At 53.4% G+C, this 51,093-nt stretch carries 38 protein-coding genes and 2 pseudogenes (1 of these 40 cut by a window edge); 21 read left to right on the top strand and 19 right to left on the bottom strand.

All coding sequences use genetic code 11. From position 1 onward, the window contains the following. Positions 1 to 113 precede the first annotated feature (113 nt). Both Poly59_RS12715 and Poly59_RS30635 read right to left on the bottom strand, forming a co-directional pair. The gene (locus tag Poly59_RS12715) at positions 114 to 497 is read right to left on the bottom strand and encodes a site-2 protease family protein (protein WP_246151593.1); all 384 of its coding nucleotides are present in this window, start codon (positions 495 to 497) and stop codon (positions 114 to 116) included. Positions 498 to 582: 85 nt separating this feature from the next. Beyond that, a pseudogene (locus tag Poly59_RS30635) lies at positions 583 to 717 on the bottom strand (30S ribosomal protein S6--L-glutamate ligase); the annotation flags it as partial. A 918-nt stretch (positions 718 to 1,635) separates the two neighbouring features. Between Poly59_RS30635 and Poly59_RS12705 the strand changes: the two are divergent. After that, a complete protein-coding gene (locus Poly59_RS12705; protein ID WP_146534364.1) occupies positions 1,636 to 2,013 on the top strand; it encodes a SpoIIAA family protein in 378 nt (125 codons plus the stop codon). Between the two features lie 791 nt (positions 2,014 to 2,804). Continuing rightward, complete coding sequence (locus Poly59_RS12700; protein ID WP_146534363.1) at positions 2,805 to 3,152, top strand: hypothetical protein; 348 nt, start codon at positions 2,805 to 2,807, stop codon at positions 3,150 to 3,152. A gap of 91 nt (positions 3,153 to 3,243) precedes the next feature. Here Poly59_RS12700 and Poly59_RS12695 read toward each other — a convergent pair whose 3' ends face one another. From Poly59_RS12695 to Poly59_RS12685, 3 genes are all read right to left on the bottom strand, one after another. After that, positions 3,244 to 4,626, bottom strand: a complete 1,383-nt coding sequence (locus Poly59_RS12695; RefSeq protein WP_146534362.1) for a phospholipase D-like domain-containing protein — start codon at positions 4,624 to 4,626, stop codon at positions 3,244 to 3,246. Positions 4,627 to 4,713: 87 nt separating this feature from the next. Beyond that, a complete protein-coding gene (locus tag Poly59_RS12690) occupies positions 4,714 to 5,085 on the bottom strand; it encodes an SdpI family protein (protein ID WP_146534361.1) in 372 nt (123 codons plus the stop codon). A gap of 50 nt (positions 5,086 to 5,135) precedes the next feature. Beyond that, positions 5,136 to 6,146: an alpha/beta hydrolase gene (locus Poly59_RS12685; RefSeq protein WP_186776203.1), complete on the bottom strand. Its 1,011-nt coding sequence runs from the start codon at positions 6,144 to 6,146 to the stop codon at positions 5,136 to 5,138. A gap of 308 nt (positions 6,147 to 6,454) precedes the next feature. Here Poly59_RS12685 and Poly59_RS12680 point away from each other — a divergent pair, with 308 nt between their 5' ends. Further along, positions 6,455 to 6,733 carry a hypothetical protein gene (locus Poly59_RS12680; RefSeq protein WP_146534359.1) on the top strand — a complete coding sequence of 93 codons (279 nt, stop codon included), beginning with the start codon at positions 6,455 to 6,457 and terminating at the stop codon, positions 6,731 to 6,733. 129 nt (positions 6,734 to 6,862) lie between these two features. Here the strand turns inward: Poly59_RS12680 and Poly59_RS12675 are convergent, their stop codons facing one another. Further along, a complete protein-coding gene (locus Poly59_RS12675; protein ID WP_186776202.1) occupies positions 6,863 to 7,072 on the bottom strand; it encodes a hypothetical protein in 210 nt (69 codons plus the stop codon). A 129-nt stretch (positions 7,073 to 7,201) separates the two neighbouring features. On the opposite strand from Poly59_RS12675, the gene Poly59_RS12670 reads away from it, so the two are divergent. Next, complete coding sequence (locus Poly59_RS12670) at positions 7,202 to 7,465, top strand: hypothetical protein (protein ID WP_146534357.1); 264 nt, start codon at positions 7,202 to 7,204, stop codon at positions 7,463 to 7,465. A 214-nt stretch (positions 7,466 to 7,679) separates the two neighbouring features. Here Poly59_RS12670 and Poly59_RS12665 read toward each other — a convergent pair whose 3' ends face one another. After that, the gene (locus Poly59_RS12665) at positions 7,680 to 9,602 is read right to left on the bottom strand and encodes a potassium transporter Kup (protein WP_222436087.1); all 1,923 of its coding nucleotides are present in this window, start codon (positions 9,600 to 9,602) and stop codon (positions 7,680 to 7,682) included. A 92-nt stretch (positions 9,603 to 9,694) separates the two neighbouring features. Between Poly59_RS12665 and Poly59_RS29940 the strand changes: the two genes are divergently transcribed. The 10 genes from Poly59_RS29940 (at position 9,695) to mprF (ending at position 20,020) form a co-directional block, all read left to right on the top strand. After that, on the top strand, positions 9,695 to 9,904 hold the full coding sequence (locus Poly59_RS29940; protein ID WP_222436086.1) for a hypothetical protein: 210 nt from the start codon (positions 9,695 to 9,697) through the stop codon (positions 9,902 to 9,904). Positions 9,905 to 9,946: 42 nt separating this feature from the next. Continuing rightward, positions 9,947 to 10,417: a hypothetical protein gene (locus Poly59_RS12660; protein ID WP_146534356.1), complete on the top strand. Its 471-nt coding sequence runs from the start codon at positions 9,947 to 9,949 to the stop codon at positions 10,415 to 10,417. Then, positions 10,410 to 10,667, top strand: a complete 258-nt coding sequence (locus Poly59_RS12655; RefSeq protein ID WP_146534355.1) for a hypothetical protein — start codon at positions 10,410 to 10,412, stop codon at positions 10,665 to 10,667. Before Poly59_RS12660 ends, Poly59_RS12655 begins: the two co-directional genes overlap by 8 nt. Positions 10,668 to 11,418: 751 nt before the next feature. After that, on the top strand, positions 11,419 to 12,069 hold the full coding sequence (locus tag Poly59_RS12650; RefSeq protein WP_146534354.1) for a hypothetical protein: 651 nt from the start codon (positions 11,419 to 11,421) through the stop codon (positions 12,067 to 12,069). Positions 12,070 to 12,146: 77 nt separating this feature from the next. Beyond that, positions 12,147 to 12,410: a BON domain-containing protein gene (locus Poly59_RS12645; RefSeq protein ID WP_146534514.1), complete on the top strand. Its 264-nt coding sequence runs from the start codon at positions 12,147 to 12,149 to the stop codon at positions 12,408 to 12,410. Between the two features lie 263 nt (positions 12,411 to 12,673). Beyond that, positions 12,674 to 12,940, top strand: a complete 267-nt coding sequence (locus tag Poly59_RS12640; RefSeq protein ID WP_146534353.1) for a hypothetical protein — start codon at positions 12,674 to 12,676, stop codon at positions 12,938 to 12,940. A gap of 396 nt (positions 12,941 to 13,336) precedes the next feature. Next, a complete protein-coding gene (locus Poly59_RS12635) occupies positions 13,337 to 14,755 on the top strand; it encodes an OprO/OprP family phosphate-selective porin (RefSeq protein WP_146534352.1) in 1,419 nt (472 codons plus the stop codon). 466 nt (positions 14,756 to 15,221) lie between these two features. Then, positions 15,222 to 16,565 carry a sodium:proton antiporter NhaD gene (nhaD, locus tag Poly59_RS12630; protein WP_146534351.1) on the top strand — a complete coding sequence of 448 codons (1,344 nt, stop codon included), beginning with the start codon at positions 15,222 to 15,224 and terminating at the stop codon, positions 16,563 to 16,565. 102 nt (positions 16,566 to 16,667) lie between these two features. After that, positions 16,668 to 17,366 (top strand): DUF1003 domain-containing protein, encoded by a 699-nt coding sequence (locus tag Poly59_RS12625; protein ID WP_146534350.1) that lies wholly within the window; start codon positions 16,668 to 16,670, stop codon positions 17,364 to 17,366. Further along, a complete protein-coding gene (mprF, locus tag Poly59_RS12620; protein WP_146534349.1) occupies positions 17,363 to 20,020 on the top strand; it encodes a bifunctional lysylphosphatidylglycerol flippase/synthetase MprF in 2,658 nt (885 codons plus the stop codon). The genes Poly59_RS12625 and mprF overlap by 4 nt, the downstream gene beginning before the upstream one ends. A gap of 287 nt (positions 20,021 to 20,307) precedes the next feature. On the opposite strand, the gene Poly59_RS12615 is transcribed toward mprF, so the two are convergent. The 5 genes from Poly59_RS12615 to Poly59_RS12595 form a co-directional block, all read right to left on the bottom strand. Continuing rightward, a complete protein-coding gene (locus Poly59_RS12615) occupies positions 20,308 to 21,435 on the bottom strand; it encodes a DUF1559 family PulG-like putative transporter (RefSeq protein WP_146534348.1) in 1,128 nt (375 codons plus the stop codon). Positions 21,436 to 22,808: 1,373 nt separating this feature from the next. Continuing rightward, on the bottom strand, positions 22,809 to 27,197 hold the full coding sequence (locus Poly59_RS12610; protein WP_186776201.1) for a DUF885 family protein: 4,389 nt from the start codon (positions 27,195 to 27,197) through the stop codon (positions 22,809 to 22,811). Then, positions 27,190 to 28,173, bottom strand: a complete 984-nt coding sequence (locus Poly59_RS12605) for a dihydrodipicolinate synthase family protein (protein ID WP_146534346.1) — start codon at positions 28,171 to 28,173, stop codon at positions 27,190 to 27,192. The genes Poly59_RS12610 and Poly59_RS12605 overlap by 8 nt, the downstream gene beginning before the upstream one ends. After that, positions 28,173 to 29,606 carry an NAD(P)/FAD-dependent oxidoreductase gene (locus Poly59_RS12600; RefSeq protein ID WP_146534345.1) on the bottom strand — a complete coding sequence of 478 codons (1,434 nt, stop codon included), beginning with the start codon at positions 29,604 to 29,606 and terminating at the stop codon, positions 28,173 to 28,175. Before Poly59_RS12600 ends, Poly59_RS12605 begins: the two co-directional genes overlap by 1 nt. After that, entirely contained in the window at positions 29,603 to 30,691 is a 1,089-nt protein-coding gene (locus Poly59_RS12595) for a proline racemase family protein (RefSeq protein ID WP_146534344.1), read from the bottom strand. The genes Poly59_RS12600 and Poly59_RS12595 overlap by 4 nt, the downstream gene beginning before the upstream one ends. Before the next feature lie 105 nt (positions 30,692 to 30,796). Here Poly59_RS12595 and Poly59_RS12590 point away from each other — a divergent pair, with 105 nt between their 5' ends. Beyond that, entirely contained in the window at positions 30,797 to 31,537 is a 741-nt protein-coding gene (locus Poly59_RS12590; RefSeq protein ID WP_146534343.1) for an AraC family transcriptional regulator, read from the top strand. 408 nt (positions 31,538 to 31,945) lie between these two features. Here the strand turns inward: Poly59_RS12590 and Poly59_RS12585 are convergent, their stop codons facing one another. Together Poly59_RS12585 and Poly59_RS12580 are read right to left on the bottom strand one after the other, a co-directional pair. After that, positions 31,946 to 32,860 (bottom strand): PAS and helix-turn-helix domain-containing protein, encoded by a 915-nt coding sequence (locus Poly59_RS12585; protein WP_246151591.1) that lies wholly within the window; start codon positions 32,858 to 32,860, stop codon positions 31,946 to 31,948. A 200-nt stretch (positions 32,861 to 33,060) separates the two neighbouring features. Further along, positions 33,061 to 34,356, bottom strand: coding sequence for a carbohydrate porin (locus Poly59_RS12580; protein ID WP_146534342.1), 1,296 nt, complete (start codon positions 34,354 to 34,356; stop codon positions 33,061 to 33,063). Positions 34,357 to 34,833: 477 nt separating this feature from the next. Here Poly59_RS12580 and Poly59_RS12575 point away from each other — a divergent pair, with 477 nt between their 5' ends. The 3 genes from Poly59_RS12575 (at position 34,834) to Poly59_RS12565 (ending at position 40,628) form a co-directional block, all read left to right on the top strand. Next, positions 34,834 to 36,342 (top strand): porin family protein, encoded by a 1,509-nt coding sequence (locus tag Poly59_RS12575; RefSeq protein WP_146534341.1) that lies wholly within the window; start codon positions 34,834 to 34,836, stop codon positions 36,340 to 36,342. Positions 36,343 to 36,635: 293 nt separating this feature from the next. After that, positions 36,636 to 38,126 (top strand): arylsulfatase, encoded by a 1,491-nt coding sequence (locus Poly59_RS12570; protein WP_146534340.1) that lies wholly within the window; start codon positions 36,636 to 36,638, stop codon positions 38,124 to 38,126. 147 nt (positions 38,127 to 38,273) lie between these two features. Next, positions 38,274 to 40,628: a sulfatase-like hydrolase/transferase gene (locus Poly59_RS12565; RefSeq protein WP_146534339.1), complete on the top strand. Its 2,355-nt coding sequence runs from the start codon at positions 38,274 to 38,276 to the stop codon at positions 40,626 to 40,628. A gap of 70 nt (positions 40,629 to 40,698) precedes the next feature. Here the strand turns inward: Poly59_RS12565 and Poly59_RS12560 are convergent. After that, positions 40,699 to 41,109: pseudogene (locus Poly59_RS12560) on the bottom strand (transposase); the annotation flags it as partial. 71 nt (positions 41,110 to 41,180) lie between these two features. Continuing rightward, the gene (locus tag Poly59_RS30135) at positions 41,181 to 41,546 is read right to left on the bottom strand and encodes a hypothetical protein (protein WP_246151613.1); all 366 of its coding nucleotides are present in this window, start codon (positions 41,544 to 41,546) and stop codon (positions 41,181 to 41,183) included. Here Poly59_RS30135 and Poly59_RS12555 point away from each other — a divergent pair. The 3 genes from Poly59_RS12555 to Poly59_RS12545 all read left to right on the top strand — a co-directional run bounded on the left by Poly59_RS12555 (position 41,469) and on the right by Poly59_RS12545 (position 46,704). Continuing rightward, positions 41,469 to 41,921 (top strand): transposase, encoded by a 453-nt coding sequence (locus Poly59_RS12555; RefSeq protein WP_246151590.1) that lies wholly within the window; start codon positions 41,469 to 41,471, stop codon positions 41,919 to 41,921. The genes Poly59_RS30135 and Poly59_RS12555 overlap by 78 nt on opposite strands. A gap of 162 nt (positions 41,922 to 42,083) precedes the next feature. Then, positions 42,084 to 43,697, top strand: a complete 1,614-nt coding sequence (locus Poly59_RS12550) for an arylsulfatase (protein WP_146534337.1) — start codon at positions 42,084 to 42,086, stop codon at positions 43,695 to 43,697. Positions 43,698 to 44,355: 658 nt separating this feature from the next. After that, positions 44,356 to 46,704, top strand: coding sequence for an arylsulfatase (locus Poly59_RS12545; RefSeq protein WP_146534336.1), 2,349 nt, complete (start codon positions 44,356 to 44,358; stop codon positions 46,702 to 46,704). A gap of 655 nt (positions 46,705 to 47,359) precedes the next feature. Here Poly59_RS12545 and Poly59_RS12540 read toward each other — a convergent pair. The 3 genes in view from Poly59_RS12540 to asnB are tightly spaced (at most 47 nt apart) and all read right to left on the bottom strand, a layout consistent with a single transcriptional unit that may run on beyond the window. Continuing rightward, positions 47,360 to 48,115, bottom strand: a complete 756-nt coding sequence (locus Poly59_RS12540; protein ID WP_146534335.1) for a cysteine hydrolase family protein — start codon at positions 48,113 to 48,115, stop codon at positions 47,360 to 47,362. Positions 48,116 to 48,118: 3 nt separating this feature from the next. Further along, positions 48,119 to 49,348, bottom strand: coding sequence for a Zn-dependent hydrolase (locus Poly59_RS12535; RefSeq protein ID WP_146534512.1), 1,230 nt, complete (start codon positions 49,346 to 49,348; stop codon positions 48,119 to 48,121). Positions 49,349 to 49,395: 47 nt separating this feature from the next. Further along, a protein-coding gene (gene asnB / locus Poly59_RS12530; RefSeq protein WP_146534334.1) for an asparagine synthase (glutamine-hydrolyzing) crosses the window boundary here: on the bottom strand, positions 49,396 to 51,093 show its 3' portion. It continues 222 nt past the right edge of the window; 1,698 of the gene's 1,920 nt are visible here — the last part of the coding sequence; the start codon falls outside the window, past its right edge; it ends in the stop codon at positions 49,396 to 49,398.

Below are 51,093 nucleotides of genomic sequence, written 5' to 3'. Positions count from 1 at the left end.
ACGAGGGCTGCTGGTCCGTTCATCGCTTGGCACCTCCGTGCGGGAAACACGCCACTCAACAACGAGCGGCTTGACTTCAGCGATGACAACGCAATCCTTGGACCGAAACGAAATCAACGTGCGATTGCCCTGATCGGCAGGCCGATAAATAACACCGTTGCGATCACAACGTTCACAGCCGGACCTGCGACTGAAATCGCAAGTTCTTGCCAAGGGTTTCGCGGCATCCGCTGTAAACTGGCCACACCACCGATCGGTAGCAACGTGATGTCGCGAGTACCAATCCCGAATCGGCGTGCCGTCAGTGAATGTCCGTACTCGTGAAGTACGACACAGCCAAAGATCGCCAGCACGAACAATACTGCCACAGTGGCAGCAACTGCGCCACTACCAGCAGCCATGCTTGAAAAGTAAATCCAGATGGGCACCAGCAGAAATGTCCAGTGAATTCGCACGTCAATGCCAGCGAATCGCCCTAAATGCCATGAGTTGTTCATTGATGAGTGTCCCAGTAAGAGTAGTGCTGGACACTCCATGCACTGTTCGTGCCAAACGCCGTTCGAGCCAATTTATTAGTTTCTGTTACGGATTTTGAGTGAACGAGTCGGGACAAGAATTCGCATCGGGGCATATTTTCGCAATTACCTTGCCGTCGATCCTGAAGCAACGCAGAGCGCGGCCGCCTGCTTCTTTGATGAATTGCTGAACCAGAATGTGTGCCTGTAAACCTCTTCTTGGTTTTCGCTAAGTTCACGCCGGTGCCCTGATTCCCTTCGATCATCTTCATCACCAGCGGTGCATCAGTCGCCACTGCGATCAGTCCGTTGATGTCCATGCTGGCATAAAACTTGGCGTTACGAGAGAGAGTAACGCGATCTTCCTAAGAGTTGCTTGGCGAACAATGAACCCGATGCGTAAGCGAGGATACCGCAGAGCGTCGCTTACTCGGCGGGTTGGTAGGGAAATGATTTTAGAGTCCGGCTATTTCGTCTACGAAGGATTCGTGTGTGAAGGTCGCATAGCCCAGCCAAGCCACGTCGACGTCAAACCAGCGATTAAGAATCGAAACCCAACCAGCAATCCAGTCATCCACGCGGCATCACCCGGCCAGTTCGCCAAAAAAATCGTCCCAACACGGTGGTTGCGACCCCTTCCAGGACAGTGATGTTTCGACTTGTCCAGATTGGAATCCTTATCGCCCAGACGATTTGAATTATTTCTTCAATCACGAATAGCATGGCGATCACTAGAATGACTGACCAAACGCCTTCGATTGGGAAGGGGGATCGCCGCGACTGGATTGGCAATTTGAGATAGCGTCTTTGCCACTTCCCCGCGAACCTGGCTTCGTGGATCAACCGGATCCGCAGCTAGCCGGACAGGTATTGGTCGCACTGAGCAATCGGTGTTCGCTTTCGGCACGCATACCTAGGGAAAACCACTTAAATGCCTGTTGGCATTCCATGTGCAAGGAGATGTCTTTGAAGCCGCCAGCTTTGGGCTTTTCCAACCCGACGCGAAGTCGAGTTTCTGTCCCGTGAAACTTTGGATACGCATCGAGTTGGCAAACAACGGGGGCCAAATCCAGAAAGGATCGGATACCACCAACAACCTCAAGTTTCGGAGACTACGAAAATGTCATTCAATATCGTCGAGCACGCCGAAGGCAAAATCATCGAGATTCAAGTCAGTGGAAAACTATCCAAAGAAGCGTACGAAGCGTTCTTGCCGATGACTGAAGCCAAAATCACTGAATTCGGCAGAGTACGAATGCTGGTCATTCTGACTAACTTTCACGGTTGGGATGTCAGCGCGTTATGGGAAGATATCAAGTTCGACTTCAAGCATCACGGTCGCATTGAACGCTTGGCAATCGTTGGCGAATCGAAGTGGGAAAAGGGCATGGCCGCATTTTGTAAGCCATTCACGTCCGCCAAAATCCAGTACTTCGACATCGCCGAAGTCACGAACGCTCGTGAGTGGATTGATGCTGACATGGCAGTCAAATCGTAGAGGCTCTTCGTGGCTGACTCGGCTGGTGGATTGCTTGAGCATGGTGATTGTCTTTTTGAAAGGGAGTCGTTTGGCGTTGCGAACCTCTTCACTCACCCGGCACTTAACCGAGGCTCGCACTGGGAAGACTCCTCGAAACCTCGCTCGCGTTTCGGGACAGTAGATGACGCATCCTCTCTATCGCATGGCTTGTGCGAAATTGGTTGTTCGTCAGAAAACTCAACGAATCGCGGCGTTTTTTACAATCGCTGTCGATCTGCTTGAGCGACATGTTTTCCCAACGGGAAAATGGTCCGAGTTGAGGATCTATCGCTCCACCTCAGCAGAGCACGCCCGGTTTGAGTGGTCTTTGGGACGCGATAGAAGCGAGTCAAATGACACTTTTTTGAAGTGGCAGTTTGCCAATCATTCGAGGCTTTCGTGAACCCAAAACGCGAGTGATGCGAAGTCAAGATCGATCTTGACTTGCTTTCCCGTCGAGGTTGTAAATCTGTGCAACCTCAGAATCGTCGCGAAGGGCTGGTTTACCTAGCTGACGTTTGAAGACCTCGGTTGCCGAACCAAATCTTGAACAATTCTTAGCCGCACCGACCAAATCTCGCGCGCCGCTCGCTGCAGGAATTTGCCTCTGAACGCCCAATCAACGTGGTTGGGGTAGAAATAGCCTCCGCGGGATTAAATTGGCACGCCGGTTGCGAGTAGACGTATTCCAACTACATCACTTCGCGGAACGTGCTAGCCGGGACTGTCGTCCAAGGCGAGCGTAAGCGAGTAACCTTGAGGACTTGACCATGAAGATTTTTGCTTTGACCGTCGCTTTAGCAGTCGGTTGTGTTTTTGCGTTGGCAACCTCGACCGCTTCGGCGCAAGGTTACGGAACCGGTATTCACCACCACACCGGAACTGGTTACCTAGGTGCCTCCGGTCACTTCGACTATGGCGACATGTACAACAACCACATTCGTATGCACCAGGGCGTCTCCGATGCTCCGTCGACGGTCTACAATTCCGGCTATCGCGGTTTGATTTCGCCGATGCGGTATACCGGACAGCTGAATACCGCAGGCCATCCCACTGGCATTTTGCGGCCCGGCATGGTTCTGCCCGATGGGGCGGTGGTCGTAAGCGTTGGCAACTGATCACGAAGTTCCAAGATTACACATCTCGAACTCTGTAGCCGAACTCACCAGAGTTTGGACTAGGGAAGCCAGGTCCAAAGCATGGCAGCGGCTACAAGAGGGGCGAAACGGTCTCGGCGAGCGATTCGAGCAGATGTCGTGTGCGTCCACTTGTTGAGCTCCTCGGTTCGCATTCGCCAAGGCGGTCCGCAATCCATCGCGAGGTACCATCAATACCGGCTTTTGAATAAATCGCCAGCACCAATTCATAATTCAACAGTAGGCTACGTTCATCCAAATTCGCTGATCCAACCAACGCCAAAGAGTCGTCAAAGACACTCGTCTTGGCATGAACCATGCACCGGTGTGCGAGCACTTTTCCGCCTGCACGTTGAATCGCTCGCAGATGCGGCCCGCGTGCCCAATCAGCCAGAATGTGATTTGACCTCGCGGGCACAAGAATGCGAACATCCACTTTTCGCCGGGCCGCCAAGCATATCGCGTCCGTGAGACTTTCGGGCGGAACAAAGTAGGGCGTCACCATCCAGATTCGTTCTTCCGCTTGGTATATCGCCGTCAGCAAGGCGTTCAACAAAGCATCGTCGTGAACGTCTGGCCCAGAGGGAACAACTTGAGTTGTTACCAACCCAACGCGTAAGCAAGGCTTGCTTTTCTCTGTTGCTCGCTTGTGTGTCAGCGTCGTTCCCGTTGTAAATTTCCAATCCGACTCAAACACCTGTCGGTAGACATGACAGCTCGGCCCTTTCAATAAATACGATAAGTCAATCCAACCGTTAGCAGCGTTCTGGGCCGCCATGTATTGCGTCGTCGTATTGCGATCACCAGCCCAAACTCGGTCAAAGTCAACAATCACCTGCTTGCGATGGTTACGGAGATTGGTCCGCCCTCGAAACGGACGATGTAGCACCGGCATGAACCACGCGACCTCGCCACCTGCATTCTTCAGCGACTTCAAAAAATGTGTGCTCGTCCGCAAACTTCCGACGCCGTCAAGCAAGAGTTTAACGTCGACGCCCGACGCCGCTTTCTTCGTCAACAAATCAACGACGGCTTTGCCTGTCGCGTCGTCGGCAAGCATAAAGGTCGAATACCAAATGTTGGTCTGCGCCGATTCCAGCAGTTCCATCAGTGAAGTGAAAGCTGATTTTCCATCATCGTGAAGGATAAGTGTGTTTCCTTCTCGGGCGGGCGGAATTCCGAGGGATGTGAGTACTTCGTGAACACGGTCATGGGAGATTTGCGAAACGCCCTCAAGTTCCAGTGATAAATCCGCTTTGGATTCCATCAATTGCTGCATTTTCCGTCCACCAAACATCAAATAAAGTGGAACACCAACCCACGGCAGAACAAACATCAGCACCAACCAAGCCCAAACGCTCTGCGGAGTTCGACGCTGCGACAGCATGTGAATCGCCGCAGGCACCGCTAGGGCGAACCCGACAACAACCAGAGCGTGACTGACAAGCCAATTCAATCCTTACGTCTCCAATAGGGAACCAGACCAATGCTGAGGGAGAAAACGTTACTCAAAGCCTCGACTGTGCGAGCTATTGATGGGGGCTTAAGAAAATTTGGATTTGCAGGTGGTTTGATCGAATGTCAGCGAATAACTGTTCGTGTACCGAATAAGTAGATAGACGGCTGACGTCAGTGACCCTAAGGTCGAGAGTCCTGCCACGATGCCTAACACGGCGACCTCCCTGTCTGTCAGTAAGGAACCGATGGCTCCAGCCAGCATCAACGGAAATCTCAGCATTGCGAAGATCATTCCGCCAACCTCGTTCACGTACATCCACGAATCGGGTGACCGATACGCGGTTTTGATTCGAATTCCATCGACCGAGTTCATCGGCACCTTACCAAACACCAAGGGTAGGCAGGCACCGGTCATCAGAAAGCCAGATAGGAAAAGAGTCGATGCGATTAGGATCATGGTGTAGTCCAAATTGGCGTGTCAGAAACCACTGTCGATTCGATCAATGTTTACTGTGCGGATTTTAAGAATTGGTTAAACCACTCGACTTCCATTGATGCTGCCTCATCAAATTTCTTCTTATAGACACCGTAGTGCTGGATTCCTTTGAGAACGTGGTACTTAACCGGCGTGCCATTGGATTCAAGGATCCCGGCAACCCACTCACCGTTCTTGGTCCTGTCGATCAACTCTTCGTTCTCTGCGTCGATAATCAACATCGGTATGGTGATCTTTTCAGCGGCCTTGATGACGTCGTAGCCGATGCTCTTCGCCGTGTTGTATCGCATGTGCGCGTAGCTTGACATTTTTCCTCTAGGTGCCCCAGTCTCGTAAGGGACGGGTTCGATTTCACCGCGTGCCTGTTTCGTCTGTAAGTTCAAACCGCGACGTTCTGCTGCCGGGCCTCGTCCGCCGCCCATACCAGGAACCTGAACTGCCGCGCATCGCACTCGCGAGTCATTGGCCGCGATCCATGTTGCAAGTCCACCACCATAGCTTGTGCCAAGTACTCCGATTCGTTCGTTGTCGACGTTCGGTGATCCAGAAACAAAGGCAATCGCGTTGCGAATATCTTCCACTTGATCGGCGAAGTCCATCTGCCAGCTAATCGCGCGAGCTTTCACCGTGACATCGCCATTCTCATTCGGCTCTGGCATGTCTTCCAGCATTTGCAACTTGCTGTCGCTCTCGCCCCAACCGCGATAGTCGAAGGCAAGGAACGCGTATCCGTTTTGCACGAACACGGAAGCCATGCGTGCAGGCGTCCCCTTCTTGGTGCCGCCAGTCCCGGCGATGAAAACGATCGCCGGCAGTTTGGCTTCAGGTGCCATGTCAGCTGGCAAGTAAAGATCGCCTGCCATCCTGGTTCCGTCGCTCCAGATGGTGACGGGCCTTCGCTGAATCGACTCTGGTATCGCGGGATAGTTTTGAGCGATCGCAGCGGCGCGTGACTTGCTCGGTTGTGCGACTGCATGTGCGTGGAATGCTGCAATCAGGACAAGGAATAAAATCGCTCTCATTTTTGAATCTTCCATTGTTCACTGGCAACTGCTGTTCACTGGCAACTGCGGGGGGGAGTGGTATGCAACTGATGAGTTGCACGTCGTAACCTCTTTCAAACCCCGTGCGTCCCTTGGTGGGCCGGATGTGTACGCTCTTTTTTCGAAATGTACCGAACTTAAGCGACCGTTGCGGAGTTTCAATGTTTTAGAAAGTCGTCGTGGCGGGTGCTTCCAACTAGCGAAGAATCACTGTTACCGCAAGCTAGAAGTTTACCGCACTTCCACAATCTCCACTACGAAATATCCACGTTTCTCGAACGCTGTTGATGGTCGCCTTCGTTCTTGCAACAGCAAGCCCCTCATTCGGCTTTGAAGTCGACGCGATAATTCGCAAGATTGATACAGATAAAAATGTTGCTCATGTCTTCGCCAATGTTCAAGAGCGAACCGTTGCGATTGATGATGATGCGGTGAAAGTTGTCGACTTCGACGGTAACAACTTGAATAACGGGAACGCCGCACCTGAACCCAAGTCAGTTGAGACGTTCACGATCAAGGTTCAGCGTGAAAGCAATGTTATGGTCGTCGTCGAAATTCGACTTTGAGGAGCACTTGGTGTCTCTCGGCAAGCAAATGTGACGATCAAAACGTCAGTCGGGATGAAGAGTGTTGGTCTCATACCTTTAACTGGAATGACAGCGGAAGATCCGATGCAAAGGTAAAACTGGCGGACTTTACGGGAATGGAGACAACGAACCGCCTAAACGTTTTGCTATTGCCGCAGAGAAAGCGACTGCTGCCATTGCGTCACGTGACAGCGAAGGTCGTCCTGCAGCCGATGGCAAGATCGTATTCGTCTCGATCAGCATGTCGAACGCTACGCAGAAGTCTTCATGTTTTAAACCGATTGCCGACGCCAACCCCAGTGGCTCGCCACGTGTCACGATTGTGTCCAAGCGAAGGCTCGTTGGTCTGGTCCTGACGCGTTTTGCTCGTCGAAAGCCAATCGTCGTTTGGCGTCTGCTGATATCTCGGATCGACAAGTCCAGGTGGTTTGAACCAAAATCGCAAATGTGGAACCGAGCGGCGAACTCCAAGATCAAGGCAAGCAACTCCGGCGTGATACGAAGAAGGTGCTCGCAAACTTACGCGAGCAATTTTCGAATTTGCAAATCGCGTATGTCGGCAGTCGTATCTATGGTGGTTATACCGATGGAAGCTTGAACTCAGAGCCGTTCGTCTACGAGGGCGCGTTTGTTGTGCGTTGGCTGATTCAGAGCCAAGTGCAAGGCGACAACATTAAGCGACCTCTACTTCTCTGGGGACCGTACTTATGAGCCGATGAATCAAGCCCCTCAAATCCGACGTCCTGATTTGGGATCGCAGCGACCTTGTCGGCGATGACACTTACCCGAGCGACAGAGGTCGCCAAAAGGTCGCCGAACAGCTACTGAATTTTTTTAGGAACGGTACGTACGCTAAGGCTTGGTTTGTCGGCAACGCAACCAACCGCTGAAATCGTTTCCCTTTAGCGAACATGAACGGACATTTCTAAATCTCTAGCCGAGTTCCGATCTCGACGACTTGGTCAGGCGGAGCGTGGAAGTACTTACTGGGATCATCTGCGTTTCGCAACAGGGCAACAAACAGCAGTTTACGCCAATGCAACATCGTCGGCTGGTTGCCAATATCCAGCGTCACGCGGCTTAGAAAATAAGTGATCGCCGATGGATCGCCAAAGTCCACGCATTGCTGGCGACATTGCTCGACGATGCCTGGTAAGTTCGGCCGTTGTTTGAAACCGTAATGCGCGACGATGCGGTACCAACCGCTGTCGATCCGCTCGATTTGTAGACGTTCTTCCAAGGAAACCCACGGACGATCTTCAACATCGATCGTTAGCAACCCGACAGGATTGTGCATGGCCTGGTTGTGCCTGACGTTGTGCAGCATTGCCATCGGGACGCCTTCGTCATGCGACGTCAAATAGATAGCGGTTGCGTTTAGACGTCGCGGCGACGAAGTGGCCATCTCGTCGATCAACTCCTTTGTCGAGATCAACCTGCGTCGGAGCAATCGCAAAACCGTTTGGCGACCTCGATTCCATGTCATCATCACCACGCACAAGCCGACGCCAACCAACAATGGAAGCCAACCGCCGTCGGGAATCTTGGGCAGGTTGGCGGCGAAAAAGGCAACGTCGATGCACAAGAACAATCCGATTAGCGGAACCGCAAACCAGCGACTCCATTGCCAACGATTGACGGCCACGAGGTAGAGCAACACCGACGTGATGACCATCGTCGTCGTCACTGCCATCCCGTAAGCCGCCGCTAAATTTTCGGAAGTCCGGAACGACAACACCAAGGCAACCACTCCGGCAAACATCAGCCAGTTCACGACGGGTACATAAATTTGGCCTTGCTCATCTTTGGACGTGTGAATGATCGAAACCCTAGGCAAATACCCTAGCTGAACGGCTTGGCTTGTCAGCGAGAACGCACCGGAGATGATCGCTTGCGAGGCGATCACGGTGGCGATCGTCGCGAGCAGGACCATCGGGATGAGTGCCCATGATGGCGCGAGCAAGTAGAACGGATTGCTGACGGTCGCTGCATCGGAAAGTAGCAACGCTCCTTGTCCGAAATAGTTCAGAAGCAAACTGGGCAGTACGATCATGAACCAAGCCAGACGAATGGGCCGCTTCCCAAAATGTCCCATGTCTGCGTACAACGCTTCGCCGCCAGTGACGACCAGGAATACAACACCCAAAATCGTGAAGGCCGCGAAGCCTTCCACTCTGAAAAAAACGATCGCGTGGATCGGATTCACGGCAGCCAAGGCGCTAGGTTGTTTGACGATCGCCGCGATCCCCAGTACGGCGATCACTGCGAACCAAACGATCATCGCTGGACCAAAGAGTCTTCCAATCTTGGCCGTGCCACGTTTCTGAAACCAAAAAAGTGCGAACAGAATCAAGAGTGACGTTGGCAGAACCAGATGATCGAGTGCACCGGTGGCAACATGAACACCCTCGATCGCGCTGAGCACCGAGATCGCGGGCGTGATGATGCCATCGCCGTAAAGGAGCGAAGCACCAAATAGTCCGAACAAAACCACGAACTTGACACGCAAGCAAGGTTCGTCCTGTGCTGTTGCTCGCTTACGAGTCGGGTTAGTGATCAGGCTCATCAACGCTAAAATGCCGCCTTCGCCCTGGTTGTCCGCCCGCATCACGAACACGAGATACTTTAGCGAGACGACCAAGGCCAATGACCAAAAGATCAGCGACAACACGCCCAACACGTTCACTTCGTTGACTGCCAAACGCCCATCGCCAATAAAGCATGCGCGAATTGCATACAGTGGGCTGGTGCCAATGTCGCCATAGACGATACCAAGTGCGGCCAGCGTTGCGGGGAGGAGAGTTTTTGTGGGTTGGTGGTCCGTCATACCCACGTTATAGCGAGCCATCACCCGCGTGACCTGCTCTTCGCATCTAGCGATGGCTAGTATCGAATCACTGCGAATGCCTGGCAGGTTACTTCGACAAGCGATCAGTGGTCTTGGTACCACCCACGATCGCGACGGGACAGCCAACCCCACCGCCAGTATCAACGAAGCTTGTGGCGCCTGGGATGGAAACCAATGTCGCCTACCGGTGGTTTGATAGCTCCCATGTCTCATTTGACGGCATCCTGGCTGCTCGTACCGACAAGTCACTCCAGCGAATCGCCGCTCAGAAAATTTCCAGCATCGCACAAGACGCGGCCTAGCTGGACTACACCGCGCACCCGCCCAAAAAACTATGCCTGGGCGTGGTCGATGTTCACTTCGGGTACCGCGATAAAGAAAGCCTCGGCACAAGCAAGCAGCGAAGAGGTCAGGCACTCGAAACCGGCGAAGGCCAGCAATGGCCCGACGGGTATCGAAAAGGTTGTGAAGATGCCGAACGCTGCCCAGGAACGCAAGTTGTTTCACTGGTTGATCGCGAAGGTGACGTGTACGACATCTTCGTCGAAGCGGATAAGCATCTCACGCCAGCAGAGTTTGTCATTCGCTCGCAGCGGAAGTGTTCTTTACCTGAAAAAGATTTCGATGGTGTACCGGGAGATTCACCTGCCCCGTACACCAAAACGCACCAAGGGATCGGGCAACAAGTAAACACATGGACGCGACGCTCGCACGGCGAAGCTGGGGATTCGAGCCTAGCGGATCGTGCTTCGTGCTCTGCACGACAAGCAATCGTCTATGCCGTCAGTGGAGTTCAGCGTCGTTTCGGTGACTGAGTCGACGGCCCTCAGTGACGGCACCGAAGAGGACGGGTTGCTGCTCAGTCCGTTGTCGGTCGAGAAGATCGCCGAGGTTCTTCGGACCATCGATTTGTACGTTGCGCGCTGGCCGATCGAAGTGTTTGTCCGCGTCTTCGAAACGGGCTGCCACGTCAAAGAGATTCAGTCGCAAACGAGAGTCTGGCTGATCCGCGTTGATGTCCTATCACGTGATCGCTTGGCGGATCATGTTCGTGGACATTTCTAGGACGCGAATGTCCAGATCTTCCGTACGACGTAGTTTTCAGCGAAGCGGAGGGGGAACGGTGTAGACGGTGGTCGAAAGGACGGCCCCGCCAATGCGAGCTCTAAGTTTTGTCAACGTTCATCTCCGTGTTGGCCACCCTGGGCGGCTACAATGACCGCCAAGGGGACGGCCCACCGGGAGCCAAAGTAATCTGGCGAGATGCTCGACGCATGCTCGACTTCGCGATGTGCTGGCGAGCCTTCGGACCCGATAAATGACTTGTGGGTAATTAACAGCGTCCTTTGCCGGGCACTCGCCGACTGTCGAAAGCGTCTTCGCAGCTCCAAGGTCTTCTCGTTATCAGGTGTTTAAAGTTGATCACTGCCGATGGTCGCGACGATCGAAAGAAGTGGAGCTCTTATGATGTATCTGTGACCTGCTCGATTGTTCGATGCCACCGTTATTGGTCGATTCGGTATTTTGAAGTCAGCTTCGTGATGCGTCGAGTTGGCAAATCGCAGTGAGCAGAAATTGATCGCTGCGAACAAAATCTTTCCACTTTACATCCTGTTTGGTGTTCAATTCGTCACTTAGCGGGTCTGAATTCACAATGGCACGTCATGTGCGTTGAATCAACACTCTTGCCAGATTTGGATAGCTGTTTTCACGCGTTCAATGCCTGGCGCCTTCGGCTACGGTTGGACTGGAGTATCTTCCGGTGATGCGTCGCCGATCCCTTTTGCACTGCGTCATTCGCAGAGGAGCCTTCCCAATGTTCGTCAACTACCTTCGACAAGGTCTGTTCGCGTCAATGTTCATTCTGTTCAGCTCGGCGGCATCGGTTGTCATGGCGCAGCATCATGGAGGTGGTGGTCATAGTGGAGGCCCCGGAGGTGGTGGGCATGGTGGAGGCAGTTTCAGCGGCGGACACGGAGGAGGCGGCAGTTTTCATGGTGGTGGCGTGTCGCCCGGCCTTTCCGGTTCCGGCTACTCGGGACACGGTCACTCCAACTTCGGTTCCAACTACGGTTACTCGCGGCCAGGATTCAGCTTATCGATCGGCAGCGGTTACGGGCTTGGCTACAGTGGGCTAGGGCTCGGATACAGCAGCCTCGGATACAGCAGCTTTGGATATGGTGGTTTGGGTTACGGTTCCAGCAGCTACGGCTATCCCTATTCCTCTGCCTACTCATCAGGCTACCGAGGTTACTCGAGCTACCCCGCGACGACCTATTATCCGTCGTCCGCCTATGGAACCAATTACGCGCCGTCGGTTCGTTACCAATCGGCGTACCGATACAACGGCAACGTCGCGTCTCCGACGACGGATGCCCCGTTTGATCCAGCGACTTCAACGCTGCGTCCCGGCATGGTGCTACCCGACGGTTCCACAATCATCTCCGTTGATCCTGTAGCAAAGTAGCCGAAGTCGCCATATACCTCGGATCAGACACGGCCTTGCATCCTTTTGACCTTTAAGCGAATTCGCTTAACGGAACCATCACGCTCACAGGTCAGGCCGACAATTTTTTCGAGCGTGCTTATGCTGAGCAGGTTGCTGAGCGTGTCTATGGAGTGACCAAGGTGGGGAACCAAGTCATCTTAAAAGATACGCCCATAACCACGGACGCTGGACTGGTTCAGGCGATCGTCGAGAATTGGAATCACAACACGATCACTCGACCCTTCATTTTGATAAAGGTGACGGTGAAAGATGGCTTCGTCACCTTGACCGGCAACGTTATCTTTTGGGCTGAGTATTAAGCAACAGCTCGCGTGGCATTTCACACGACCGGTGTTCGACGAGTGCAAAACCGGCTCGTCATTGAAGGTTTCGACGCCCTATGGGAACAGCTTCGAGGCGACAACGGCCAAGATTTTGATCCATCGTCGCCGAGGGTTCATCAGTTCCTCTTCAATTAACCGTCGGTTATTCCTTGGCCACTTCAAGGCTCCAGCATGAAGATGGAGATATTTCGACTTATCACTTTGCTTACCTTTGTTGGTTTTCACACCGATGCCGAGGAATGCAAAGGGCAAAATTCACAGGCACGATCGAAGCGGTTGGCAACGGCAGGCTGACACTTCGTGACGATGACGAATCGCCGATCGACTTCATCGTCTCCCCCCAGGCCCGCATCCTGCGAGACGAAAAGCTTGCGGACTTGGATGAACTGCAAACCGACGACGTTGCCATAATCACAGCCGAAGAATCAGGTGGCCAAATGAACGCGATGAATATCTTCGTCATGGAGCCTCAGTCGAAATTTGCAACATGCATACTTTCTATCTGATCGTGCATTGGCCCGGGATGATCGACGCCATGCGGATAGCTATCCGCTGAAATCGAATTGGCCAGCATAAAAGCATACGAGCAAGTGACTTCGCATCACCACGAACCGATCTGTAATTGAGGACTACTCGTTGCGTATCCTCGCTTGCTTTTTGGTTTGGCCACATCGCGATTCGTTCGTTAACTTCCCGTTTTATGCACTTACCGTTGAATAGTTGGAACTATTCATTCAATCGGTGCATTCGATAAGTTGTGATGATTGAGAGGTAGTTACCTGACTGGGATCGCCCGATTAAGCGACAGAGTCGATCGCGTCGAAAAGTGATGAAGTGGGAGGGCGTTGGTTTGTGACCAAGTCGACCACCTAGCAAGTGAAACGCAAGTGAGCAGGTCGATTATGAAACGCTGGCAGGCGGTAGGAATGAGTGTTTTGGCGTGCGTATTGGGCAACCAATACGTTATTGCCCAAGATCATTTCGCGAACCCGGTGACGATCGCTCAACCACTTGATGATGGCGGCATGATCCCGGGAGAAGACGCAGGACAGGAGCTTGTAACGATTGAGCAATTTAATCGGCTGCAACAGCAGATTGACGAGCTAACGGCAAGCCAGCAGGCAGTCGCCCCCATCGCAATCAAGAAAGAAGAGAAGACATACCCAGACTTCAAAGTTACGGGATTCTTTCAGCTTGATACTGCTTACTTTGATCAATCCGACGAGAGCATCGCGACGCTCGGTGACATTCAGGACGGAACCGGATTTCGACGCGCTCGCCTCGCTGCGACAGGTAATCTGACAGAACGAGCGTCATACCAAATGGAGTTCGATTTTGCTCAGGCACAAGCTCGCTTTGTCGACGTTTGGGCACAGATTAAAGACACTCCGTTTGGCAACGTGCGAATCGGTCGCTTCCGGCAACCGTTCGGGATGAGCGAATTGACCAGCATCCGCGAGTTGCCGTTTTTGGAACGACCCACCACGTTTGCGCTCGCACCGTTTCGTCAAACCGGCATCATGCTGTTTGACACCGCCGCCGACGAACAAATCACCTGGGCTGTATCGGGCTTCCGAACGTTGTCCGACAACTTTGGCAATGTGTACGGTGACAATGGTGGTTACGGAACGGCAGAACGTATCACGGCGTTGTTGGTTGATCGCGGTGACTGCAGGCTGGTTCATATTGGATTTGACCACAGCTACCTCAATCCCGGTCGCGATCAACTGCAATACGCCAGCCAAGATGAAATCTTTGTAGGCCAACAGCCCAATCTCGGCCCGACCGGCTTGAGTGTTTTCCCGATCGAAGGGGTCCCGCCATTTGTAAACACAGGAGTATTTCCGGTCGATCAAGTCAACCTGTTCAATGTCGAAGGTGCTTTGTCCTTTGGAAGAGGATTGATTCAGTCGGAATACCGCTGGTCCAATGTTGACCTGCCAACGGGTGAGAACGTGACCGTCGAAGGCGGATATGTCACGGCGCGATACGTGTTGACCGGAGAGGTGATCCCGTACAACCGAACTGCCGGTGCGTTTGGCCGTGTCAAACCAAAACGTCCACTGGACGTTTGCCAAGGCGATTGGGGAGCCTGGGAAATCGCGGGCAGAGTGAGCACACTGGATTTGAATCCACTGTTCGGACAGCCAGGTGTCCCCGGGAAAGGTCGCGAGCTGACTTCGTCGTCGGTCGCACTGAATTGGTATTGGTGGGCCAACGGAAAGTGCCAGTTCGAGTACGTGAACGGGCAACTCAACGACCCAACGCTCGGCGATAGCGACACGAACACGTTCGCCAGTCGCGTGCAGTTCGATTTCTAGGGTCTGCCTGAAATAGCCGGACTCGCTAGAGTTTGGGTGACTGACCAAGCCTACGCGTAGCCACGTCCTGGTGAAGGCACAGCCGCGCTCTTGCTGCGGGGTGAAACTCGCGCGAGCATTTCTTGATCGGGCCGAGCAGAAACTGGGCAGGCGGCGATCACAGAAACACTCGCGAGGAATTTTTGGCACTGGAAAATTAAAACGGTACGGTTCGTGCCATACCATCGTGCAGGCGTGGAATTGAAGATTGTCGGACTAGAAGACCACAAGTCGTTGTCGGATCATCCAATGGCCGCTCGCAAGAAGTTGCTTGTGTCTTAGACGCATTGTCGACACCCTTCGTTTTCGCCCAACTTGCTATCGTTTGGACCTTCCGAAGTCCGACGCCTTCGGCAATGGTCAACTCAGTCTCCTTCACCGACCCGACCTGATGCGTCGGGCCAGTCGTTCACCATCATGCGAATTCATGCTCACCCTGATTCTAATCGTCTTTGTCCTCGGCTATCTGGCCATCGCGTTTGAACACAAACTAAAAATAAACAAGGCCGCTAGTGCCTTGTTTATTGGCGTCGTTTGTTGGTCATTGTATGTTGTCAACTTGCCCGATCTGTTGCCTCGTGCTTCGATCCCGAGTTGGTTCGAGCAGGAATCGGTCCAAGAAGAAATCGTCGATGTACCGCTGCACTTCGCCATCGACGCTCAGCATTTGCACCAGACGGGCGAGATTGCCAGTATCTTGTTCTTCTTGATGGGTGCGATGACGATCGTCGAACTGGTGGACGCTCATGAAGGCTTTGCGCTCATCACCGATCGCATTCGTACTCGGGACAAACGAACGTTGTTGTGGACCGTCGGATTACTGACGTTCTTCTTGTCGGCGATCCTCGATAACCTGACCACCACCATTGTCATGGTTTCGCTTCTTCGGAAACTTGTCGCCGACCGCGAGGATCGTCTTCGTTTCGTCGGCATGGTTGTCATCGCTGCAAATGCGGGAGGCGCTTGGACAGTGATTGGAGACGTCACCACGACCATGCTGTGGATCAAACATAAACTGGGCACCGTGGAAGTGATGGGAGAACTATTTCTTGGCAGCCTTGTCTGTTTGCTCGTGCCACTGCTCGGGTTTTCTCGCTCGATGAAAGGTGCATTCACCTCGCCCGTCATTTCCAACTCGCACGTCGCCAAGGACATTCGGCCTTGGCATCAGTGGCTGTTTTTGATTCTTGGACTCATTGGATTACTCGGCGTTCCTGTCTTCAAGACATTCACCCACTTGCCGCCCTATATGGGAATGATGCTGAGCCTTTCAGTGCTGTGGGGCGTCTCGGAATTGGTAGGACACACGCTGGATGAGCAAACTCGGTCGAGTACCGGTGTGCTGGCTGCACTGCGACGCGTTGATATGTCGAGTATCCTTTTCTTTCTCGGTATCCTGCTTGCCGTAGGATCGCTCGGAGCCACAGGCACTTTGCAGTCCGCGGCGGTATGGTTGGATTCGGTGCTTCCCAATCGCGATATTGTTGCGGTTGTGATTGGGCTGGTCTCGTCGGTCGTCGACAACGTTCCGCTCGTTGCAGCGGGTATTGAGATGTACGATTTGCCCGTGAACGATCCCTTCTGGATGTTACTGGCCTACTGCGCTGGTACGGGGGGAAGTTGCCTTATCATTGGCTCCGCCGCTGGCGTTGCCGCCATGGGATTGGAGCACATTGATTTTGTGTGGTATTTCAAACGCATCGCGCCATGGGCATTGGCGGGGTACATTGCTGGTGCGGTGGTCGTCGTGATTCAGCTATCGATCACTTAACAGATCGTGGCACACTTTTGTCGACCGTCTCGACTTGTAAGCGAGGATGCATCAACCTGATCTTCCCCGCTGACGCGTCGGCGACCTCCAAAACTGAGCATCATGAACAATCACTCAAAAACCAACTGCAGTGTCTGTGGCAAGTCATTCGTGATGTCCGACCTGACTCCCGGACGGTTCGTCCGCCCGTTGGTCGTCGAGCGAATCACTTACGACCATCCCGATTGGCAAGCCGATAGTTACATCTGCCATCACGACCTAAATCATTACCGCAGTCTGTACGTTCAGAGTGTTCTTGAGCAGGAACGTGGAGAACTGTCGTCCTTGGAAACGGAGGTGATCGAGAGTTTGCGGGATCACGATATCCTGACTCAGAACCTAAACGACGTCGTCGATGAAACGTTCACATTCGGTGAAAGGTTAGCTGACAAAGTGGCAAGCTTTGGCGGTAGTTGGACATTCATTCTGTTGTTTGGCGGTGTGCTTATCCTTTGGGTCACGATCAATTCGATTGCCGCTATTGGTGTTCAGTTCGACGTTTACCCATTTATCTTCTTGAACTTAGTGCTTTCTTGCCTCGCCGCGATCCAAGCTCCGGTCATCATGATGAGCCAAAACAGACAAGGCGCAAAAGACCGTCTTCGCGCCGAAAATGACTACCGAGTGAATTTGAAAGCCGAGCTCGAAATCCGTCACTTGCATTCCAAACTGGATTTGCTGCTCACCCACCAATGGCAACGCTTGCTTGAGATCCAGCAGGTCCAAACTGATCTTCTGGAAGAGCTCGGGAACAAGCGATGAGCGACGAAACAGCATCTGATCGCCGAAACAGCCAGAGATTGGAGAATCAAACGAGCACGATCCAAAGTCTGATGGCTTCGGCTGCGAATGCTGCTTGGCTGCGCCCACTGCTTTCCGGCGCATTCTTCGCAATCGCATTGTGGTTGTTGCATCACGAGTTCAATGCATATGAGGCGGCGGATGTTGCGGCAAGTTTTCGCTCGATCCCCATCAATGTCGTCCTCGCCGCATTATTCTTCACCGCTTGCAACTACACCGTGATGATCGGCTACGACTGGCTTGGTGTGAAGCTGGTGAAGCATCCGCTCAGCTTCAAGCAAGTCACGATTGCGTCGCTTCTATATTATGCGTTCAGCAATTCGCTAGGCGCTTTGTTCGGTGGCACGCCCGTCCGAGTGCGTTTGTATTCCGGTTGGGGAATGACGTCGCCCGAGATCGTTCGGTTGATCGTCGTCATCGCCACGGCATTCTGGGTCGGACTGTTTTCGCTCGCTGGTCTGCTGTTTGTCTGCGCACCGTTCGATATTCCGGACCGCTTCAATCTGCCTCTGGCGAATAGTCGTCCACTGGGCATCATCATGCTCATACTGGCTAGTACGTTCTTTGCAGGCTGCGCGTTAAGAAAAACGCCGATCCATTTTCACGGCATCAATTTCCAGCCACCGCCTCTTCGTATCGGACTCGCTCAAGTTGGCATCGCGATGTGTGATTTTCTGTTCGCCTCGGCCACGCTTTTTATATTGTTGCCGGCCGATGTGGGAATCGGTTTTTTTCCATTCACTGCAATCTTTCTACTCGCAATCATCATAGCACTTATCAGTCACGTGCCTGGTGGTCTCGGTGTGCTTGAACTTGTGTTCGTAACGATGTTGCCACAGTCTTCGCACGGACTGGTCGCATCGCTGCTTGCGTTTCGAGTGATTTATTATCTGGTGCCATTGATGATTGCGATCGTTTCCATCGCGATTGCGTCGATTGTTAACGTCGCAAAGCAGACGTGTAAGCGAAGAGTTGATCCCAATATCGATCCTCGATCACGCGTCGGGTTGGTTGTCGATGTTACCCGTGTCGTCGCGCCGCGAATCATCACCGGTGCAATCTTTGTCGCCGGATTGATTCTTCTTATTTCCGGATCGTTGCCCGCCGCCGAGGGCCGTATGAAGTTTGTTCGCGAAGCGATGCCGTTGCCCGTCGTCGAAATTTCACATTTGCTTGGCAGCATCATCGGAGCACTGCTTTTGATCCTGGCACGAGCACTCCAGCGCCGCATCGATGCGGCGTGGACGTTGACGGCGATCTTGCTGGGCGCTGGGATCGTTGTGTCGCTTTCCAAAGGCTTTGACTATGAAGAAGCTAGCGTACTAGCGATCCTCTTGCTCGCTCTACTACCCTGTCGCAGCTACTTCTATCGCAAAGGCAGTCTGCTGTCGCCGTCGATAAGCATCGATTGGCTCGCGTCGATCGTGATGTCGCTAGGACTATCGATTTGGCTCGTTTTGTTCGCCTACCGCCATGTTGAATACTCCGGCGATCTTTGGTGGGACTTTGCGTATCACGGCGACGCACCGCGTTCTTTGCGAGCACTGTTGGGAGCCGCTGTCGTGTTCACGCTAGTCGCCGTCGCCAAGCTGCTCCGTGCCCGTCCGTCCGATCCTGCGTTACCCACGGAGTCGGAATTTGCCGAAGTCGAATCCATCGTTACGTTGGCTCAACCGACCGATGCAAACCTAGCGTTGCTGGGTGACAAACAGTTCGTATTCAGTGAAGACCGCAAGGCTTTCGCGATGTTCGGCTGCGAAGGCAAAAGCTGGATTACGATGGGCGATCCCGTCGGTCCACAAGAATCCGCCGATGATGCTGCGTGGAAATTTCGCGAAGCCTGCGACGTAGCCGGTGTCTACCCCGTCTTCTATCAAGTCGATGAGTCTAATCTCAGTCGGTATATCGACATGGGCCTGACGCTATTGAAGCTGGGCGAAGAAGGTCGTGTGCCACTTGCCGACTTCTCGCTCGAAGGCAGCCATCGAAAGGATCTTCGCCGCACCAAAAAGAAATCGGGTGAAGCGGGACTTCAATTCAAGATCATTCCCCGTGCGGAAGTGCCCGTATTGATTCCTCGCCTGAAAGTAATTTCCGACGAATGGCTAGCCGACAAGCCGGCGGGCGAGAAAGGATTCTCGCTCGGCTTCTTCAACGAAGCGTACCTCGCCCGCTACGACATCGCCGTCGTCACGCAAAGCGACCAACCAATCGCATTCGCCAATGTCCTACGAGGCGCGAACAAGCAAGAGCTCTCGATAGACTTGATGCGATACGTCGAGGATGCGCCCCATGGAGTGATGGAGTACTTGTTTCTCGAACTGATGCTCTACGGCAGCGTCGAAGGCTACCAATACTTCAGTCTTGGTATGGCGCCACTCTCCGGAGTAGACGCCCACCGCCTCGGCTCATTGTGGAACCGAGTCAGTGACCTGATGTTCCGCCACGGCGAACACTTCTACAACTTTCAAGGCTTGCGAGCCTACAAACAAAAGTTCGATCCCGAATGGACACCCAAATACTTAGCCTCCCCCGGTGGAGTCTCAACTGCACGAGTTCTCACCGATGTCACCACCCTTATCTCCGGCGGACTTGTTAAACTGCTTCACCATTAAAATTCGGTGAATCTTTATCATCTCGTTGGTTACGAATCGAACCTCTTGATTGTCCCGTCTCCGTGATATCAGCCACGTTAACTAGCCTATCAGCTTCGTTCTATCGACGGTCTCTGATGTGCTTAAGAGAATAGCCACCGGCGAGCAGGTTCGTGGCGATGTTGAAGATACGAGGTGCGTTGAACACTGTTGCTGTTTGTACGCAAGCTGATAGCACGGAAACGGCTACAGATAAATGCCCGCAGCCGTTTGTGAAATCGACAAGCGATAGCCAGCTTTTCAAGAAATCAGAACTCTTCGCTGATCACTTCTTTGCTTGCCCGGGTTCCTAACGCTCCCCATACACCAAATGGGCTCGGTGATCCGGCCGGATGAACGGACGAGTCCGACACGGTGAGTGGCTGCATCCCCTCGGTTGACGAATTAATTGAATCTGTGACGAACTTGACCGCACCGTCGCCCATCAACACATGAGCTCCTCCCAAGTGCCGGCTCGAAACCGTGAATATCCCACCGCCCCAGTCATCGCTAACATTTTGAGTCATGATGCAACTGGGACCGTTCGGCCCGATCACGGTAGAAACAGCCGTATTGCAAGCGACCGAATCAGCCCACCAGCGACCCTTGTTCGCCTGCCCGCCGAATCCTCCGTAACCGAGAACATCGTTCGCGGTCGAATAGAACTGCGGTCGCAGTGGATCGACAACATCAACACACTCCGCTTTTTCGATCCGTTCGTACGACGCAGTATCAGCGTCAACCAACACAGCGGCCGTGCCCACAATGGATCGATCGCCATTGTCGGTCGCGATCTCGCCCATCGCCATTGTGTTGCTCAAACCGTCCAGGCAATCTCGGAACTTCATCGAGCGTTGCCACACCCAAAAACCACGTTGCGCGGCCCGTCGACCGTTCCAAGTTGGCCAATACCAAGTCAACCACTCGCTCCCGTCCCCATAGTTATATGCGTAGTTGAATCGCCCGATTCCAATCGACTGTCCCGGGTCGGAAGGGCATCGAAAACTTTGAACTTCATTTCGATAGGGCGTGTAGTCAACATTCCAAGGAAGCCCGCCGAAAGCGGCGAAAGTCGTCCCGGCCTCGTTGACGTGCGGACTCGCAATTTGTTCCCATAATGCTTGCTGTTCAATAAACGGCAAAATCGCAACGTTCGGCCCGAGGCCACGCCAGTTCGGCACCGTTGTGTTACGACTCATCGGCAAGCGTTGGAAAGCAGAATGATAGTTGTGCAAGCCCAAGCCGATCTGTTTGAAGTTGTTTGAACAACTCATCCTTCGCGCAGCCTCGCGCGCGGCCTGAACAGCTGGTAGTAACAGTCCAACCAAAACGCCAATGATTGCTATCACCACCAACAATTCCACGAGCGTAAAACCGCTCTTCTTTCGACAACTCATTTTTCAACACTTTCAATCGGGGAAATACATGACACTGCAGAACACGGCAGTTCGGGAAATCAACGTCTCTGCTCGGCACTGATCTACCTCTCTGCATCCGATTGGATTTCGCACGCCGCGAACCAATCAATCCATAGCAAATGGATCGTCATCTTTTGGGAGCCGCGCTCTCAGGTGGCAACCGTTCGGTCGACAGCTTTCGAAGCGCCTCAATCTCCTCTCCCTCGGGCATAGCCAAGAGCGTTCTACCGCTGCCGTCTGAACATCCAGTGAGGCAGGATGCCGAAAACAACAACACCGTAAAAGAAAAAAACAGGGACCAACGCATAGCCAGAATTCGCTTAAAGAGTATGGAGGTAGGTCAGACTAAAAAACGGCGCCGAGTACAGTTCGGAACTCGTCGAAAGATTCTCTTGAGATCGTAAACTCGATCACGCAAAAACACTTCACACCGATCGATGCAAACCATTTAAAACCGGTTTGGAGTCGCCTGGCAGAATGTCAAGCTAACGGCCGTTCGAACAACGATGCAAAGCAGTTGGCGTACCAATCGATATGAATCATCCGTATTCACAAAACCGTGAGGTCCCCCTGGAAAGTGGCTGGATATGAACCACTTGAATTCCTGCCTTGCTAGGCAAAGATCAACGCCGTAGATGTCGAGCAAGATCCTCCACTCGACCGCTGGACGAGGCATGTAGAGTCGCTCATCGGGCATCATCCATTGAAGACTTCTGGAATATTTAAACTAGTTTTTTTGCACAACTTGAGATGCGAAGCTTATAAGCAGTTTTTGTGTTGCTAAAACTTTTGATGCCTCTAAGTTCAGCACGCCAAAGAAGACGGAAACAACAAACTGCGACTGCATCCAGCTTGCGATAGAGGGGCTCGTAAGTGGGAAGCCACTTAACGTATGAATCGGCCATCTTTGGCTCCCCAATTTCCTGTCCGCATTACGCTGCCATGAGGATGGAGAACTAAGCACTTTCTATCAATTGCCCGCAGATGAGAATCGACTGTTCTACTGACGGTCAATAATGCTGGTTTCAACAGTTTCACACCACATTCTGCACTGTTTGGGATCCTGGTTGGCGATCAATAGACAGTACCTGAAATCGATTGGCGTGCATGCAAAGCAAAACAGCCAATCTGAATAATGCCATTTCGCGGAAAACGTACTTTGCCTGCATCAGGCGAGTATCGATTCGAAAAGCAGACGCTTAAGTCTTTGGCTATTTGGCCCGACTTTAAAATGCGGGAGCAATGCCTGCGTCATTCGGCAGAAGCTTCGCCGCTTGGATACGTAGGCCACGACGCCGTCTCTGAGATCCGTCGTGACTGAATGTTCGGCGACTATCAGCTTAAAAGAAGCTCTAGAATCGCCACATCGGTGGTTGATCGGCTTGCATGTAACCACCATTCACGATGGCGTTGACTAAAGCGATTGGAAGACAGTTGTTTTCCATGACTGTATTATGAAATTCTTTGAGGGTCTCGGTGCTGGGGGCTTTTAATTGATCTGCAACCTTCCTCAATTGCATTGCCCCCAACATGTAGGCCGCTTGGTATAGCGGTGGATAACCCGATCCGATGCTGCGTCGCACCTCGGCAGTAGCGTTCTTCTTGTCAAATCCAACATTGTCAATCAAGAAATCGACACACTGATTTGGCGAAAAGTGCCCTAGGTGAAAGTTCAGCGAAAAAATGATTCGTGCATAGCGATGCGCCCGCCACACGAGGAACCCCAAGCGTTCTTCTGGAGTCCTCGCAAATCCATTTTCATGTAATCGAAACTCCCAATAGACGGCCCATCCTTCGAGCCAAAAGGGCGTTCCGAACATTTTGCGATGGGTTTGGTACCGGTTGTTCTGGAATCCTTGCAAATGATGGCCCGGGATCAATTCGTGATGAACGGTTGCTCGTGCAAAAGGAATATTGTTCCCCCGCAAAGATTGACGTTTTTGTTCCGTGCTCATTCCGCGAGAGGGGAATGAAATGCTGATGGTCTCGCCGCCAGTGAAAAATGGATTGATAAGCTGGCGTTTAGGGCTCATCATTTCCATCTGCCACGATGACTTTGCAAGCGGATCGATCGTGACCGTCCCCTTTTTTTCCAGCCAATCAATTGACTCTTCTGCCAGTAACCGAATTAACTTTGGTTGTGCACCTACGCGAACGTGCATCGACTTGACCTTCTCGACGGCGGCTTGCCAATCATTACCGTAACCCATCTCTTGAGCGGCCAAGACCATTTCCCTTCGGCATTTCACATATTCATTCTGAGCAAGGGAAATCAACTCCTCGGGCGTGTTGCCGATAAATTCGCGTTCGAGTTCCGTCATAAGCCGCTCCCGTCCAACGACCACGCCGGATAATCCGCTGTCATCGTCTGCGCGCGAGACCCTCGTTTCGTGATTCTGGTCGTGCTTGTATTTTGCAATTTGATAAGCAATTTCCTGACGCAGAAGCAGGTAGTCGGTTTGTTCGGCGGTCGGCCAGTCCTCGAATTCCTTGCCATCGATCTTTAGTGAATCAAGCGCCGATTTCCACTGGTTCAGATAAGCCTGCTTGTCACTTTGGAGCGAAGCTTCACCAATACGATTGGGACCAAAGTCGTCCAGGTATTTCTGCATGATTGCGGGCATCCACGCGGGGCCGGCCCGGGTGTAACTTTTCAGGTTTGGATACCCCGCCGCAAGCATGACGGGAAATTCCGATGCAAAAGGATTTGTTGATGAGGTTGCTTTCTCGATCGATGGCGAGGGAGCTTCGGACGTGTTTACCCGGTCAATGAACGATTGGAGTTCGGCGATGGTCTTGGTTGCTTGCGGAGCGACCCACCAATCGTATTCCGGATTATATTCGTTGTAGAAATTGTTCCAGCTTACGAACTCATCATTGAGCTGCTTTATTGCGTCAACAAAAGACTCCGAAACGGACGGTGTTTCATCGGGTGTTGCCCAAGCTGAACGAAGTTGGAAATTGACGCTTTCCAACGTTGTAGAGATCATTGGGAAGTCGAGGGTCGTTCCTCGTTGGTCTAAATCACAAAGGTCGATCAGTTCGTTTAGAAACGGGGCATGCTGTGTAATTAGTTCGAGTGTTTGCCGACTTTCATCAATTTTGACTGCGTCGTTACCAATATCTTCAATCAACTTTGATTTTGCGATCTCCATGATGTCCTGGCTGTCTGATCCCAACCGTGGTTCGGCTTCAAGCTTTGATTGCCATGCATCGATGAAGCGTTGTTTTTGAACGATGCCTTCGGGTGAAAAGCGGATCGGGAACCGTCGCTGGATACTTCCGCGATCGGCGAGGTAACGTTGCCGAACATTTTCCCAGACGCTTCTGGGCGATAGCGATTCGAGCTCGCCGATTTCTGGGGCTCGCTGCGTCGTCGAGGCGAGCGAGGCGGTGTCCGAAGCGGACGTCACGGAACGATCGGTTTGTAGTTTTTCAACAAAGAAATCCCAAGTGCGACGGCGTCCGTAGGTTCCACCGTCGCTGTGTCCGAGTCCCGGGATCATGATAAAGTCGAAGGTCTTATCGGCTCGAATAAGCGCATCCACTAGTCGGTACGTGGATTCCGGCGGAACGTTGGTGTCCAGTTCACCGACAATCAACAGCAAATTACCCTTCAACTTTGCCGCGTGATCAATGTTACTGTTTTCGCTGTAATGATCGCCGACGGGATAGCCCATCCATTGCTCGTTCCATGATGCCTTGTCCATTCGATTGTCATGGCAACCGCACGATGCCATCGCGGCTTTATAAAAATCACCATGAAATAGCAGTGCACCGCAGGCGTTTTGGCCGCCCGCCGATGTGCCGTAGATACCGACTTGGTCAAGATCCATTGCCGGATACTGTTTCGCAGCCGCTCGCATCCAAGCGATTCGATCGGGAAATCCGGCGTCCTTGAGGTTGTGCCAGCAAACGTTGTGAAACGCTTTGGATCGATTCGCGGTCCCCATCCCGTCGATATTGACGACGATGAATCCGAGTGAGGTGAGGTCTTGGTGCCAATCGGGGTGACGGTATTTTTTGGGGACGTGTGAATCATGCGGACCCGCGTAGATGGCTTCGATCACCGGATACCGTTTGTCCGACTCGGGATCGTAGTCGGGTGGAAACGTGATCATGCCCCAGATGTCCGTGTTGCCGTCGCGTCCTCTTGCGGAAAAGACAGTTGGCAGTGGATGCGACTGCGCTTCCGCGCCCAAGCGTTGTGCCGTCGCGAGCGTGCAAATCAATTGGCCGTCCGAAACGCGACGGAGTTCGTGAACGGGCGGAGAATCGACCCGCGAGTGGGTTGCGATCAGGTAGTCGCGGTCTGGTGAGAATTGGACCGAATGATCGCCGTCGGACTGGGTCAGTGCGGTTTCGTGGTCGCCGTCGAAACCGATTCGAATGACATGTTGATGATAGGGATCTTGGTCGTCGTGATATTCACCCACAATCAAATCCAACGTTCGCTTGGCTTCGTCGACATCAATGATATCACGCACCAGCCAATCCCCGCTGGTAATCGGTTTCCAAGCCGCTTCCTTGGCCGTGTCAATCAAGTAGAGATGCCGGTACCCATCTCGTTCGCTAGAGTAGATGACTTCATCGGAGGACGACAGGTAGGAAATCAACGGCATCGACGTCCGGTGAATCGTCCAGATGAATGTTTCGGTTTGTTCATCGATCGGTGTTAGAACCGTATTTGTCAGCGGATCGACGCGAAATAAGCGAAACCGTTGGTGACCGCGATCCACCTTTTCAATTAGTAGTTCGTTCCCATCGCACCAGCGAAGATTGGGGCGTCCGAAATCGAACATCGGCAAGTCGACCTTTAGCGGTGTCGCTGATTCGACATCGACGAACAACAGTTGATGCTGGTCCATCGCATCACCAGGCAACTCGTAAGATCGACTTTGAAGCTTGGCCCGCCCGCCTCCTTGGGGAGACGATTCGAGCGTGAAGACTTGGTGGTGATCTCCAGTCCTGGTTTGCCAAACAGCCAAGACACTGCCGTCGGGTGAAAAATCCATCCCGCTCAAATTGCGATCGGACTCGGGCAAGACCGCGTCCAGATCCACCGACATCCAAGACGCGTCATCAGATTTTTGGTCTAAGAGTTGAAGCTGACCGCCCTCAATGCGTGATTTCCAACGGCGATCGACGGACTCGTTCCTGTTCGCGGGAGCCGACGGCTTGGACTTTGCTGATCGTCGTCCTGTTCTCGAGTGCGGGAACTTCCGCTTTATCTCAGCCACGATGCGAGTTGCTTGAGCAACCGCGCTGCCGTAGAAGTTGCCATCCTGATCGACCGCGACCCAGACGTGCCCGACGTAGGTGTGTTGCCGACGTGATTGGCCGGGTTCCAAATGCCCATACGGCTGGCGAGAGCCGTTGGAATCGTTCCAGAACAACTGAACGATATGATCGGTGGCGTTTACGAGTTCGATCTCGGTGTCGTCAACGGTCGGACCCGATGGCGGAACGGGACCGCCTGTGAAGCCTTGCGTATCGACCGCTTGATCCGAGACACCAGGCAGGTCGATCACCATCGTTCCGGTCGCTGCATCGACATTCACTTTTTCATGCGCGCCCGTTTCCGTCTCTCGCAAGAATAAAAAGTGATGCTGGTCGCTCCACTGAGGCACGATTCGGGTATTGATGGTGCGGCTTACATCAGCCGCATCACCCGCGGTGGTGACACTGGCCATCGCCGGAAACGTGCAACCCAAAACAACTAAGATTCGCCAATCAAGCATCACTGGAACCTTCCCATTTCGCATACCAAGTTTGGAACAATTCAAGCTGTTGTTCCGCGTAGCATCGTTGTGCATCACTCAATCGATCTTCCGCATCGAGCGGCCGAGCCAGCGAGGCTTGGCCGGCCAAGGACGCCAGCAGTCGATAGTACAACGTCAGGTCAGGACCTTCATCAAAAGTCGAGAGAACCTTCAACGCTTCATCAAGCTCAAACGCCTGGGTCCTCGCCAACGCATCTCCCGCAGCGGCACGGCGGCACAACTCGGTCAGTCTCAACACTTCGTCGGGCAAGCAATTGCCGATGCCGGTGATTGCTCCCACCGCTCCGCAGTGGACGAATCCGTAGTAGACCTGCGTGTCGACGCCGACCAGCAGCCATCCCCCGTCGCGCGATGACGTGATATGTTCGGCGGCGTATTGCAACGATGCGGCACCCCCAAATTCTTTAAATCCAATCAAGTTGGCGTGCGATTGCCGAAGCTTGAAATACAGGTCCGCTTTGGTTTGATACCCGTAGTAGGGACTGTTGTAGATCACTGACGGCAAGTCGTCTCCCGCAGTCAGCACGCGCGCGAAGTGATTCGCTTGCGCTGCTGGTGAAGCCCCGCGAGATAAAAGCCGCGGGATAATCATTAAGCCAGCGGCACCTACTTCGGCGGCGTGGGCGGCGTGACCGCAGGCGACTTGTGTGCTGACCGCGCCGGTTCCAACGACCACCGGCACGCCGGCATCAACCAAACGGGCAACGCCTTCGCGGCGTTGGGCATCGGTCAACAGCGGCCAATCGCCCATCGAACCGCAATACACCACGCCGGACATGCCGGCGCTAACCAGTTCGCCGGCGCGACTGACCAATGCGTCGTAGTCGACGTCACCACTTGCAGTGACCGGCGTCATGATCGCGGGCATGCAACCGCGAAAGACATCCGCGTTGCCGATCGCTTGAGTTTCAGACCTTGGAAGTGTGTTCAGCATCAAATTCGACTCGGGGAAAAAACATTAACGATGGGGGACGCAGGCTGGCCCGACGAAATCGATTCGCCAGAAGGAAATTCATTGAAAGAAGATGTCGGTGGAGACGTGGCCTTGCGAGCTCGATTGAATCGCGACAGCGAAAACGGTTCGACATCTAGGAACGGTTCTTCACCGCAAATCATTTCGGCGATCAATCGACCGGTGCCCGTGCCCGTCGATATACCGATCATGCCATTGCCGGCGGCAACGAAGGCATTGTGTGCCGTGGCGGAACGATCGATGCAGGGAAGATCGTCGTACACCATCGGTCGCCACGCGGCCGACGATGTTTCCGGTTGTTGCGGTAACCGATGGCGAAGGTACGACTGCGCCGATTTTTGGATCATCTTCAATCGCTTCGCGTCCACCGATCGGTCGTAGCCGGTCAACTGCATGGTCGACCCTATGCGTGTGTGACCGGCAAGCGGCGTGACGGCCACATGGCTGTCCTCGAAGATCATTGGCGTGACGGGCGACGACGCACCGCTGGCAAAGCTCATCGAATAGCCTTTGCCGGGAACGATTGGAATTTGGCATCCTAGTGGTTTCGCAAATCGCGGAGCCTCAGCACCCGTGGCGAGCACATAGTAGTCGGCGCGAAAGCTCCCTGATGAAGTCTTCAGGCCATCGACCTTTCCGCCGGCAATCACCATCTCATGGACTTCGGTTTGCTCGACGAACCGGCCGCCGCGTCGGAGGATTGATTCCTTCAAGTGACAGATCAGACGATCAGGGTTCAGGTGCGCATCATTTGGGAAGAACCAACCCCCTGCCAAACCATGCACTAGCGAAGGTTCCAAGTCGCAGATCGATGATCCATCGAGCCGTTCGGCATGGACTGCGAATCGAGATTGCAAGTCATCGGCGGTAGCTTGATAGCGATCGAGCGAACTTTGGTATCGATGGACCAACAGCAGCCCCCGTCGTTCCCAGTCGATCGAATTCGCGACCGTGTTTCCAGAATCAATGCCGTCATCACTTTCGTTGACATAGTCGCGATACAATTGCATCGACGCTTGCAGCAAACCGTGACGGACGGGGGCCGCATGATCGCGATGGCGGGCGGAGCACTTGGTTGCGAAATGGAAAAGCCATTTCCACAGGAAAGGGTCGAACCGCATCGGGATCGACAAGGCACCGCCGGGCGTTAGAAGGCTGGGCAGGGAGTGGCGGATAGCCCCCGGCGCGCACAGTGGCAGTGCATGGCTTGGACAGACGTAGCCGCAGTTCACGCCCGAGGCACCGCGGCCGACAAGGTCACGTTCGATGATCGTGACGCGGCATCCACGCTGCAGCAAATAGTGTGCTGTCCAGCATCCGATCACGCCGCCGCCGATGACAATCACATCGGTGTTTCCATTGCGCATCGATCCGTTTGATTGACCGTGATTCACGAGGCCGCCTCCAGTGCCGGATCGGGGCCCGCGCCATCGGGCGATTGCCGCTGTGTCCCGTCGCAATTGGTCTTGTCACAATTGGTTTTGTCACAATTGACTGGTAACCCGAATCGGAACGGGTCATCCGGGTCAAATACGCACGTCATCTTGCCGGTCACATGCGCTCGTCCAGTGATCGATACTCGAATGCCGGCGGAATCCCGGCGATAGGTCGCCTCGAAACGACTTCCGATGATCGATTCTTGAATCCAGACCTCGCCTGGCAAAAGGTTTCCGTCGTCGGCCAAGCAAGCAATCTTCGCACTCGTTCCGGTCCCGCACGGTGACCGGTCGTAGTGACCGCCGGGGCAGAGGACAAAATTACGACCACCACGGATGCCTTGGGCGTTGTCCACTTCCAACGGACCACAGATTTCGATGTGATCGATCTCCGCCCCGTCGACACCCGTGATGCCTTGATCGGCCAGCGCGTCCATGATCGCGACGCAAAACTGCAACCATTCGGGCCGCGTCAGTACGGAAAACGAATCCAGATTCAAACTGGCCAGCGACACCAGGAAGAACCAATTTCCGCCGTAGGCGATGTCACCGACGACCGTATTGCCGAAGTTTTTCGTGGCGTCTTGGACGGGAATCTGAACGGCGACTTGCCGCATCAACCGAAAGCTGGGCACGTTCTCGAACGTGACTTGATGGTTCTCGTGCAGGTTCGCACGGACGACGCCGACGGGCGTTTCGAGTTGGTAACTTCCCGGCTTTAAGTCCTCCGAAAATCGCAAGGCCTCGACGACGCCGATCAAGCCGTGACCGCACATGCCAAGGTAGCCGGTGTTGTTGAAAAAAATGACACTGGTCAAGCAAGACGGATCATCCGACGGGGAAACGAGTGCCCCCACCATGGACTCGCAGCCGCGAGGTTCCAGCAAGATCGATCGGCGCACCCAGTCGCCGGGGCCTCGCAACCATGACCAACGTTCGGCCGGCGACGCGGACGCAGAAGGTCCATGGTCGCAAACCACGTCGATGACCACTCGAGTGGGTTCGCCGCCGGTGTGCGTGTCGATAATTGAAAGTCTTTGCATGCCCGTTATCTTAAACGCCCAGCGACGGAAGTCTTGACCGAACTTCGATCGTCAAGCTAGATCGGCGCATAGCAACAAACGTTCGACGTCGTTAAAGTCGAGCAAATGAACACAGAGCAATTTCGCCGCGACTTCTACGCTCGGCTGGCCGAGCCGATGACTGTGGAATTGCTGCTCGACCACGTCGATCACTTAACGTATTTCATCAAGGACGAACGGGGACGCTATGTCAGTGTCAACGAAACGTTAGTTCATCGTTGTGGTGCGAAAGACAAACGAGACATGATCGGTCGAACGGCAGAGGAGACGTTTCCACCGCCGCTGGGCAAGTATTTTTTGCGTCAGGACTTAGAGGTCGTTCGATCGGCCCAGCCGCTTGTCAATGAACTCGAACAACACCCGTATCCTCAGCGTAAAACGGGGTGGTGTTTGACGACGAAGCTGCCGCTGATGGATGCGGACGATCGAGCTATCGGTTTGGTCGGTTTCTCGCGAGACTTGCAATCGCCGGACCAAGACCCGATCGCGTATGAGTCGGTCGCTCGCGTGATCTTGCACATCAAAGAGCACTTGGACGAACCGCTGCCGACGGCGGAACTTGCGGCACTGGCGAACTTATCAACCTGGCAGTTTGACCAGCGTGTTCGAGAGCTGTTTGGCTTGACGACCGGCCAACTCGTCCTGCAAACGAGGATGGATGCGGCGGCAACGCGAATTCGCGGCCCCCATCAACCACTGATCTCGATCGCGATGGCGGTTGGTTACTCCGACCAAAGTGCCTTCACCCGGCAATTTCGCAAGACGTTCGGGATGACGCCCAGTCAGTACCGATCCAAGGAAGCCTGATGGGCTAGTGACAAGCGGCTTAGAAACGATCTGCCGATTAATCTCGATCGCCGCGATTCGCGATCGTTCCCGTTGCATCAGTGGGAGCTTTGGCCTGAAGAGCAAGTCGATGATGCCCCTGAATCGCTAGATGGAATTTGGCCTCCGATCAACGCATGAGCGTACTTTTTAACATCGTGGCGATGTTATCGTGGAGGGGTTCATAAACGGCAACGATTCGTTTACTGAATCTCTGTTTCAAGAGATTCGTGCTGTGCGTCATTTTGGTAGTGACTTTCCCGTGCATCATTTAAAACCGAGAATCATTTTCATGGATCCTGCAGGGTCTACATCGTCCAATTCAACGGTTGTGATGGCGTTGTTTGGACCCTCGGTATCGGAAGTGGGTGTGCTTCTCTGTTCGTCGCCCTAGCTGGGCAATCGCTTAAGTCTGACGTCTTCGATCTTGAGACCAATCGACGTGACGATTGATACGATCTCAGCCTGTCCACTGACGTTCAACTTCTGACTGATCGATGACTTGTGGCGTTCCACGGTCTTGGGACTACGGTGAAGTGCCTTAGCGATCGAGGGAACGCTCATGCCGTGACCAAGCAATACTAGGACCTCGAATTCACGGTTGGACAGAATGTCCAACTCGCCCAGGTTGATAAATTGGCTTGAAACGACTTCGACCGCACCCGTCTGCACTGAATTAGTGCTGATCACTTGGGAATGACTGATAACGATCACGCGGTCATAGGGCGGTCGCTTATCGCGAATGGGCCATACCGTCGATTCAATTCGTTGGCCATGATAAATGTGATGGATCGAAAGGGGGCGATTCTCATCGACGACGCGTCTGATCATCGCCAATCGTTCTCCGACAAACTCGGATGAATGGTAGTCGCTAATTCGCTTGCCAAGGTAGTCGAGCTTGGTCGCTTGCGAAAACAAAACCATCGACGTGTCGTTAACGAATATCAGTCTGCCTTCGACATCCGTGATACTGACCCCGATACCAGGTGTGCAAGATAATGCCGCCCAAATCGAGGTGGGGTCGTATGCGGGTGGGTCAATTCGAATGTCGGATCGGGCCGACGTCGAATTGTCCTGAGGGCTCTCTGAAGACATCGTGATGCGGTGGGATGGAATGAAGATGGAATCTTGGCGGTGCAAGTCGAGCAAATCTCCAAAGAATGGATGGATCGACTCATAGTCAACGTCCTGCCCCATGCCGATATATTGTGTATCTCGATGGAACGAGTTGCGTTGATGCGACATCGCCAGGGATGGCGATATTCTAGCCTGCCAGCGAATGCCGTTGTGATGATCGTTTGTCAAAACGGGAACATCACGTTATTCGTTCGATGAAATCCGATTCGCACATCCACAACAGTTTGTCCGCAGGAAACACAGTCGTGGCGTAGGTGAGGGGGGGATAGAGGGGCACATCCCCCCTTCGCCGCGTCGGCTGGCTTCGGTGGATGAATCTAATTGCGAGATTCGGATGCAGCCCAATCAAATTGCAAGGTCAACGCGATTTAGAATGCCAAGTTTGCCCGAACACCTAGTACATATGCATCGTCGACGGATTCGCGCGCCTGCGAGATCCATTGAAAGTCCGGCGTGATAGTCAGCATTTTATTGGCTTGAAAATTGTAGAACGCTTCGACGCCTTGGCTATCACCAATGCCACCTAAAGCAGCGTTCAGGAATGGGCCAATTTCGTCGCTGGTGTCGTAGAAGAAATAGCCCAACCCGAACGCGTCATCTTCACGACCGTCGATCATGCTGCTACCGCCGATGCCAGCACTAAGGAAACTGCTAATCGGGTTGGTGTTATTGTCGGCGATACCGGCCCGGGCAAAGTATCCCCAACCGCGATTTGGATTCGATCGATCACTGACCAAGTACTGGTCTGTGTTCCAGTACAGCGACCACGAATCGCTTGCCCGATCAATGGGGACTTGTGGCAAAACGATCCGTGGATCTTGGTCGAGACTGGTGTAGTCGCGGTTGCTGTATGTCGCCCCAACAAGCTGGTGTCCAGGACGCCCCGCCAGGTTCGTTGGCACACGCATCTCAACCGAAACCGCAATGCCTTCGGAAAACAGCTCGTCAAATCCGCTGCTTGTGGTGGTATTTGTCGGATTGATCAATAGAAACGACAGGAGCGGTTCGCCTTCAAGCAGGTACGCGAACCCAACACCGAGCGACGAATAGGGAATCGTGCGAAGTGCGATTGGATTGGCAACAAAGGCCACGTTTGAAAACTGCTTGATGCCTCGACCATGCGCAAATGCGTTCGCGTCACCATCGAGAGTGTCCACCTTTCCGGCGAAAACAATGAAGCTTTCTGAGAGTGCTTGAGTGATCACGAAATTGGTCAAATACAGATCGCGACTGTCCGTTGCGGGCAAATCGGCCGCAAGTGTTGCCGGCAGCAAAGCACCAGTCGGTTCGACGATCGAACGACCAAAGCGATGCTCGGCGCGAAGCTTAAGAAACAGGCCTTCCTGGACTCCCAGTTTTCCGAAATCGAAGTTGGCTACGTAGTCCCCATGGCCACCGTAGCGATCGGTTTGGTCTAAGCCACCGTCGACGGTGCCAAAGTAGAACTGCGTAAGATTGTTGCTGAACGTAATTCCGTTTTCGGCCCAGGCTTCTCGGCATGAAAGTTTGCGAGATATAGAATCGCAACCTTCTGGCGAAACATCGCAGTAGTTTCCACTGCCATCGTCGCAAAATTGGCTCAACGCGGTGTTGGCGGAAGCCATCAACGATAAAAGAGCAACCAGTGTGCGGTGTACGCGAAGTGAGTTTTGAAAAGCTGCCATGTCGATCCTTCGACCTCGGTTCGTGAACTTCCTTGTTCGATTTCTGAGCCAGATATCTGCCTCTGTTTGATTTTCGAACGTCCCGCATCGAGCTCGGTAATTTTGTTCGCCGCGTTTGGGCAATCGTCCTGACGAAGTGTCGGTAATTCCGGTTGCACGAAGCCTGCCGCATGGTTCGGCATTTTGTGTCAAGCCAGTGATCCCAGTTTCACGTCGGTTGCCACCAAGAGTGCTGGACTAAATTTAGGATGAATTGAGCGTGAAACGATTTTCGTACTCCCCATCACCACCATTCGATTCCGCTTGGTTTTGAACCCTTCTGGAGATGGAATTCGGTAGATGCAATGTAAATTCGCCTAGAAGCTGCACCATCAAATTGATAATCCTTACCGATGGTGCCGATAAAAGAGGTGGTTCGGCATTACTGCTGTCGCGGATTCACGCCATTACTCAGTTTCATGATGCATCAACGCCACAATGAGTCGCAACGCGAAAAACCGATTGCTAGGCACCTGCCTTTTCGCTTTGGCGATCTTACAGGCGACATGCGGGTTTTCAGAATCCGCGACATCCGTGTTTCCAACGGAACCGGGACAAGGGGAACAAAATGCGTCGAATCTCGCTCCGACAAGCAAATTCGGTGGACTTGCTCTTTGCGACCCTGTCTTGGTCGAATCGGTTCTGCCGTTTGATGTCGAGCCTGCTTACCCATCAGAGAATGCACCGATCCATTTGGACTACTTCGAAAGTGCGGATCAACTTCAAAACGATGCCTTCCTTCGACCGATTTCCATTGGCGTTGGCTACGACGAAGGCTTCATCATCGCCAGTGAAGGCGATTCAACGGTTGGTGAAGCGCAATTCCCCTATCGACTAAAGATCAATGGATGGGGGCAGTTGAGGGACACGACTTTTCATTCGAACGGCAGCAACCGTGACCTGAATCAATTGCAGCTCAAGCGGGCACGTGTGGTTCTTTCGGGAAACGCGTTCAGCACGGATCTTTCCTACTTCGTTCAGTTCGATGGGCGAAGCAATGTTGCTGACAGCATACGGATATTGGATTACTACTTTTCGTACGATGTGGGACGCCATCTTTGGAGTGCGTCTCCAGGAACATTCGGCATCCGCGCGGGGCTCTACAAGATGCCTTCATCGCTTGCACGTCAGCTTAGCGGCAAGGAACTGCAGTTCGCTGATCGGTCAATGAGCAGCATCTATTTTGATGTCAATCGCAGCCTCGCGTTTGGGCTTTACGGAACTGTTCAAGCACTTTCCAAACCGGTCCGTTGGGAACTGGCTGTGTTCAATGGGTTGGTCAGCGGCGGAGCAGAGACTGGCAGCAGTGGAGCACTTGACAACAATAATGCGTTTTCGGGACGAGTAGAGTCTTATCCGACAGGTGAATGGGGGCCTGGACAATTGGCGGACCTGAGCCACCACGGAAATTTGGCAACGCGCGTCGGTGCGGGCTTTGCGACCACAACGATTGATCGCAGTGGTTCGACCGAATTCAGTTCGCTGCGAACCGTCGACGCCGGACTGCAGCTAGTGTCGCTGCTGCCCGCGTCGGTCAACTCATACGACGTGGCCCAATATTCTGTCGATGGCTCCATGAAATATCGCGGACTTTCTCTGACCATGGAGTACTATTTCCGCAACATTAGTGGGTTTCGAGGCGGCGAGGTCGCGGATCTATTCGATCACGGTTTCTGGCTGCAAAGCGGTATTTTCTTGGTACCACGTAAGCTGGAGCTGCTCTCGCGTTGGTCGCGGATCACCGGAAACTCGGGCACGCTTGGATCGGTCAATCAAAGTTCCGATGAGATCAGTGGCGGTGGCGTTTGGTATTTTCGCGATCAACACGCGAAAATAACGATGGATGCCACTTACTTGAACGGCGCGGCGATCAATTCGTCAGTTCTCGATATCAGCCGCGGCGATATTGGGTGGCTCCTGCGAACTCAGCTACAGTTCAGTTTCTAGCCGTTCGGATCGGACTTGCTGCGGCGTTTCTCGTCTTATTGACCCAGTCTTTCACTCGAAGCCAACATTAGCACATGTCCGGGCTGAAATTGTCAAGTTGGGGCGATCCGCCCATAGAAAGCAGCCACGAAATGAATTTAAGATGAAGGCGGTGGTGTTTCGGCTTTCACCGCTTCGCATTCGTGAGACTTGCCAATAACCTAAAATCGGCGCCGTGGGAGGAATCGGATTTCATCTCAGATCAATTTTCTCAGGGAGGTGTTTTCTAAGAATCTCTTGAAGGGTTGAACCGCATGTTCGGCAAAATCGTCTGTGCTGCTGGTCTATGGTTATTCGCTGCGACTGCTATCGCGGCAGAGAAGCCAAATGTTCTTGTGATCATGGGAGACGACATCGGGTGGTTCAACCCGAGTTGTTACAATCATGGGATGATGGGATACCAGACGCCCAACATCGACTCGATCGCGCGCGGCGGTGTGATGTTCACCGATGCGTACGGTCAACAAAGCTGCACTGCTGGCCGCGCGGCGTTTATCACGGGGCAATGTCCCAAGCGAACTGGTCTGCTGAAGATCGGCATGCCTGGTGAAGATACCGGTCTTCAAGGCGAGGACCCGACGATTGCCGAGTTGCTCAAGCCGATGGGTTATGCCACAGGGCAGTTTGGCAAGAATCACCTCGGTGACCTCGATAAGTACTTGCCGACCAATCATGGCTTTGATGAATTCTTCGGTAACCTTTATCACCTCAATGCGGAAGAAGAGCCCGAAGATCCTGACTATCCCAAAGACCCTGAGTTTCGCAAAAAGTTCGGTCCACGCGGCGTGCTGAAATCGACGGCAGACGGAAAGATCGAAGACACTGGGCCGCTCAATAGCAAGCGGATGGAAACGATCGACACCGAGTTTCTGTCGGCATCGATGGACTTCATCGAGCGTCAACACAAAGCCGACAAGCCGTTCTTTTGCTGGTTCAATTCAACCCGCATGCACATCTTCACTCACTTGAAAGAAGAGTCGAAGGGCAAGACCGGACGCGGCGTGTACGCCGACGGCATGGTCGAACACGACGGCCACGTAGGCCAGTTGCTTGGCAAGCTCGATGAGCTTGGCATCACCGAAAACACGATCGTGATCTACACAACGGATAACGGTGCGGAAAAATTCTCTTGGCCCGACGGTGGCACCAGCCCGTTCCGTGGCGAGAAGGCGTCGACTTGGGAAGGCGGCATTCGCGTACCGTTTGCGATCCGTTGGCCCGGCACGATCAAAGGCGGCCGTGTTTCGAACGAGATCATCTCGCTGGAAGATTGCTTGCCGACGATCTTAGCCGCGGCAGGTGAACCCGAAATCAAAGAGAAGCTTCTCAAAGGTCACTCGGCTGGTGACAAAGAGTACAAGGTTCACGTCGATGGCTTTAACTTCTTGCCATACTTGAAAGAGGAAGTCGAAGTTGGTCCTCGCGAAACCTATTTCGCGTTTGTCGATGACGGCAATCTGGGCGCACTTCGATACAAAGCGTTCAAGTTTCATTTCTCGACTCAGACGCGTGACGGGATCGGTTCCTGGTTCTTCAAGCAAGAAGAACGTAAGGCTCCGTTGATCATCGACCTGCGAGCCGATCCATTCGAGGTTGCGCCCGAGGATTCCTCTTACTACGATGATTGGCTGGTCCGCCACATGTACGTGATGGTTCCGGTCAAGAACCTGGTGGCTAACTTCATGGACACGTTCAAAGATTTTCCCGTGCGACAAGAAAGCGGTAGCTTCACTCCGAAGCAATAACTGCGTAACGATCGACTTTCAAGCTGGCTCGTCTTGCATTGCTGCGAGAAGAAGAGCCGACTGTGCGTGCGGGAGCACTGAAAAGTTAAGCACAAGAATGATTCGTGCAACTCCAGAATCGGCTATGTACATAAAGGTTTTCATTTGATGAATCGTCCGCTTCTTGCAGCAGTCGTCATTCTGTTTTCATGCAACTGCCAAGCCCAAGCACCCAACGAAGGCTCGGTGCTGCCGTTCGCGCCGACGCCGATGGATAGTGTCACCAAGCCGCGGCTTCAGGATTCGACGATGAAGTGGCCGGACGATCCAAAACGATTGCCGGACGACGCACCAAACATCTTGATTGTGATGCTTGACGACGTCGGCTACGGCGTCTCGGAAGCATTCGGAGGTGAAGTCAAGACTCCGACGTTCGAAAAGCTTGCCAAAGAAGGGATTCGGTACAACGCGTTTCATACTTGTTCGATTTGCTCGCCGACACGAGCTTCGCTGTTGACCGGACGTAATCACACGCGAATCGGCAGCGGGACAATTGCGGAGCGTGCCGTCGCGTTTGACGGTTACACAGGCATCATTCCCAAGACAGCCGCGACGATTGCTGAGGTGCTCAAGCAATACGGATACCACACTTCCGCGTTCGGTAAATGGCACAATACACCGGCCGTGGAGATCACAGCGATGGGGCCAAAGGACCGTTGGCCCAACGGCTATGGGTTCGAGCACTTCTACGGGTTTCTTGGTGGCGAGACATCGCAGTGGGAACCGCGGCTGGTACGAAACTATGACGCGATCGAGCCGCCGGAAAGTGATCCGAAATACCACTTGACCGTTGACATGGCCGATCAAGCGATTGGCTGGCTTGACAACCACCAAGCGTTCGCGCCCGACAAGCCGTTCATGATGTACTGGGCACCCGGCGGCGTTCACGGGCCGCACCACATCTTTCCCGAGTGGGCTGACAAGTACAAAGGCAAGTTCGACGACGGTTGGGATGAATACCGCAAGCGTGTCTACGCTCGGCAATTGGAGATGGGGGTTATCCCGCCGGGCACCAAGCTCACTGAGCGTGACGAAACGCTGGAAGCATGGGTAGACATTCCTGAAAACCAGCGAGAGTTTCAAATTCGATTGATGGAGTTGTTTGCGGGCTTTCTGGAACATACCGACACTCAGGTCGGACGTGTGATCGAGGCATTGGAACAGCGCGGCCTGCGCGAAAACACTTTGGTGTTCTACATCTTCGGTGACAATGGCAGCAGCAGCGAAGGGCAGCGAGGATCGATCAGCGAGTTGCTTGCCCAGAACAACATCACTAACACGATCGACCAACAAATCACGGCTTTGGAAAAAATCGGCGGCATCGATGCACTCGGGTCATCTAAGACCGACAACATGTATCACGCCGGTTGGGCCTGGGCAGGCGGCACTCCGTTCAAGGGGACCAAACTGCTGGGCGCGTACTTCGGCGGCACACGAAACCCAATGGTGGTTTCGTGGCCAAAGAAGATCAAACCTGACTCGACAATGCGGAATCAGTTCCACCATGTCGTTGACATCGCGCCGACGATCTATGAACTACTCGACATCAAGCATCCCGACGTGGTCAACGGGATCGATCAGATCCCGATAGACGGCGTCAGCCTCGCGTACACGTTTGCAGACGGCGATGCGAAGCCGCAAAAGCAAACACAGTTCTTTGACAACAATGGCAGCCGCGCGATCTACCTAGACGGATGGCTCGCGTGTGCGTTCGGACCGTTTATTCCTTGGAACACACCAGCCTCGGTCAAGCGAATCGAAAACTGGGACTCTGGAAGTGACCAGTGGGAGCTTTACGATTTAAGCGAAGATTTTTCGCAAGCGAATGATTTGGCAAACGTCTATACCGATAAACTGGCCGAGCTAAAAAAGCAGTTCTTGCAATTGGCCCAGGATAACAAAGGCTTTCCAATCGGCGCTGGCAACTGGCTGCGATTGCATCCGGAAGATCGCGTAAAGACGAAGTACACCAATTGGACATTCGGCCAATCGACTCGCCGCATGCCCGAGTTTGCGGCCCCCGGCGTCGGTCGGCAAAGCACTGACGTGAAGATTGACATCGAAATCGGCGACGAGGCCAGCGGAGTCCTCTATGCTGTTGGCGGCAGTGGTGGTGGTTTGACCGTTTTCATGGACGCAGGACACCTTATTTATGAATACAACATGATGATCATCGAAAATTATTCGTTCAAATCAGCGGAGCCATTGCCTGCTGGTAATCATGTGATCGACATTTCGACCAGAATCGACGGTCCTGGAGAGCCTGGCGTTGTCATGATCTCCGTCGACGGAACGGAAATGGGGTCGGTGAGCTTAGCTCGTACGGTTCCCGCTGCTTTTTCGGCAACAGAATCGTTCGACGTCGGCATCGATCTTGGTTCACCTGTTTCCTCTGCCTACGACGAGCGCCGACCGTTTGAGTTCGATGGCACCATCCGCACTCTTCAAGTCGAATTGAAGTGATCCAGCATATTTATTTGTTCGTAAAGGCTTCTCGCCTCCAGTGCTGGGATCGTGAGTTCGTCTTGATTGGGAGCGAACGCTTGGTCCCCAGTTTGCCTCGATCCGTGGGGTTTTTTCCCGTTGCTTCGCCACCCAGAAGTGCCTTGGTCATCGCACCGTCAACGCTTTGCCACGTCCAATCCAGCCCAAACCGATCGTCGTATTCCGCAAGAGCTGACTGCCACAAATCATCGAACACGCCAAAGCTCACCCACTCTTGGAAGTATTCATGGGCGGTGCTGCCTGGTGCCAATGAGGTCAGGATTGCTTTCCATTGACACCCGGTCCGCATTCGGTAGAAAATTGCATCGGCAACCGATCGAAGACTGGCTCTCGGCCTTCCGCCCTTGGCGTTGCGTTCATATTGAGGGAGCAATGGTTTGAGTCGTTCCCATCGTTCGTTTGACATCCGGTATTGATCGAAACTCTGCTGACCGTCCATGGTGAGCCCTCTTTGGTGATTGAAAGTGTGGTAACTCTCATTTTCCAGGAGGGCTCATCTTTCAATCAAGGTCAAAGGGTTTTCGGATAGGCTCTAAGTACTGGCTGTTTTTGAACATTGATGATCCCGATACATGGAATGCTCAGGTCCTCGGAGTCTGCGAGGCTTACCGCAATACTATCGAGCGTTTTTAAACGCAGGGGATCCATACGGTCTTGATTGATGAACGGACCGGCATCCATGCGTGTGAGCGAATTGCCGCTGATCTGCTTCCTCGTCGTGAATATTGACACATTCGCCATAGAACGCTCGGTAAGTTTGGGGATTTTCAAGGCGCCACCGGTGAAAGCCTCTCGCCGTTGATTCGGGAGACTCGAACCGAGAAAGATTTTCTCGAAAACATCGACGGACTGGTCAGTACCAATCCCGCTGCTCATTGGCGTTTCGTAGCCGATAACTTGAACACACGCGCCATCGAATCATTGGTGCTCTATTTTGCCGCTCGCTGTGAAATCGAAACGAACCTTGATGTAAAAGGTCGGCATGGAATTCTAAAGACACTGCAATCACGGCGAGAGTTTCTCACCGACAAGAATCACCGGATACGTTTCGTCTATACACCGAGGCATTGCAGGTGGCTTAATCGAATCGAGATTTGGTTTGGGACGTTGCAAAAGAAGCTGACACGTGACGGATCATTCTGTTCGCTCGATGACTTGCAAGATCGCATCCCGCGATTCATCAAATGCTACAACGAAACAATCGCCAAGCCGTACCGCTGGAAGTGCGACGGAACGCTTCTATGCAAGTAGGCAGAATGTCGCCTTCAATCAAAGCCAACTCGGAGATTCAGCAAGAGTGCAAGCCCATGTAATTCTTTCTCTCCTCTCAAATCCACTACAATCTTTGGCTCGCACACTTCCGAGTTTTTATGTGCCGATCTTCCAGATTCCTCTTAACCAAGTGCTTCAGTGATGAATTCAAAAAACCAAGCAGTGTATAGAGCGATTCTCTCGACGCTTGCTTTGATGACCGTGTTCGCAATGTTTCAAATTACAATAGCCGGTGCCTGCGGTCAATCATTTGATCGCTCGGTGCAGACTGCTAGAAACTTTGAGCCCGCGATCCCGCGACCCGAACAAGATGCGGCGGTGGCGAAGAAGCTCGTGAACTTGGAAAAGAAGACCGGCAAGAAGCCGAACATCCTGTGGATCATCGTCGATGACATGGGCTATGGTGATCCGGGCTGCTATGGCGGCGGCGCCGCGATTGGTGCGGCAACACCCAACATCGACAAACTGGCCCGCAATGGTTTGAAGCTGACGTCGTGTTATTCCCAGCACACTTGTACGCCAACACGATCGGCGATCCTGACAGGTCGTTTGCCCGTTCGTACGGGACTGACCCGGCCGATTCTTGCCGGTGATAAGGTCACGAAAAACCCTTGGGCCGATGAAATCAGCTTGCCCAAGCTGCTTGGTGATGCCGGTTACGCGACTCTGTTGACTGGCAAGTGGCACATCGGGGAATCCGAGGGAATGCGTCCGCACGATGTCGGCTTCGACGAGTTTTACGGCTACTACCCGGCGCAAAAAGAGCTCTCCCAAGGCGTCGATGGACGTCGGTACCCTGACCTGGTGCACGACTCCGAAAAGTTGGCTGCGTTTAAGGAAATCGCACCGGCCAACCATTTGACCCACGGGTTCAAGGAGGGGGAGACGAAGCTGCTCGCCGAAATCCAATCGACCGAGGACATGGGACGCGCCGATAAGGAGCTGGCGAACTACACAATTCGCCGGATCAAAGAACTCGCTGTAGGCGACAAGCCGTTTTTTATCGAGCACTGCTTCATGAAGGTTCACGCCGACAACTTTCCAAACCCTGATCTTGGGTTCTTGAGTTCGTCGAAGTACGCGTACAAAGAAGCGATCGCGGAAGTCGATCTTCACACGGGCGAACTCATCAAAGCACTTGACGAGGCAGGCGTCTTGGAAAACACGCTTGTCTTTTTTACGTCCGACAACGGTCCGCAGATGGATGCTTGGCCCGACGGGGGCTACACGCCGTTTCGCGGAGCCAAGGGCACGACGTTTGAGGGCGGCTGCCGGGTGCCAGGGATTGCGTATTGGAAAGGCATGATCCAGCCCGGCCATGAAAGCGATGAACTGTTCGACTTAATGGACCTGTTCGGCACGGCGTTGAAACTGGCTGGCGTTTCTGCTGACAAGTTGCCCGACGATCGTTATTACGATTTCGTCGATCAAACGTCTTTCCTCCTGCATGATGAAGGCAAGTCGGCTCGCGAGGCAGTTTACTACTGGTGGGGCACCGAGTTGATGGCCTGTCGCATGCGGGAATACAAAGCGCACATCAAGGTCGTGCTACCACAAAGCACTCACATGCACATTGATATGTCCACTATTCAAAACGTTGGCGTTGCTCCTTGGTTTTTCAATTTGTACCTTGACCCCAAGGAACAGTTGCCCGTCGGACACCGACGCAACGCTTGGCTTGCCACTGTCACAGGCAAGCTGAAGACACACGGTGCGACATTCAAAAAGTATCCGCCGAAGAAGATTGGCCTCTAGGCAACTTGTCCTATTCAATTGCATCGAAGGCAAAGAAAAAGGCGGCGGTCAACACATCTGTCGCACCAGTGCGAATTTGTCTCGCGATTCAAAGTGTGGCGCTAGGCCACACTTTCCTGTACGTTCGTTCATTGAACGGGTTCTGTCAGTGAGTGGATCCCTCCAATCGTTTCTTAAAAGCAGAATACTTCTATCGCCGATTGTATTAGCGATGGCGTCACCCGGGTATCCTGAAGCGTCGCAGATCCTCAGTGCACTTAAGAGTGCAACCTGAATAGTCGAGCGTTTGTAGTTTTCTTCGCTAATGCGTTCGGAACGGCCTATCCGGAGCAGACGTCGATGAACTTTACAGCGATTCGAGCTGAGTCTCAAACGTTCGTTGATTCGCATGACTTTTGCGATATGAATTCCGTTGCGACGAATTGCTTGTGCGGCACTTATTTCAAACTCACAATTACCTTCCGTACGGAAGGAAAGTTTAGTCGTCACGCGGTTGCCGTTGAAGACGCAACCGTGGTTCGGCACGACTTGGCGGTCGGGTAATCCGAATTTGGTTGAGTGAAATGGCTGGGGTGCGTCGCCTCAGTTTTACAACCGAAGAAGTTACGATGGCAGGAGGCCGCATCGATGAGACAAGATTCAACCACCGGAGAAAACTATGTTAAAACGATTCAATGCAATTGCAATCGTTGCGGCCTGCATCTTTGCAAGTGCGGCGGGTGCTCAAGAAGCCCAAGTCGATCGCACGGAACTTCCTCTCAAGGGACCGTGGTATCCACCGATCACGACGCTTGACGCACGCGACGCCAAAGCGCCGCCGGTGTTCGAAGTGAAAGCACCCAAGGATGCACCGAACGTTGTCGTCATTTTGCTCGACGACCTCGGCTTTGGCGGAACGGGTGCGACCGGTAGCGTCCTGCCCACTCCAAATTTTGACAAACTCGCAAAAAACGGTTTGCTCTACAACCAATTTCACACCACGGCACTTTGCTCGCCGACGCGGCAAGCCCTGATCACGGGCCGCAATCACCACTCCTGCAATCAAGCCAAAATCACCGAGGTGGCAACCGCTTTCCCCGGTGCTACTGGCATGCTGCCAAATGACGTCGCCACCATTGCCGAGACCTTGCGGCTGAACGGTTACAGCACGGCGGCGTATGGAAAACATCATGAAACGGCCGTTTGGGAAATTAGTCCGTCCGGACCGTTCACACGCTGGCCAAACTTTGTTGGCTTCGATGAGTTCTACGGCTTCATGGGCGGGGAAACCAATCAGTGGGCGCCTGCGGTCTATCGCAATCTCAATCGGGTCGAAACTCCGGATGATCCCGATTACCACTTCATGAACGACATGGCCACGAAGTCCATCGAGTGGATGCGATTTCAGCAGGCTCTCACGCCCGAAAAGCCATTCTTCGTTTACTTTGCTCCCGGCGCCGTGCATGCGCCACATCACGTACCGAAATCGTACATCGAAAAACAAAAGGGCAATTTCGACGAGGGCTGGGACGTCATCCGCGAACGAATTTTTGAGCAGCAGAAAGCTCTGGGCGTCATTCCCAAAGACACGAAGCTCGCAAAGAAGCCAAACGATATCAAGGATTGGGCCGACCTTTCAGACAAAGAGCAAAAACTCTTCGCACGTCAGGCCGAAGTCTTTGCGGCCTTTCTGGACATGACGGATCACGAAACGGGTCGCGTCATTCAGGCGATCGACGACATGGGCGAACTCGATAACACGCTCATCTTCTACATCGCTGGCGACAACGGGACGAGCGCCGAAGGCGGGATGAGTGGTCTCTACAACGAGATGACATATTTCAACGCCGAACCGCAGGGCTCGGACATCGACTTCATGATGCAATACTACGACAGCTGGGGCGATCCTTCCACTTATCCTCATATGTCTGCCGGTTGGGCCGTCGCCTTTGATTCACCATTCACGTGGACGAAACAGGTGGCATCCAACTATGGCGGCACGCGTAATGCGATGGTCGTCCACTGGCCAAATCGCATCAAAGCAAAGGGTGAGATCCGATCGCAGTGGCACCACGTGATTGACGTCGCTCCCACGATCCTCGAAGCGGTCGGGCTGCCAGAACCCCGCATTGTTAACGGCGTCCCACAGCGGCCGATCGAAGGCACCAGCATGGCCTACACGTGGGAGTTTCCAAATGCGCCAAGTCAGCATACGACCCAGTACTTTGAGATGTTCGGAAACCGCGGTATCTACTTCGACGGCTGGTTCGCTGGCACGGTTCACGTCAAGCCGTGGGCCAATCCCGAAACTCGGTTCCCGGAAGATACGTGGGAACTGTATCACGTTGCCGACGACTTCAGCATGTCGACGGATCTTTCGAAGCAGCACCCAGAGATGCTGGCCAAGTTGCAACAAGCGTTCTTGGGCGAAGCGCTCAAGTACAAAGTGTTGCCCTTGGATGATCGTCGACAAGAACTGTTCAACCCCAAACTGGCTGGTCGCCCCGACCTGATGTTCGGTCGTAAGAACCTCACACTTTACGAAGGGATGGATGGACTGCTTGAGAACGATTTCATCAATGTGAAAAACACGTCATTTGAGATCGTCGCGGAGGTCGACAGCGGAGACCAACCGGCCAACGGTGTCATTATCGCGCAAGGTGGACGTTTCGGTGGGTGGGCACTGCACGTGAAAGACGGCGTTCCGATGTATACCTACAATTACCTTGGTATCACACGCAGCGTGGCCGTTGGCAAGTCTAAGCTACCCAGCGGTAAGTCGACTGTGAAGATGGACTTCGCCTATGACGGTGGCGAGAAGCCCGGTGCCGGCGGAACAGCGACGCTGTATGTGAATGATGCGTCGGTTGGCGCCACAAAGATTCCCAAGACAGAGTTCGCTGTCTTTTCTGCAGACGAGACGGCCGGCGTCGGCATTGATATGGAGACCACCGTGTCGGACGAATACGACCGAGCGACCAGCAAGTTCACCGGTAGCATCGGCAAGGTATCCATCTCAATTAAGTGATGACTTTGCATTGTCCTCCCGCCGGCTTCGGCCGGCGGGAGTCTGATGTTCGTTTGATTGTTCTAACTAAATACCTTTGAGGTGAAAGTCCAGGTATCATCAATTGCCAAGACTGATTCGGCAATCTACCGTCTAGGGGAAGAATCCTGGATCACGTCAGCGGCTTATTTCGCCAGATGTTCTGTTGATGAAAAAGCGACTGATCAATTACAAACGCTTATGTTCTTTCGTCGGATTGATGTTGGCGGCTTTGTTTCAATAGCTCTGTGGCAACTGCCGTGAACAGCGGCCCTGCAAATTGAATAGCTATTTGTCTACGTTGACGCCCGTCTAACTTCGGGAGTGACCTTTCGCCACGCTCTCTAGACGCGTCACCAACCGCCAACTAACGAAGATTCGACTCAATCGAACCTGTTCATGCTGCCCCACCGAACTGGAACAAATTTTGCTTCCTGGCAAGCATATCGTGGTGAAAAATTGTGGTTGAAAGCGTTTGGCAATCGATCAGCAACGAGTGGTTCCAACGATCGGGGGACAGTTCGTTTGAGGCCATCGACGCCGTTTTCATCACAGAACCATTTAGAAAAATGGAAAGATCAGTCTCGACAAGCGAATGATGTCGACCTTTCAGCACTACGGCTAAATTGTCAGCGCATCAGCTCACCACCGACACGATGCGATTGACGTTGTCGACGGCTTCGTCCAATGTCAAAACGCGAGCGTATCGATCGCGAAGCGTCGCTAGGGATGCTTCATGGAGCTCCGGTGTCACCGTCGCACAGCAATCGTCGATCACGGTCACCAAGTAACCAAGATCGCACGCATCCCGTATCGTTGTTTCGACGCATTCATTGGTGTAGACACCGACGATGAACAGCGACTCGATGCCTAGATTCTTGAGCACGTAGTGAATGTTGGTGGATGAAAAAACACCACTGGCTGTTTTATTGATCACGATCTCGTCGTGTTCGGGCGACGGCGCAACCTGTTCTAGAAAATCCGCTTCACGCGATCCTGGCGCCGCCAGCAAGTGCAGACGCTTGTGTCCCTTTCCACGATCGCGACCGTTTTGTGTTAGTGACTGAATCCGAGTATGAATGACTTCCAAGTCATGTGAACGAAACACATCTTGCAGTTTGCGCACGCCCGGCAAAACCATTCGACTCAACCGATCAAAGTAATACTCCTGCGCTTCAGGTGACACGCCACTTGCTTCGGCATCAGCGAAAACGCCACAGCCCGGCGCTGCATCTAAGTATTGCAGGTCGATGCACAGCAGAGCTGTGTTTCGTTCCGCCAAAAATTCTAGGTGCTTGGGGTTATCGATGAACGATTCGTGATAAACGCCGCGCAGCGGATCGGTATGCGGTGAATGAGTACGCGGCGTTTTGCTGGGATCAGTGTCGGACATTGTTTAGGAGGCCAATTGGATGAGGGTATGGAGCATCACGTTCGCACCAGCTTCGATGTCGGTCCAAGCGGTCCATTCGGCGGGCGAATGACTTTGTCCTCCCTTGCTGGGGACGAAGATCATCCCGACGGGGACCATTCGGCCCATGATCTGAGCATCATGAGCCGCACCGCTGGGCATGGGATGCGCGTCCAAGCCCAGCTTGCGGCTGTTCTGTTGCAGCGTTTGAATCATCTTCTCGCTGCAATGAACCGGCGTGATGTAACTCTTGGGTTGAAATTCGAAGACTAAATGGCGACGTCGGGCGATAGCCGACAACGCTTTGCGAAAGGCTTCCGATAGTTCATCCAAGACTTTCTCTGAAGTGTCTCGCACGTCCAACGAGAATTCGACTAACCCGGGAACGGTGTTCGTAGCACCGGGTAGGATCTGAGCTTTCCCGATCGTCGCACGACTGCGTTCACTACCGTTTTCGTCCAAGATCCGTGGGATTTCGTGAGCAAAATCGGCTAGCCCCATAAACGCATCGTTGCGCATGTTCATCGGCGTGGTCCCAGCATGATTGGCTTCACCTTTGAAGCGGATCGACCAAGTGAAAAGACCCGTGATTTCGTCGACGATGCCGACCGGTTTACCGACCCGATCGAGTACCGGGCCTTGTTCAATGTGTAGCTCCAAATAGCTGTCGATGGTTTCTGGATCGCGAGCCGCATCGAGAGCCCCGAGTGGATCCAAGCCGTGGCGGCGAAGTTCGTCCTCCAGTTTGACTCCGTTCATGTCTGTCATCGTGGCCAGCATTTCAGGGTTGATCTGGCCGCAAATCGATTGCGAGCCGAACATTCCACCAAACCGTCCTTCCTCGTCACTGAACGCTACCAACTCAATTGTCCGTCGCGTCACAAGGTTTGCTTCTTTGATACAACGCAAGCACTCCAGCCCAGCGATCACGCCCAGCGTCCCGTCAAGCGCACCGGCGCAGGGGACGGTATCGATATGTGACCCCACCAAGATCTCCGGTGCATCTCTTGTACCTTGGATCTTGGTCGACACGTTCGCCGCGCCGTCAATCCAATGAGGCAAACCAGCGGCATCGATGCGATCGGTCAACCAACGTTTCCCTTGCATATCCGCATCGGTAAAGGCCATTCGATAGATCCCGTGATCGGCTGAATTGCGCCCGATCTCGGCAAGTGCCAGTATGTCAGTTTTGATGCGTTGCAGATTCACTCGCAACAGTTCAGTGCTTGTTGGCTGATTGGATTCGAGTCTAGATTGCAATTTTAATCGACCGCGGGAAGCGGAAGCCCTTCGACGTATTGGCCGTGCAGCATATGAATCTGTAACGTGTGATTGATGATGATGTCGTTTCGTCTTGCCATTGACGGATCAGTTTCATTCCACGCATCACTGAGGAACTTGGCCAGTTTTTCTTGGTTGAACACTCCGACCGCGTTGACACGATCCTTGGTCAACCAATGATCGATCATTTCTTGTACCGCGGCTCGCTTGACTGGGTCCGTGTGTGCAGGCGGAGCCATGAAGGCAAACTTTTTGCGTTCGTAAAGTTCACGAGGCAACACGTTGACCATCGCTTCTCGCAGCACCCACTTTTCGATGCCGTCCCGGATACGGACGTCAGGCGGAATGGTCGTCGCGTACTCTGCCACGTGGTGATCTAAGAAAGCGGGCCGGGCTTCCATTGAATTGGCCATGTCCATCCGGTCGCCACCCCACGTCAAAATCTGTCCCTCCAACATCGTCTTGCTCCACGTGTACTGAGAAACATCCAGCCGATTTCGACCGCGAACCATGTCTGGATCAATTGCCGCAGCGACTTCCGCGACAGGATCATAGTTGGCCAGCAGGTCTTGGATGGACGAGCTCAGCAGAGGCCGGACTCGATCGAGCACCATCATCCAAGGTTGGATCCAAGACGGTGTGAAACCGCAAACGTCTTGCCATGCAGGGTGACTCTGATCTTCTTCTGCCAGGATCGCGCCCGCTAAAATTTTGTCGCCTTGATCGCGGCCGAGCCAATCTCGTTTAAAGAAAGCATAGCCGCCGAACAACTCGTCGGACCCTTCGCCCGTGATCACAGCTTTGTAGTTGCAGGCCCGAACACGGCGGCTCATATGCCACTTGGCAACCGCCAACGTGTTGTAAAACGTCCGTTCGGCGTGCCAAGTCGCTCGTTCAAAGGCGGGACCATACAGTTCCTTTTCTGTCAGGCGTAACAGTTCTTGTTCGGCGCCCGTTCGCTCGGCCATCCGCCGGGCGATATTGGATTCGTCGTACTCGTCACTGTCGAATGCGATTGTAAAGGCTTTGATCGGCGATTGCTGCAAATGAGTCGCCAAGCCAAGAATCGAACAGCTGTCGATTCCGCCGGAAAGATAGCAGCCAACCGGTACGTCTGCTTCTAGTCGTGTGGCGACGGCATCAATCAAACGTTCTTTGACACCTTGCACGTATTCGGTGGGATCGACGCCCGTTTCGTGGGACTCGGGGAATTCCATGTCCCACCATCGTTTGGTTTGAATCTCTAGCCGATCGCCGCGCAGTTTTGCGATCAGCATGTGGCCGGGCTTGATCGCGTGAACGTTCTCGAACGCCGTTGACCCAGGAACCATCACTTGCATCATTTGGTGGGCCGCCGCCTTAGGGCACAGCTGAGGCGTGACATCGGGATGCTGCAAGATTGACTTTACCTCGGATCCCCACACTAGTCCTGAGTCACCGACGTGGTAATAGAGCGGTTTAATTCCGAAGCGGTCGCGGATCAATATCAAGCGTTGTTCAGTCTGGTCATACAGAACGATCGCGAACTCGCCACGAAGTTTTTCGACAAAGCTCAAGCCATGCTTCAAGTACAGTGGCAAAGTGATCGCACTGTCGCTTTTGCCATTGCACGCGAATTCTTCGCAGGCAAGTTGCGTGCGAATGGTTTTGTAGCCGTAGAGTTCGCCGTTGACCGTTGC

Source organism: Rubripirellula reticaptiva (genome assembly GCF_007860175.1).
Taxonomy (GTDB): Bacteria; Planctomycetota; Planctomycetia; order Pirellulales; family Pirellulaceae; genus Rubripirellula; species Rubripirellula reticaptiva.
Note: the sequence above shows the minus strand (reverse complement) of the source record. Positions and strands in the feature narration are given on the sequence as shown.

Coding starts and splice junctions, on each gene's coding strand:
- Poly59_RS12715 (WP_246151593.1), bottom strand. CDS start 497: ATGAACAACTCATGGCATTTAGGGCGATTCGCTGGCATTGACGTGCGA.
- Poly59_RS12705 (WP_146534364.1), top strand. CDS start 1,636: ATGTCATTCAATATCGTCGAGCACGCCGAAGGCAAAATCATCGAGATT.
- Poly59_RS12700 (WP_146534363.1), top strand. CDS start 2,805: ATGAAGATTTTTGCTTTGACCGTCGCTTTAGCAGTCGGTTGTGTTTTT.
- Poly59_RS12690 (WP_146534361.1), bottom strand. CDS start 5,085: ATGATCCTAATCGCATCGACTCTTTTCCTATCTGGCTTTCTGATGACC.
- Poly59_RS12685 (WP_186776203.1), bottom strand. CDS start 6,146: ATGAGAGCGATTTTATTCCTTGTCCTGATTGCAGCATTCCACGCACAT.
- Poly59_RS12680 (WP_146534359.1), top strand. CDS start 6,455: ATGGTCGCCTTCGTTCTTGCAACAGCAAGCCCCTCATTCGGCTTTGAA.
- Poly59_RS12665 (WP_222436087.1), bottom strand. CDS start 9,602: ATGGCTCGCTATAACGTGGGTATGACGGACCACCAACCCACAAAAACT.
- Poly59_RS12650 (WP_146534354.1), top strand. CDS start 11,419: ATGTTCGTCAACTACCTTCGACAAGGTCTGTTCGCGTCAATGTTCATT.
- Poly59_RS12640 (WP_146534353.1), top strand. CDS start 12,674: ATGCAAAGGGCAAAATTCACAGGCACGATCGAAGCGGTTGGCAACGGC.
- Poly59_RS12635 (WP_146534352.1), top strand. CDS start 13,337: ATGAAACGCTGGCAGGCGGTAGGAATGAGTGTTTTGGCGTGCGTATTG.
- nhaD (WP_146534351.1), top strand. CDS start 15,222: ATGCTCACCCTGATTCTAATCGTCTTTGTCCTCGGCTATCTGGCCATC.
- Poly59_RS12625 (WP_146534350.1), top strand. CDS start 16,668: ATGAACAATCACTCAAAAACCAACTGCAGTGTCTGTGGCAAGTCATTC.
- mprF (WP_146534349.1), top strand. CDS start 17,363: ATGAGCGACGAAACAGCATCTGATCGCCGAAACAGCCAGAGATTGGAG.
- Poly59_RS12615 (WP_146534348.1), bottom strand. CDS start 21,435: ATGAGTTGTCGAAAGAAGAGCGGTTTTACGCTCGTGGAATTGTTGGTG.
- Poly59_RS12610 (WP_186776201.1), bottom strand. CDS start 27,197: ATGCTTGATTGGCGAATCTTAGTTGTTTTGGGTTGCACGTTTCCGGCG.
- Poly59_RS12605 (WP_146534346.1), bottom strand. CDS start 28,173: ATGCTGAACACACTTCCAAGGTCTGAAACTCAAGCGATCGGCAACGCG.
- Poly59_RS12595 (WP_146534344.1), bottom strand. CDS start 30,691: ATGCAAAGACTTTCAATTATCGACACGCACACCGGCGGCGAACCCACT.
- Poly59_RS12590 (WP_146534343.1), top strand. CDS start 30,797: ATGAACACAGAGCAATTTCGCCGCGACTTCTACGCTCGGCTGGCCGAG.
- Poly59_RS12580 (WP_146534342.1), bottom strand. CDS start 34,356: ATGGCAGCTTTTCAAAACTCACTTCGCGTACACCGCACACTGGTTGCT.
- Poly59_RS12575 (WP_146534341.1), top strand. CDS start 34,834: ATGAGTCGCAACGCGAAAAACCGATTGCTAGGCACCTGCCTTTTCGCT.
- Poly59_RS12570 (WP_146534340.1), top strand. CDS start 36,636: ATGTTCGGCAAAATCGTCTGTGCTGCTGGTCTATGGTTATTCGCTGCG.
- Poly59_RS12565 (WP_146534339.1), top strand. CDS start 38,274: ATGAATCGTCCGCTTCTTGCAGCAGTCGTCATTCTGTTTTCATGCAAC.
- Poly59_RS30135 (WP_246151613.1), bottom strand. CDS start 41,546: ATGAGCAGCGGGATTGGTACTGACCAGTCCGTCGATGTTTTCGAGAAA.
- Poly59_RS12550 (WP_146534337.1), top strand. CDS start 42,084: ATGAATTCAAAAAACCAAGCAGTGTATAGAGCGATTCTCTCGACGCTT.
- Poly59_RS12545 (WP_146534336.1), top strand. CDS start 44,356: ATGTTAAAACGATTCAATGCAATTGCAATCGTTGCGGCCTGCATCTTT.
- Poly59_RS12540 (WP_146534335.1), bottom strand. CDS start 48,115: ATGTCCGACACTGATCCCAGCAAAACGCCGCGTACTCATTCACCGCAT.